This window comes from Sphaerisporangium sp. NBC_01403, assembly GCF_045040145.1.
Classification (GTDB): Bacteria; Actinomycetota; Actinomycetes; order Streptosporangiales; family Streptosporangiaceae; genus Sphaerisporangium; species Sphaerisporangium viridialbum.
In genome coordinates this window covers 6,406,961-6,462,588 of record NZ_CP109534.1, presented here as the reverse complement: position 1 = coordinate 6,462,588, position 55,628 = coordinate 6,406,961, and the positions used below count along the sequence as shown (strand labels likewise).

Sequence of the window (55,628 nt, the reverse complement as noted above, 5' to 3'; positions counted from 1 at the left end):
GGGCGGCGGGTTCGGCATCGCCCAGGCCCGGCTCGGCCCCGGCCGCATCCACCACTGCATGCGGCTCATCGGCATGGCCGAGCGGGCGATCGAGCTGATGTGCGCGCGCGCACTGTCGCGTACGACGTTCGGCAAGCCGGTGGCCCAGCAGGGCGTCGTGCAGGACTGGATCGCGGAGTCGCGGGTCAAGGTCGAGCAGCTCAGGTTGCTGGTGCTCAAGACCGCCTGGCTGATGGACACCGTCGGCAACCGGGGCGCGCACACCGAGATCCAGGCCATCAAGATCGCCACGCCCAGGGCCGTGGAGTGGATCCTCGACAAGGCGATCCAGGTCCACGGGGCCGGGGGCGTCAGCCAGGACTTCCCGCTGGCGGGCCTGTGGGCGGGAGCCCGTTCGCTGCGGCTCGCCGACGGGCCGGACGAGGTGCACAAGCGGTCGCTCGCGTACCGCGAGCTCAAGAAGCACATGCCGACCGACTGACTGGAAGGATATTTCGTGACAGTGGATGAGGCGGGGCTCAAGGAGCGGGCCCGCGCGTTCCTCGCGGACCACGACCCGGCGGCGATGGAACCGCTGGACTTCCTGCGGGCGCGGTTCGACGCCGGGCTGGCATGGGTGCACTTCCCCGAGGGCCTCGGCGGGCTGGGCGCGCCGCGCGGGCTGCAGGGCGTCGTGGAGCAGGAGCTCGCCGACACGCCGCAGACCGACCTCGGCAAGCTGACCATCGGCCTCGGCATGGCGGCTCCCACGATCCTCATCTTCGGCACCGAGGAGCAGAAGAGGCGGTTCCTCCGGCCGCTGTGGACGGGGGAGGAGGTCTGGTGCCAGCTCTTCAGCGAGCCGGGCGCGGGGTCTGACCTCGCCACCCTCGCCACCAGGGCGGTGCAGGACGGGGACGAGTGGGTCGTCGACGGGCAGAAGGTGTGGACCTCCGGGGCCCACCACTCCCGCTGGGCCATCCTCGTCGCCCGGACCGACCCGGACGTGCCCAAGCACCGCGGCCTCACGTACTTCGTCTGCGACATGCACGCGCCGGGCGTCGAGGTGCGGCCGCTGCGCCAGATCACGGGCGAGGCCGAGTTCAACGAGGTGTTCCTCACCGGCGTGCGGCTGCCCGACTCGCTCCGGCTGGGCGAGGTGGGCGACGGCTGGCGGGTGGCGCAGACCACGCTCATGAACGAGCGGGTCGCCATCGGCGGCTCGCCGGCGCGGCGCGGTGGGGGCGTGATCGGCCTGGTCGCCGAGACGTGGCGGCAGCGCCCCGAGCTCCGCACCCACGACCTGCACCAGCGGCTCCTCCAGCTCTGGGTCGAGACCGAGGTCACCCGCCTCGCCGCGGTACGGCTGCGCGAGCAGCTCGCCGCCGGGGCGCCGGGGCCCGAGGGGTCGGGGATGAAGCTGGCCTTCGCCCGCCTGAACCAGGCGCTGTCGGCACTCGATGTGGAGATGCGCCGCGAGGAGGGGCTCGCGTACGACGACTGGACCTTCCGCAGGTCGGAGTCCGTCGACTTCTTCGGCCGGGGGCCGGGCTACCGCTACCTGCGGGCCAAGGGCAACTCGATCGAGGGCGGGACCTCCGAGATCCTGCGCAACATCATCGCCGAGCGCGTGCTCGGCCTGCCCTCCGAACCCCGCGTCGACAAGAACGTCCCCTGGAAGGACCTCCCCCGATGACCTGGAGCGAACCCGACGCAGTGAGCGGAGTGGAGCGCGAGGGACGAGTGCTCCGCGCAGCGAATGAGGAGTGGTGAGCGACCAATGACGCTGCTGTACTCGGAGGTCGAGGAGGAGCTGCGGGCGGCGGTCCGCGACCTGCTGGCCGACAGGTACCCTCCGGCCACGGTCCTCGCCAGGATCGAGAGCGCCTCGACGTACGACGCCGACCTGTGGAAGACGCTGGCCCGCGACATCGGGGCGGCCGGGCTGCTGATCCCCGAGGACCTCGGCGGCGCGGGCGCGTCGGCGCGGGAGGCGGCGGTCGTGCTGGAGGAGCTCGGCCGCGCCGTCACGCCCGTACCCTTCCTGACCAGCGCGGTCATCGCGACGCAGGCCCTGCTGGAGTCGGGCGCGGACGCCGCGCGCGACCTGCTCACGGCGCTCGCCGGCGGCGAGACCACGGCGGCGCTCGCGGTGTCCTTCGCCGCCTCGCCGTACTCCGCCACGTCCCAGGTGACGGCCGAGGGCGGGACGCTCACCGGGCGCGTCGCCGCCGTCGCGGGCGCGGACGTCGCGGACGTGCTGATCGTCCCGGCCTCCGGGGCGCTTTACGCCATCGACGCCGCCGACGCGACCGTCGAGCCGATCGTGTCCCTCGACCTCACCCGGCCGGTCTCGACGGTGACCCTCACCGGCGCGCCGGCCAGGCGGATCTCCGCCGACCTCGCGCCGCTGCGCGCCGCGCTGGACGCGGGTGCCGGGCTCCTCGCGTCCGAGCAGCTCGGGGTGGCGGAGTGGTGCCTCACCACGACGGTCGCCTACGTCAAGGAACGCCACCAGTTCGCCCGCCCCGTCGGCTCGTTCCAGGCGCTGAAGCACCGGCTCGCCGACCTGTGGATGGAGATCGTCCAGGCGAGGGCCGCCGCGCGGAACGCCGCCGACGCGCTCGCGTCGGGTACGGACGCCGCCACCGCCGTGGCGGTCGCGCAGGCGTGGTGCGGGCAGGTCGCCGTGCACGCGGCGGAGGAGTGCCTGCAGTTGCACGGTGGCATCGGGATGACCTGGGAGCATCCCGTGCATCTCTACCTCAAGCGCGCCAAGGCCGACGAGATCGCGCTCGGCACGCCGGGCGACCACCGGAACGCGCTCGCGCGCCTGGCCGACCTCCCCGGCCCGGCCTGACGGCGGTCCGGGTCGCGGGCCTTGTCGTCAGGGCCGTAGCGAGGCGAGGAGCAGGTCGGCGAAGTGCTCTCCGACGGCCGTCCCCGACAGGCGGCCGTCGGTGTGGTACCACGTGCCCAGGTGGTGGACGGAGCCGAAGAAGAAGTCGACCACGAGGTCGGCCGGCACGTCGTCGCGGAACACCTTGGAGCGCTGGCCCTCGACCAGCAGGTCACGGAAACGCTCGTGGTAGCGGCGGCGCTCCGCCCGTACGGCCTTCTGGGTCTCGGGGGTGAGCTGGTGCATCGAGCGGAAGAAGATCTTGGAGTCGTCGAGGTTCTCCACCGTGGTGGCGATGACGTCGACGGCGGCGGCGTGCACGCGGTCGGCGACCGGGCCGGGGGCGCCGGCGAACCTGTCGAGCCGCTCGATCTGCATGCGCAGCACGCGGGCGTAGATCTCGCGGAGCAGGTCGTCCTTGGAGTCGAAGTAGTGGTACATCGCGCCCTTGGTGACCCCCGCCGCGGCGACGATCTCCTGCACCGACGTGCTCTCGAAGCCCTTGTCCGCGAACAGGCGCGTCGCCTCGGCCATCAGCCTCTGCCGCACCGGCTCGTCCTTGGCCGCGGACGCCTTCGCGGGCCGGTCGTCGCTCGTGGTGACCCTGCTGCGCGCCATCACGCACGCCTCCCCTGAATGTCGATGCCCACAGCATACCGACTGGTCGGTTAACGGGCTGTGACATTCGTGTTCCCGCGTGCTCTCCTGCGGCCTTCGACCAAGGTTCGCCACGCCCGCTCTGTGTCGCGGGTGGGTTAGTTCCGTAACCTTAGGAAAGCTGGAGCCCCTAGTTGGGTATTCCACAAGCTAATCGACTGAGCCCGAAATCGTGGGGGTTTCCGGTGCCCAATGGGTCCATCTACGTGCCGCAGGACGACAAGTTCAAGTGGGGCTCGCCCTCGGTGATGTACGAGCTCCGCTGGCGCGAGACCAGGTCCGAGCGTCGTCGCAGGCGCCACATCATGGCAGGGGTGGGCTTCGTCCTCATCACCGCCCTCGCGTTCTACCGGTCCTTTCCCCTGCCGTTCCTGATCGGGCTTCTCGGAGGCGGCGCCATCTGGACGGTGGACGCGTTCGTCTCCTGGCGCATGTTCGAGGCCACGGCCGTCTGGCGCGGCAAGCGGAGCGGCGCGACCCGCACCGGGAGGTTGTTACGGCGAGGGCTCGGCAAGCACGGCTACCGCGTGCTCGACGGCCGGGCCGTACCCGGCAAGGCCTCCATCGACCACCTGGTCATCGGCCCCGGCGGGGTGTGGATCGTCGACAACGAGGCCTGGCCGCCGGACACCTACATCGCGGCGTACGGCGGCAAGCTGTTCTTCGGCGAGCGGTCGGGCACGTCGGTCGCGAAGGGCCTCGTGGACGCCGCGACCGCCATGAGCGAGCTGCTGTCGCGCGAGTCCGGCATCCCGGTGGAGATCGCGCCGCTGCTGGTCGTGCACGGCGGGCACGTGAAGACCGCCGTGGTGAGCGCCGAGGGGCTGACGCTGTTCCTGCCCCGCAAGGCGGCCAAGTGGATCCTGGGCGACGCGCACGCCGAGCTGACCGAGGACCAGGTGGAGGTGCTCGCCCGTACGGCCGCGCGCATCCTGCGGCGGATGAACTGACGGCCGCTAGGCCAGCTCCTCGATGAAGGCGGCGAGCTGGGCGACGTTGCGGCACTCGTGCATCGCGACCACGCCTCCGTACGAGGTCGCGATCGAGTCTCCGGTGTCCCACTGCGCGCGGGGCTCGGGGTTGAGCCAGTACGCGTGCCTGGCCTCGCCGGCGAGGCGTCCCAACGTCGCGAGCGCGGGCGGCTGGTAGTTCGAGCGGGCGTCCCCGAGGATCAGCAGGGACGTCTTCGGGCCGATCGCTTCGCCGTACTTCTCGGCGAACCTCTCGAACGAGTGCCCGTAGTCGCTGCGGCCGAAGCGGGTGATGTCGGCCTCCTCCGTCATCCGGGTGATCGCGTCGACGACATCGGTGCCCGGCGCGAAGAACCGGGTGATCTCGTCCACCGTGTCCACGAAGGCGAACGCGCGCACCTTGGCGAACTGCTCGCGCAGCGCGTACGTCAGCAGCAGGGTGAAGTGCGAGAACGCGGACACCGAGTCGCTGGCGTCGCACAGCACCACCAACTCGGGCTTGTGCGGGCGGCGCGGCCTCATGTGGGTCACCATGGGGACGCCGCCCGTGCTCAGCGAGGCCCGTACCGTACGCCTGAAGTCCAGCCGGCCCCGATGGCCCAGCCGCTGCCTGATCGTCAGCCGGGTGGCGAGGCGCCGCGCCAGCGGGTGCACCTCGCGGCGCAGGGTCGCCAGGTCGGCCTTGGTGATCCGCAGGAAGTCGACCTGGTCGACGGGCGGCTTCACGACCGACCTCGCGATCTTCTCCACGCCGGAGTCCTCGGCGATCCTCCTGCGCACGTCCGAGGCCACGGCGGTCTCGAACCCGGCGATGTTGTCGGTCAGCCGGCGGCGGGCGACCTTCTCCGCCAGACCCCCGCGTTCCTGGCCGAGCAGCACCTCGTTGAGCATCCTGGCCATCAGCGTGCCGGGGGAGAGGGCGCGCAGCACGGAGTAGGAGAACCAGTTCTGGCGGCCGGCGCCGGCGGGCTGGCGGCCGAACCGCTCGACCATCGCCCGTACGAACTCGCCGAAGGCGGGATCGCCCGTGGGGCCCGCGTCGTCGAGCAGCAGTTCGGCAAGCCGGTCCCGAAGTTCTGAGATCTCCGCGTGCTGGAGGTCCGGCTCGTCCGGGCCCGTCGTGCGTGGAACGCTCAGTGCGCTGGTCACGGGCGGGAACCACAGGTCGAAGAGCGTGTCGAAGCCGGGCCTGTGCGCGGGACGCTTGACGAGCGTGGCGGCGTACGCCTCGCGGAGCGTCTCGCGCTCGGTCAGGTCGATCACTTCGAGCGCGCGGGCGGCGTCCAGCCCCTCGGCCAGTGACACCGGCAGCCCGGCGCGGCGCAGCGCGTCCACGAACCCCACATGCCTGTCGAGCAGCGACATCGCCCGCCTCCTCCCGCTGGTCGTCGTCACCGGGCCGGCAGGCCGAGCTCCTTGACCGCCCGGGCCTGATCGGACGCGTGCTTCAGCACCACGCCCAGCGTGCCGGCGGTGGTGGCCTCGTCCAGGTCGGTACGCCCGAGCGCGAGGAGCGTGTGGGCCCAGTCGATGGTCTCGGCGATCGAGGGGGACTTCTTCAGCTCCAGCGCGCGCAGCGTGGCGACCGTACGGGCGAGTTGCTCGGCCAGGGCGGCCTCGATGCCCGGCACCCGCGCGAGCACGATGTCGCGCTCGCGCTCGGGTGAGGGGTAGTCCAGGTGGAGATACAGGCAGCGCCGCTTCAGCGCCTCGGACAGCTCGCGCGTCGCGTTCGAGGTCAGCACGACGTACGGCCTGCGCGTCGCGGCGATCGTGCCCAGCTCGGGGATCGTCACCTGGTAGTCGGAAAGGATCTCCAGCAGCAGGCCCTCGACCTCGACGTCCGCCTTGTCGGTCTCGTCGATCAGCAGCACCGTGGGCGTCGTCCGCCTGATCGCCCTCAGCAACGGGCGCTCCAGCAGGAACTCCTCGCTGAAGATGTCGTCGTGGGTCTCCTCCCACGCCTGCTCGCCTGCGGCCTGGATGCGCAGGAGCTGCTTCTTGTAGTTCCACTCGTAGAGCGCGCGGGCCTCGTCGAGCCCCTCGTAACACTGGAGCCTGATCAGCTCGGCGCCGGTCGCCTCGGCGACGGCCTTGGCGAGCTGGGTCTTGCCCACCCCGGCGGGCCCCTCGGCCAGCAGCGGCTTGCCGAGCGCGGCGGCCAGGAAGACCGACGTGGCGATGCCGTCGTCGGTGAGGTAGTCCACGGCGGCGAGCCGTTCCCCGGCGTCGGCGGGCGAGGTGAACCACGACGTCATCGGCGCTCCCGTGTTAACCCGAATGTTGTTCTAGCCTAGCGTGCTCGATCGGTGCGAAGTGGTCCACAGGGTGCGCTAATCTTGTCCTGCTTGCTGCGCCGCTAGCTCAGTTGGTTAGAGCAGCTGACTCTTAATCAGCGGGTCCGGGGTTCGAGTCCCTGGCGGCGCACCACGGCTCCGGCCGATGACCTGGGCATCCTCCACTTGACGGGGGGTGCCCACAGTCATTTCCAGGCCTGCGCGGGGTCGTTGTGGGGTCCGGCGGCGTATCGTCACGCGACGATGGACAGTCCCGCGCGAGATCGTGCGGGAAGCCGGTCAGTTGGTGACATGGCTGAGAAGAACCTATGTGGTCACCGCACTAGGCGTGCCAGAGGGCGGCAAGCTGCCGGGTGGCCACCCGGGACGGTATGGCGCGCAGCAACGCGTCGCGCAGCCACGCGGTGACGCCGGTCTGGGAGGTCAGCCGCGATTGCCGGGACGCCGCCTGCATCATGCGGTTGGCACTGGGCCTGCGCTCGGCGTCGTAGCGCAGGAGCCGCTGGGCGACGTCTCCCGGCTCCGCGCCGGTCAGATGGCGGGTTAAAGCGGCGGCGTCTTCGAAGGCCTGGCTGGCGCCCTGGCCGAGGTCGGGTGGCATGGCGTGCGCGGCGTCGCCGAGGAGGGCGATCCTGCCGGCCACGTACGAGGGCAGGGGTTCGGCCAGGCGGGTGATCGGGTCGACGTAGATGTCGGCGGGCGGGGTGGCCTCGATCAGTGCCGTGACGAGGGGGTGCCAATCGGCCATCAGGGACAGCATCTGTCGGCGTGCATCGTCCGCGCCGGGCGGCGTGCTGTGCAGGACGGAGTCGGTGAACCAGTAAAGGCGGTTCTCGCCGACGGGGAACAGGCCGAACATCGCCCCACTGCGGCGGTCGACCAACTGGCTGGCGAGCAGGTCTGTTACCAGGCCGGGGGGACGGGGCAGCATGCCTCGCAGGTCCATCCGGCCGGTCCGCCGCAGCCCGGGGTGGCCGGGGATGAGCTGTCCGCGCAGCTTGCTGCCGATGCCGTCGGCCGCGATCACGGCGTCCGCTCTCGCGACGGGGTTGCCATCGCTGATCACGGTTACCCCGGTGGGGTCGGGCTCCAGGCGCTCGACCGGGGTCGCGGTTCGCACCAGGTCGGCGGGCAGCGGGGCGCGTAGCGCCCGGTGCAGTTCCGCCCGATCGAGGATGGCGGGCGTGCCGACCTCCCGCTGCGCTTGGACCGCGTCGGTGACCAGCAGCGGCCGTCCGCGCCAGTCCCGCAATCCAGCACTGGTGGCATGCATGACGTGCCCGCGAACGTCTTCAGCCAGCCCAAGCACATCCAGCGCCCGGATCCCGTTGGGCATGACCACGATCCCGGTGCCCGCCTCCCGAAGCTCGGTGCCCCGTTCGAAGAGTGTCACCTCATGACCCAGGCGATGCAGCCCCACCGCGGCCGCCACTCCACCGAGGCCGGCACCGACCACCACGATCCTCATGAGACTCCCCAATCGTTAACTACGATCGTACTAGTACGGTTATTGGTAGCATGGCCGCATGCCGCCCACCAATCCGGCCCGTCGCCGAGCGCTGACCGATGCCGCCATCGAGCTGCTGGCGTCGTCGGGAGTGCATGGACTGACCCACCGCGCGGTGGAGAAGAAAGCCGGACTTCCGCCGGGAACGGCCTCGAACTACTTCCGCAGCCGGGAAGCGCTGCTGGTGGCCGCCGCGGAGCGCATCGCCGAGCTGCATCACGCCGACACCGACCGGGCCACCGAGCAGCCCGCGAGGATGGTCGACCTGCTGACGGAATCGCTGCTCACAGCGGCGACCACACTGCGCAACCGCTATCTGGCAATCTTCGAACTTCAACTGGAGGCCGCGCACCGGCCGGTGCTCGCCTCGGCGCTCGCGGGCCTGCAGGACACGTCGTTGCAGATCACCGCCGGGCACCACGACAAACTCGGCCTCGCCATCCCACGCGAGAAGATCCCCGCCCTGATCGCGCTCTACGGGGGTGCGCTGTTCACCCTGGTCACCGCGCCTCCAGGGAGCGTCAGCAGGGACGTTGTCCAGAACCTGGTTCAGGTCATCGTGTACGGCTGCGCCGTACACGAGGAAAATCCTGAAACGGCCCGGAACTCCTACAGCGGGTCCAGCCGAGGTACGACCAGAAGCGGCAATTGATCAGGTTGCGGGAGGACATCAGCCCCGATCACCGCACGGGCGTAGGCATAGCGCGCTTCCGAGGACGAACGTCCAGAGGGTGAACGGATCGAGCGCGAGTCGTTCCAGGGCCCCGAACCAGTCGGCGGACAGCTGGAGCGCAAAGAGCACGGTGCCGACGACGCCGATCGCTCCGATGGTGATGGAGAACGCGCCGAGCCCGGGTCGTTGGTGGCGGAGGGCAAGTCCGAGGAGCAGCGGCGCGATCACACCGGGGACCTGAAGCAGAGCCCCGACACTGTGCAGTCGCGGCGCGATGTCGGATGGCGCGATGCCGACCAGGACTCCGCCGGCGCCAGCAAGGATCACACCGAGCAGTGCCGTCGTCGTCAGCCGTCTACGCGGCCACGCCCGCCAGGTCAGGATGGCCCCGGCCGCAGTCATGACCCCGACCACCAGGAACCCTGTGTTCATCAGCAGATGCCGTGGCGAGCAGGCGAACACTTCGCGACCGGGGAAGGGGTTCGACATGCCGCAGGTCGTGATGCCGAGATCGCTGATGGTGTTGACCATGAGCGAGTAGGGCTGAGGCCACGCCAGGGCCACGACAAGCTGCACCGGGAAGTAGAGGATGGTCGCCGTCCACGCCACGGCGCCAAGCCGGATTCGGGTTCGGGTAGCCGGCATGTCGATCAGGTCCTATCGGGGCTCTTGAGTCGATGGTCAGAGCTCGCGCCACTCGCCGGCGTGCGGGTTGTCGCTAGTAGTAGTAGGGGAACGGCTCCCAGTTCGGCGGGCGCTTCTCCAGGAAGGCGTCCCGGCCCTCGACGGCCTCGTCGGTCATGTAGGCCAGGCGGGTGGCCTCGCCGGCGAACACCTGCTGGCCCACCAGGCCATCGTCGACCAGGTTGAACGCGAACTTGAGCATCCGCTGGGCCTGCGGCGACTTGCCGATGATCTTCCAGCCCCATTCCAGGGCGGTGGCCTCCAGCTCCGCGTGCGGCACGACCCGGTTGACGGCGCCCATCGAGTGCATCTCGGCCGCGGTGTACTCCTCACCGAGGAAGAAGATCTCCCGGGCGAACTTCTGGCCGGTCATGCGGGCCAGGTACGCCGAGCCGTAGCCGGCGTCGAACGAGCCCACGTCGGCGTCGGTCTGCTTGAACCGGGCGTGCTCCGCCGACGCCAGCGTCAGGTCGCACACCACGTGCAGGGAGTGCCCGCCGCCCGCGGCCCAGCCGGGTACGACGGCGATCACGACCTTGGGCATCGTGCGGATCAGCCGCTGCACCTCCAGGATGTGCAGCCGGCCCGCCCGCGCGGGGTCGATGGTGTCGGAGGTCTCACCCTCCGCGTACTGATAGCCCGAGCGCCCCCGGATGCGCTGGTCGCCGCCGGAGCAGAAGGCCCAGCCGCCGTCCTTGGCCGAGGGCCCGTTGCCGGTGAGCAGGACGCATCCCACATCGGAGCTCATCCGCGCGTGGTCGAGCGCCCGGTACAGCTCGTCCACCGTGTGCGGCCGGAAGGCGTTGCGTACTTCCGGCCGGTCGAACGCGACGCGCACGACGCGCTTGCCCGAGCGGGTCTCCGCCGAGCGGTGGTAGGTGATATCGGTGAAGTCGAACCCCTCGACGTTGCTCCACGCGAGCGGGTCGAACAGCTCTGAAACGTTGACGTCAGACACGATGGAACAATAGCCATCTTCCATGAGGGGTGTCTCTCGCGGATGCCTGGTCGCCGGATTAGGGCCTGGCCGGATCACGCGGGGTAGGCGTGGGTCTCCGTGGCCTTGACGGCGGCCCAGATCTGCTGCCCCGGAGTCAGGTCGAGGTCGGCGACGGCGGCGGGGGTGATGTCGGCGGAGGCGGTGATCGGCCCGTCCAGGTGGACGCGGACGTTGTCGCCGTGCCGTTCGATGCCCTGGATGCGGGCCTGCCACAGGTTGCGCGGCGAGCCGTCGGGGCGGGTCCGGTACAGGGCCACCGCGGCGGGTGAGAACGCGACGAACGCCGGGCCGGACACCGGCTCGGCCACGCTGAACAGCACCTCGTCCACCTTGACCTGCCGGTCGGTGGCGACGCCGCGATGCAGGTTGAGGCCGACCAGGCGGGCGACGTAGTCGGTGCGCGGGCGGCGCGCGACCTCGGCGGGCGTGCCCGCCTGCACGACCGCGCCGTCCTCGATGACGATCAGTCGGTCGGCGAGCACCATGGCCTCCAGCGGGTCGTGGGTGACCAGCACGGTCGCGCCGCCGAAGTCGGTCAGGTGACGGCGCAGCTGGGCGCGGATGTCGAGCCGGGTGCGGGCGTCCAGGGCGGCCAGCGGTTCGTCCAGGAGCAGCAGGCGGGGCTCGACGGCCAGGGCGCGGGCCAGTGCCACGCGCTGGGCCTGTCCGCCGGACAGCTGCCGGGGCCTGGTGCGCGCGTGCTCGGCGAGGCCCACGCGCTCCAGCCACTCGGCAGCCCGGCGGCGCGCGCCGGACCTGGACGCGCCGTGGCACCGGAGGCCGAAGGCCACGTTGTCCAGGGCGGACAGGTGCGGGAACAGCAGGTAGTCCTGGAAGACCATGCCGATCGGGCGGCGCTCGGCCGCGAGGGTGTGCAGGGGGGCGTCCTCCAGCGTGATGTGCCCGTCCGACAGCCCGACGAGCCCGGCCAGGGCGCGCAGGGCGGTGGTCTTGCCGGCGCCGTTCGGCCCGAGCAGGGCGACGACCTGCCCGGCGGCCACGGTGAAGTCGATGTCCAGGCGGAAGGAGGGACGGGCGACCACCAGGTGGGCGTGCAGGGTCATGGGCTGGTCACCCACCTGTCGCGCAGGCTGGCCAGGATGATCACCGACACGGCGAGCAGCAGGAGGCTGAGGACGATCGCGGCCTCCGGCTCGGTCTCCAGGGCCAGGTAGACGGCCAGCGGCATCGTCTGGGTGCGGCCGGGGAAGTTGCCCGCGAAGGTGATGGTGGCGCCGAACTCGCCGAGCGCCCGGGCCCAGCACAGCACGGCTCCCGCCACGACGCCCGGGGCGACCAGCGGCAGGGTGACGCGGCGGAAGGTGACCCAGCGCGACGCCCCGAGGGTGGCCGCGGCCTCCTCCAGGCGCAGGTCGGCGGCCCGTAGCGCGCCCTCGACGCTGATGACCAGGAACGGCATCGCGACGAACGCCTCGGCGAGCACGACCCCGGCGGTGGTGAAGGGCAGGCTGATGCCGAACCAGGCCTCCAGCCACTGGCCCAGGAGGCCGCGCCGCCCGAGCACCAGCAGCAGCGCGACGCCCCCGACCACCGGCGGCAGCACCAGGGGGACGGTGATCAACGCCCGTACCAGGCGCCGGGCGGGGAAGGTGACGCGCGCCAGCAGCCAGGCCAGCGGCACGCCGAGGAGCAGGCAGATCAGGGTGGCGACGGTCGCGGTGACCAGTGACAGGCGCAGCGCCTCCAGCACCTGCGGCTCGGCCAGCCGCTCGGCGAGCGTGGACCACGGCGCGCGGATGAGCAGCCCGGCCAGGGGGAGCACCAGGAAGGCCATGCCGAGCGCTGCGGGCGCGACCAGCGCCCAGGGGACGCGGCCCGCCACGACGCCCGCCGGGCCGGGGCCGCGCCGCGCGCCGCCCCGGCCCGTCGGTGACGTGGACGGTGTCATGCCGGTCAGGGAGCCTCGAAGCCGGCCTTGGTCAGCACGTCCTTGCCCTGGGAGGACAGGACCAGGTCGACGAACTGCTTGGCCAGGTCAGGAGCGGGGGCCTTGGACAGGGCGGCGATCGGGTAGTCGTTGATCGCCTTGTCGGCCTCGGGGAAGGCGATGCCGGTGACCTTGCCCGCGGCCGCCAGCACGTCGGTCTTGTAGACCAGCGCGGCGTCGACCTCGCCGAGCTCGACCTTGGTGAGGGTGGCCTTGACGTCCTGCTCGTAGGTGACGGGGGTGACCTTCAGCCCCGCCGCGTCCAGGGCCTTGACCGCCGCGGCGCCGCAGGGCACCTGCTCGGCGCACAGGGCGACCTTGACCTTGGAGTCGGACAGGTCCTTGAGCTCGTCCACCTTGGCCGGGTTGTCGGGCGGGACGGCGATCTGGAGCTTGTTGCGCACGAACGTCGTCGGAGCGGAGGACAGCGACGCGTCGGTGACGGTCTTCATCGTGGCCGGGCTCGCGGCGGCGAACACGTCGGCGGGGGCGCCCTGCGTGATCTGCTGGGCGAGGGTGGCGCTGGACCCGAAGTTGAAGTTCACCGACGTCCCCGGGTGGGCGGCCTCGAACGTCTTGCCCAGCTCGGTGAAGGTCTCGGTCAGCGAGGCGGCGGCGAACACCGTCAACGCCGTGGCCCCGCCGGAGGAGGCGGTGGTGGATGCGGTCGAGGGGGTGGCCGGGTCGCTGGAGCCGCAACCGGCGAGGCCGGCGGCGAGCGCGAGGGCGAGGGGGACCGCGGCGGCCCACCGGGATACACGCCTGAACAACAAGGGCTCCTTACTGACTCGCTGTGCGAGTGTGGTCGGGGATCTCCACGACGACGTTGGTGGACTTGATCACGGCGACCGCCACCACCCCCACCGCAAGGCCCAGCTCGTCCACGGCCTGGCGGCTCATCAGCGAGACGACGCGGTACGGCCCGGCGGCGATCTCGACCTGCGCCATCACCGCGTCCTTGATCACCTCGGTCACGATCCCGCGGAAGCGGTTGCGCGCCGAGGACTGACCCGCGCCGTTCACGACCTCGATCTGGGAGCGCGCGAACGCGGCCAGGTCGGTGCCGTCCACCATGCGGTGGCCGTGCTCGTCCCGCTGAGCTGTGAGCCGCCCGGCGTCGACCCACCGCCGGACGGTGTCGGGGCTGACCCCGAGCAGAGCGGCCGCCTCGCTGATCCGAAACGTCGTCACAATCAATCACCATACCTTCGCATATTCCGGCATCAACCCCGGTCTGGCTTCGCAATCGCGCCGTGATCTACCGGCATCGCATCGCTTTTGAGAGATCGGGACGCGGCCATGACCGCCCGTACGTGCCATCGGCGCGAGGCACGTCGAAGCGGCCATGGTGCTGGCCATGATTGTGTCGCTCAAAGGGCGCCGGTACCGTCACACGGACCGATGGCCGTCGTCACCGGCGGGTGGCGATGGCGAGGAAGCGGTGCGCCGGGTCGTCGTAGCAGGTCAGCTTCCACCCGGTCTCGTCCAGCGACCGGCGCAGAGGCGTCTCCGCGAGGGGCTCGCCGGGGCTCAGCGTACGGCCGTGACGGGCGGCGAGGGCGGCGCGCCCGGAGGGGTGGAAGAGCATGAGCAGCCCGCCGGGGCGGGTGACGCGGGCCAGCTCGTGAAGGCCCGCGCCGGTGTCGGGCAGGTGCATGATGAGCCCGGCCGCGAACACCGCGTCGACGGACGCGCCGGCCAGCGGCAGGCGGCGCGCGTCGCCGATGACGAGGCGGGCGTGCTCGGCACGGCCGTGGGCGCGGGCCTGGCCGAGCATCTCGGGGGACAGGTCAAGGGCGATGACGCGGCCATCGGGGCCGACGGCGTCGCGCAGCGCGGGCAGGGCGCGGCCGGTGCCGCAGCCGACGTCCACGACGACGCCGTCCCGGGGCAGCCGTGACTCCTTGATCGCCGCGGCGTAGGCGGGCATGTCGTCGCCGAACTTGGTGTCCCAGGTGGCGGCGCGGGGGCCGAAGAAGGCCCGGCTCTCGGGGATGTACCACCGGTCGTGATCGGCCAGGTGGGGCCGCACGTGGCGGATCACCGGCCAGGCCGCGTCGTGCACGTCGACGATGATGTCCGCGTCGGCCTCGGCGTTCTCCTTGGCTCGGTCGCCGGTGTCCCGGGTGCGCAGCCAGATCTGGACGTCCCAGCGATCCTGGGGAGGGTGGGTCCGCCAGCGCTCGCCGTCCGCGATCGCCACCGTGCCCGAGGCGCGGTCCGCGTACCATTCGTCCTCGTCCGCGGGCGGGTTGGCGTCCGACAGGCGGGTGCAGGGGCGGCCGGCGGCGCGGAGGGTGGCGGCGAGGCGGTCGGCGACGATCGCGCTCTGGCGGGCGGCCCCGTCGACCACCACGCACGCGGGTCCGGGCGGGAGCATCTCGGCGACGCCGCCCAGGACTTCCTCCCACCGGCGGACCTGGGCCTCGGTCATCGCCTGCCACGCCGGTACCGGGGTCGCGTCTTCAGCCATGCGTCAATCATGCAGATGCCGGGGACAGGTGGCTAGAAGCCCCGGAGAAACGAGCCCAGAACCCTCTTTCCCCCAGAGCCCGCGAGGTCGGCGCGCCCGCAGGTCTCCGGCGTCGTGCCCATCGGCCTCGGCGTGCGGCCGGCACTCGGCTCCCGATGAGGTACGGCCCCTGGCGGCGGGCCGCCGTCAGAAGGTGAAGCCGCCGGGGCGGCCGTTGCGGTCGGCGAGGAGGCCGGCCAGGGTCGCGATCGCGATCTCTGGGGGCGTGCGGGAGCCGATGTTGAGCCCGACCGGCCGGTGCACCCTCGCGATGTCCTCGTCCGGTACGCCGAGCCCGGCCAGCGCCGCGACGTGCGGCCCCGGGTGGCGCGGGTTGCCGAGCACCCCGATCCACCGGCACTCGCGGGCGAGCAGGTCGCTCAGCACGGTGCCGCGCTCGGGACGGTGGTGGTCGGTCACCACCACGTCGGCGGTGCGGTCCAGATCGCCGGGCGGGCCGGTGACGACCTCGAAGCCGGACGTTCCCACGGCCGCGGCGCGGCCGGCGTCGGGCTCCAGGAGGATCCCGCGGAACCCGAGATCCGCGGCGTAGCGCAGCAGGTGGCCGGCTACGGGGGAGGCGAACACGGCGACCAGGGTGCGGTCGGTGGCCGGGGCCGCCGCTTCACCGTGCGCGACGGCGCAGGCCGGGTCCGCCTCGGGTGAATGGGTGTCCTGCGAATGGGCCATGCGGACAGTCTTCCACCGGATCCCGGGAAGGGTCAGGCGAGGTGGGCGAGCATCGCCGGGGTGTCGATGTAGATCTCCATGCGCACGATCTTGCCCCCGCTGAACTCCCACACGTGGATCTCGGGGAGGTCGAAGGGGACGGCGGCGGCGGTCAGCCCGGCGGTCCGGCCGATCTCCACCACGTGGTCGCCCGCGTCGATGAGCCGCTCGACCGTCAGCTGCGGGTCGATGTTGCGCAGCAGTTCGGTGAAGAAGGCGACCGCCCCCTCGTGGCCCTTGAAGTGCCCGCCCCACGGCAGCAGCTCCGACTGGTGGATCTCCACCTGGGGGTCGAACAACTCCCCGATCACGCCGAAGTCGCGCGTCTGAAAGGCGTCATAGACGCGTTTGATAATGTCGACGTTGCTGTTGCTCACGGCTTTCCTCCGTCTGGCACGGTGAAGTGATGATGTCGCGGTGGCCCGGAGGCCCCCGGTACGAGCAGTCTTCTGATCCAGGCCAGAGCAGACAAGAAAAGGCCGGATTGTTGAGAGGAATCAGCCCCCATGTTCGGAAAAATCGGGCGACCGGCTGAGGATCGGGTCAGGCGGCAGCAGGAGATCTTCCTCGCGGTCGCGCCACTCATCAGCGTGCACGGCGCGCGCGAGATCACCATGGCCCGCGCCGCCCGGGCCGCGAGCATGTCGGTGGGCGGCCTCTACCACTACTTCCCGAACAAACGGGAGCTCCTGCTCTTCGGGCTTTCACCGGCCAACCTCGAACGCGTGTGCGCGGACTTCCGCGCCCGCCACGGGCACCTGGCCACGGCCGATCCGAGGGCCTTCCTCGCCGCGAGCCTGGACACCCTCACCTCCGCCGCCGGCGCCTTCGTCACGCCCTCGGTGCTCGCCGCCGCGCACCTCGGCGTCGACACCTTCCGCGCCCACCTCGACGAGGCCCTGGCCACCGAGATCGTCGGCCTGGTCGGCACCATCCAGCTCGCCTACCCGGGGCTCGGCGACCGTTCCGCGGGGGTGCTCGACCGCGCGCTGCGCCGCCAGTGCGTCAGCGCCCTGCTCGACCCCGAGATCACCCCCGCCGAGCTGCGCCTCCAGCTCGAAGGCACCGTCGCCGCCTTCACCAGCATGACCTCGGCACCGCGCTGACCCTCGCGCCCGCCGCCGAGCAACCCGCGCCACTGGGTGACCAACGAGTGGGAGCACGACGGCGACCACGTGCTGTCCCGCCTCATGGACCTCGCGGGAGGCCGTGTCTGAGATGGGTCAGCCGTGGTCCACGCAGCACGGCGTGGGGTTCGGCACCTCGGCGGGCATGAGGCGGCCCCCCGCGGCCGGCATGGTGAGCAGGACGACGCGCCCGTCGCGCCACTGCGGCCGTACGTGGTCGTTGGTCACGACGAGCGTGTCCGGCGACGGATCCTCGGCCTGAGCCAGCACGACGACCTGCTCGATCGAGGAGCCGGCCAGCACCTCGGCGACGGTGAGCGTGCCGTTCAGCTCGGCGTGGCCGGGGAACAGGACCAGGCGGCCGCCGGCTCCGGCGGCGTGCTCGGCCGCCGCGAGCGCGGCGCCCTCCGCGAGGTCGTCCGGTCCGGTACGGCTGTCGCCCAGCGCGGCGCCCACGTTCTCGGGGAGTCCCGAGGGAGGCGCCTGGAGGACGAGCGAGCAGGCGACGTGCGGTGCGCCCGACTCGGGTCGTACGAAGTGCGTGCAGCCCACGGTGCCGGCCGGAAGGCCGAGCACCTTCACCATGTCATGGAGAAGGTGCTCGGCCTCTGTGACCGTCCGCGAGCCCGCGTCCAGTCCGATGATCATCCGCGGGGCACGATCCAGATGGGGTTGCTGTAGAACCACAGGTCCTTCCAGGGGTCGGCGTCGCCGAAGACGTCGATCTGGGGGCCGTTCGGGTCGACCGACGCGCCGAGCAGCCCGGCGGCGCTGCGGTTGCCGTCGGTGCCGCGCAGGCGTACGTAGACCGGGCGGTCCACGGCGCCGACCTGGTAGGTCAGCTGCACCGTGCCGGAGTTCTTGCCGACCTCGAACGACTTGACGACCTTGGTGGCCGGGGTCGTGAAGACGTCCTTGTTGGCGGCCGGTCCCGTGACGTCGCCCTGGATGACGTCCACGCGGGCCAGCGTCGGGATGAACTGCGCCCAGTTCGGCTGGTTGGCCAGCGTGATCTCGATGGAGAGCTCGACCTTCGAGCCCTTGCGCACGTGCAGGGTGTCACCGAGGGACACTCCGCGCTGTCCGGTGCCCGCCTGCCGGGCACGCACGACCAGGGCGCTGATCAGGCCGCCGTGGTCCACCCAGACGCGACCCTCGCGGATGCCGTCCATGACGTCCGTGTACGAGAAGCCCTTGGCGCCGACGTGGGTCCGGCTGTAGTAGCCCGGCCAGAAGTCGCCGTTCCCCAGGTTGAACGGGCCCTTGTAGACGGGGTCGTTGTACTTGCCGTTGGCGTTGAAGTCGCTGCCGGGCCCACGGTCACTGGTGTCGCCGTAGACCGTGTGCGAGTCGGAGTTGGCGGTGATCCACCAGCTCTTGCCCTCGGCGAGCAGGCTGTCCCACAGGCCGCCGACGGTCGCGGTCATCCAGTCGAAGCCGCCGAAGGTCTTGTAGCTCTCGGGCGGGTAGGAGGCCCAGGAGTCGGCGCTGGGGCTGCTGTCGTAGAAGCCGCGGCCGGAGCCCGGCCCGTTCGGCTTGGCGATGCCCGCGGCCTGGTGGCCCGGCGCGCCTTCCATGCCCACGGCGATCCCCGGTGCGGCGTCCCGCCAGGCCCGGATCTCGTGCGGGGTGTCGAGGCCCTTGCGGGAGGGGTGGTTGGCGAGGAACAGCGCGGCCTCGACACGGCGCTTCTTCACGGCGTCGGCCAGGAAGTTGAGCCCCGCGATGGCGAGGGCCTCGTTCTGCGGGGAGCTGCCGCTCGCGTTCTTGACCGAGCCGTCGAAGGAGTTCTCGAACTCCTTGAGGGTGGCGAGCTCGTTGCGGCCGGGGGCCACGAAGACCGTGCCGTGCTCGGCGGCCGGGATGTTCCACTCCAGCCCCTGGAAGACCAGGGTGTCCTTGACGATCTTGCGAGCGGCGACGATGTCGGGGTTGACCTTGTCGACGCCGATCTTGGCGTGGGCGACGCTGCCGTGGTCGGTGATGACCATCCAGTCGAGGCCGTACGCGTTGGCGTGCTTGACGTGGTCGCTCACCTTGTACATGCCGTCGGAGCTGTACTGGGTGTGGATGTGGTGGTCACCGGCGAGCCACAGGTAGCCGTCGCGCGGCTCGGTGTTGTGCCGCACGCGCTGCGGGGTCGCGGCGGCGGCCTCGCCCGCGGTGCCGAGGACGCCCGCGGCGGTCAGGCCGGCGCCCAGCAGGCCCGCACGGCGGAACATCGTGCGGCGCGAGAGCTGGCCGGGGGAGAGCTCGGCGTCGGGGACCGACATGTCCACGACCGGCGACATCTCGCCCTGGTCATGGGCGTGCTCGGCGCCGTGAGAGTGGTCGTGCGGGTGAGCATGAGAGTGATCGTGAGGGTGATCGTGCCCGTGGCCCATGTCTTGCCTTTCCATCCCGCCGGAGAGATCTTGGCTCCGGCTACGTAGGGCACACTGGCAAGAGCGGCTTAACCGCATGTGAACAGGCCACAGCGGCAGAGGGTCGAATGGCTTGCGATCCATCGGTGCAGGTGGGGCGGGTGTGACTCACCGCGCCGCGGAGTGCGCGGCCGGTGCCCCTACGCGGTCCCCGCGCCGCGTGCTGTACGCGGTCTACGCGCCATGCGCTCTACGCGCCGCGTGCTCTACGCGGTCTCCGCGCCATGTGCTTTACGCGGCCTCGGCCGCCGCGTGCTCTACGGCGTCTCCGCCACCGCGTGGAAGAGCAGATCGGTGAGCCGCTCCTGGTACGCCGCGTCGTCCACCGGCCCGCCGCCCGCCAGGCGCAGGAGGATGGCGCCGACGAGCAGCTCGAAGAGCACCTCGGCGTCGGCCTCGGGCCTGGCCCCGCCCATGGAGAGGGTCTCGGCCAGGTGGTCGCGTCCCGGCCACACCAGCTCGACGGAGAACCCCCTCCTGTCCCGCAGGTCCGCCATCAGGCCGACATATGCGGCGGCCACCTCGGGACGTCCGAACCTGGCCAGCAGTGCGCTCACCCAGGTCCCAAGGTCGGCGCGGAGGTCGCCGGTGGGGGGCGGAAAGCCGCCGGACCCGGCGCGCTCGAACAGCACGTGAAGCACGATGTCGGCCTTGGACCGCCAGCGGCGGTAGATGGCGGGCCTGCTCACCCCGGCCCTGCGGGCGATCGCCTCGACGGTCATCTGCTGGTAGCCGATCTCGCGCAACAATTCCGGCACCGCCCGCGATACCTGGATGTTCACCTTGGGGTCACGCGGTCTTCCCTTGACATTGCTGTCCATATACATTCCAAACTGTCACGTAATGGATGTATCCAGGCAAAGGTGCGAGCCACCAATGAGACCCATCGTGTTCAGACGTATCCTCATCCCCTTTCTCTTACTCGCCTCCCTGGTGGGAGCGGCCGCTCCCGCGCAGGCGAAGGACCAGCACTCGCTGCGGATCCTGCTCACCAACGACGACGGCTACAGTTCCTCGTCCACGCAGAGCCTCCGCCAGGCCCTGATCGCCGCTGGGCACCAGGTGACGATCGTCGCCCCGCTCACCGACGCCAGCGCGGTCGGCACCGGGCTCAACATCAAGTTCGGCAGCACCTTGGAGGCGGTGGAGAGGTCCCCGGGGATCTGGTCCATCGCGGGCAGCCCGGGTGACGCCGTCGCCTTCGGGGTGCGCGTCCTGTTCGCGAGCAACCCGCCCGACCTGGTCATCTCCGGGCCCAACGCGGGCGAGAACGTCGCCGCGCTCATCAACCACTCCGGCACGGTCGGCGCGGCCGTCACCGCCCTCGCCGGCGGCGTCCCCGCCGTCGCGTTCAGCACCGCCAGGGGCCCCTCGAACTCGTTCCCGAGCACCCAGCAGTCCATCGACTTCGCGGTCAAGGTCGTGAACAAGCTCGCCGCGACCTCGGCGTACAACGGCAAGATCCTCCCCGACCACACCGCGCTGAACGTGAACTACCCGGTCACGCCGAACGGCCAGGTGAAGTTCGCCAAGCTCGGCACGTCGCTGCCCGTCTCGACCGACTACGCGCCCGCCCCCGACGTCTGCGCCACGTGCTACCGGATCCTGCCCCTGCCGGCGACCGGCCCGGACCCCGTCACCGACGCCGACCGCACCCTGCTCGACGCGGGCAACGTCACCATCACCGCGCTCGACGGCAGCTGGGAGGCCGGCCCGGCCGTCACCACCCTCGTCAAGGTGCGCCTGACCAACCTCACCCCGTAACGCGCGCGTGCCCGTCCGCACCGCGAGGCACGGGCGGGCACGTTTCACGCCTGCGCGCGCATCCCGAACAGGAACCTGGTCACCCGCGTGCGCCGCACCAGCAGGTCGTACGCGGCGAGCGTCAGGCCGAGCGTGGCCACCACGATCACGGCGTACTTGACCGCGATCGGCGCGGGCAGGCCGACCACGCCGTACGCGACGGCGACGAGGATCGGCTGGTGCAGGATGTACAGCGGCAGCACGGCGGTGGCCAGGTAGCCGTACAGCCGCCGGCCGAGGTTCTCCCGCGGGGCCTGTACGGCCGCGGGCGCCGGGCGGCGGCGGTCGAGTAGCCCGAGGATCGCCACCAGCCAGCACCACCCCGTCGCGCCGTACACCGCGCGGGCGCCGATGGCGAGCGCGTTCATGTCGGTGAGAGGGTTGCCGCCCGTGGCGTCGCCCGCGGTGAGGAACACCGGCAGGCCCGCCAGGAACAGCACCACGCCCAGCGCGGCGGCCGGCCGGGAGTCGCGGCGCATCGCGGCCCGGAACCGCTCGTCGGCGGCGAGCACGAACCCGTACAGGAAGAACAGCAGGTACGCCCAGCGGCTCCACGCGGCGTACGCCTGCTCAAGGCCGAGCAGGGCGCTGGCCACCGCGACGGGGACGGCCGCGAGCAGCACCACGCCCCGCCTTCCTACGGCCCTGGCCGTCCGGTCACGGATCCGCCCGGCCAGGTCGTGGGGAGACCAGCGGACGAGCGGGGCCAGCAGGAGCGAGAACGCCAGCAGCAGCACCACGAACCACAGGTGGCCGACCTCGAAGTACCTGCCCTGGAGGACGAAGGGGAACTCGGTGGGATCCAGGCGCACCTGGAAGAACTTCGGCAGGAACCGCAGGTACGACTCGTGGTAGCCGGGGTCGGCGCGCAGCCGCAGCCACTGCGGAACCGGGATGATCGTGAGCGTCGCGAACACCAGCGGCACGCCGAGCCGCCGCAGCCGCTCGGCGGCGAACCCCGCGGCGCCGCGCCGGCGCAGCGAGTGCCACGAGCCGAGGCCGGCGATGAGGAACAGCATCGGCATCGCCCACACCACGCCGAGCCCGGTGGCGATCATGGTCGCGTGGGTGGTCTCGGCGTTCTTCACGTAGTAGTCGTCGCTCGCGTCGAACACCAGCGCCGTGTGGAAGAACACCAGCCCGACCACCACCAGGGCGCGGATCGCGTCCAGCTCCGGCCGCCGGGCCGGCCCGGCCGTCGTGGGCGGTTCAACGCGGGCCGTCGTCATCCTGCCTCCGCAGCCTCAGCCTGTCACCGCTGCCGCCGTGCGCGGCACCGACCAGTCTCGTCCCTGCCCGCCCCGGGCGCGACGGCGCCAGTGGGATCTCGCCCACGCCCCGGGCCTTCCAGATGAATGTTTCATTGGACTGCGCGGCGATCCACAGGTCGGCCCGGCGCGTTTGCCAAGGCCAACGGGGGGCCGGGTGCCGCGCGGCGGGCGAGGGCTTGCCGTCCGGCCGTGGCCGCGCGCAATCTGCTGTACATCCTCCCGAAACAACCACACCATGGGAGCGCTCCCACCGCCGCATGTCGAGCTGGGCGCTGCTTGGCCGTCTCAAGAAGGCGGCGGACCCATCAAGTTTCATAAGGGAGACGAACAGACAATGGGACCCCACAAGAGTTCCTGGCGCAGAGCCGTGACGGCGGTGGCAGCATTGCTGCTCACCGCCATCGGGCTCGTCGTGAGCCCGACTTCGGCCAGCGCCGCGGTCGCCTGCCAGGTCACGTATGAGAAGGCCTGGGAAGGCGGCAACGGGTTCGGCGGAAACGTCACGATCAAGAACCTGGGCGACCCCCTCACCAACTGGACGCTGACCTTCACCTTCCCGGGCAGCCAGCAGGTGACCCAGGGCTGGACCGCCGACTGGTCGCAGTCCGGGGCGAACGTCACCGCGAAGAGCCTCTCGTACAACGGGAGCCAGGCGACCGGAGCCTCGTGGACCATCGGGTTCAACGGCACCTTCAGTGGCACCAACACCAACCCGACCAGCTTTGCGATCAACGGCGTGACCTGCAACGGCGGTGGCGGCGGCACGACCCAGTCTCTGGTGGTCAGCCCCACCGCGGTGACCGTCGCGGCGGGCAGCACGGCGACCTACGCCGTGAAGCTGGCGGCGCAGCCGACGAGCAACGTGACGGTGACCTCGACCGCCGGCACGGGTAACTCCGGCATCACGGTGACGGGCGGGGCGAGCCTGACCTTCACCTCCGCCAACTGGAACACCGCGCAGAACGTGACGCTGTCGGCCGCGGCGAACGCCAGCAGCGCCAACGGCACCCGCGCCATCACCGTGGCCTCCTCGGGCCTCGCCTCGGTCGCGGTGACCGCGTCCGTTCAGGGCGGCGGCGGCACGACCCAGTCCCTGGTGGTCAGCCCGACCGCGGTGACCGTCGCGGCGGGCAGCACGGCGACCTACGCCGTGAAGCTGGCGGCGCAGCCGACGAGCAACGTGACGGTGACCTCGACCGCCGGCACGGGTAACTCCGGCATCACGGTGACGGGCGGGGCGAGCCTGACCTTCACCTCCGCCAACTGGAACACCGCGCAGAACGTGACGCTGTCGGCCGCGGCGAACGCCAGCAGCGCCAACGGCACCCGCGCCATCACGGTCGCCTCCTCGGGCCTCGCCTCGGTCGCGGTTACCGCTTCCGTGCAGACCGGCGGCGGCAACCCGGGCACGCACGTCGACAACCCCTACGCCGGCGCAACCGGCTACGTGAACAGCGACTGGTCCACCAAGGCCGCCGCCGAGCCGGGCGGCTCCGCCGTCGCCAACATCTCGACGGGCGTGTGGCTGGACCGCATCGCCGCCATCGCCGGCTCGTCGAGCGCCAAGGGCCTGCGCGCGCACCTCGACGCGGCCGTCCAGCAGGACGCCGCCAACGGCAGCACCCCGCTGACCATCCAGTTCGTCATCTACAACCTGCCGAACCGCGACTGCTCGGCCCTGGCCTCCAACGGCGAGCTCAAGATCGCTGAGAACGGCCTCAACCGCTACAAGACCGAGTACATCGACCCGATCGCCGCGATCATGGCCGACCCCAAGTACGCGGCACTGCGCATCGTGTCGATCGTTGAGATCGACTCGCTGCCGAACCTGATCACCAACACCAACATCGCGGCCTGCGCCGAGGCGCAGTCGTCGGGCGCCTATGTCCAGGGTGTGCAGTACGCCCTGAACAAGCTGCACGCGATCTCGAACGTGTACACCTACATCGACGCGGGGCACCACGGCTGGCTCGGCTGGGACACCAACTTCGGCCCGTCGGCCCAGCTCTTCGCCAGCACCGCGCGCGGCACCACCGCGGGCATGTCCAGCGTCGACGGCTTCATCACCAACACCGCCAACTACTCCGCGCTGACCGAGCCCAACTTCACCATCAACTCCACCCCGGGCGGCCAGTCGGTGCGCCAGTCCCGCTGGGTCGACTGGAACTTCTACGTCGACGAGCTGACCTACGCCCAGGCGTTCCGCCAGCGGCTCATCACCGAGGGATTCCCGTCGACCATCGGCATGCTGATCGACACCTCCCGCAACGGCTGGGGCGGGTCGGCCCGGCCCACGGGCCCGAGCACGTCGACCGACGTCAACACCTTCGTGGACCAGTCCCGCGTCGACCGGCGGATCCACGCCGGCAACTGGTGCAACCAGAGCGGCGCCGGTCTTGGCGAGCGTCCGAAGGCGAACCCCGCCACCGGCCTCGACGCCTACGTCTGGATCAAGCCTCCGGGCGAGTCCGACGGCTCCAGCTCGGCCATCCCGAACGACGAGGGCAAGGGCTTCGACCGGATGTGCGACCCGACCTACACCGGCAACGCCCGTAACGGCAACAACGCGACCGGCGCTCTGCCGAACGCTCCGATCTCCGGCGCGTGGTTCTCGGCGCAGTTCCGCCAGCTCCTGCAGAACGCCTACCCGGCGCTCTGACCCGCCAGACCGCGGGCCCCGCCACGGCTCACTGACAGCCCGTGGCGGGGTCCGTCACCAACCACCGTCGTGGTCCTGTCCCGGAGGGGGTCCCCCCGGACAGGGCCACGACTCGCATGTACGCCCTCTACGTGCTCGAGTGAAGCAACCCGTGCGGGTCAAGGACGAACTTGCACGCCGCGCCCTTGTCGAAGTCCTCGTAGCCCCTGGCGGCCTGGTCGAGCGGGATCGGCGTCGCGTTGACCGCCTTGGCTATCTGCACCCGGTCGTGGAGGATCGCCATCATGAGCTGCCGGTTGTAGCGCATGACGGGGCACTGGCCGGTGAAGAAGGCGTGCGACCTGGCCCAGCCGAGCCCCAGCCTGATCGACAGCGAGCCCTCCTTGGCGGCCTCGTCGGCCGCGCCCGGGTCGCCGGTGACGTACAGGCCAGGGATGCCGATCGCGCCGCCGGCCCGGGTGATCTCCATCAGGGAGTTGAGCACGGTGGCGGGCCGCTCGGTCCGCGCCTCCCTGCCGTGGCCGCGCGCCTCGAAGCCCACCGCGTCGACGGAGCAGTCCACCTCGGGGACGCCCAGGATCTGCTCGATCTGATCCCCCGGATCGCCCTTGGACACATCGACGGTCTCGCAGCCGAAGCTGCGGGCCTGCGCCAGGCGATCCTGGTTCAGGTCGCCGACGATCACCACGGCCGCCCCCAGCAGGAACGCCGACGCGCCCGCCGCCAGCCCCACCGGGCCGGCGCCCGCGATGTAGACCGTCGATCCCGGCCCCACCCCCGCGGTCACGCACCCGTGGAAGCCGGTTGGGAAGATGTCCGCCAGCATGGCCAGATCGAGGATCTTCTCCATCGCCTGGTCCTTGTCGGGGAACTTCAGCAGGTTCCAGTCCGCGTACGGCACGAGCACGTACTCCGCCTGCCCGCCGACCCATCCGCCCATGTCCACGTACCCGTACGCCGAACCCGGCCGGTCGGGGTTGACGTTCTCGCAGATGCCGGTCTTGCCCTCCTTGCAGTTCCGGCACCGGCCGCAGGAGATGTTGAACGGGACCGACACCAGGTCGCCCACCTTGACGAACTCCACGTCGGGGCCCAGCTCCACGACCTCACCGGTGATCTCGTGGCCCAGGATGAGCCCTTTGGGGGCGGTGGTGCGCCCTCGCACCATGTGCTGGTCGCTGCCGCAGATGTTCGTGGCGACCGCCTTGACGATGGCTCCGTGGGGGACCTTGCGGCCGACGTTGGCGGGGTTCACCCCCGGCCCGTCCTTGAGCTCGAACTCGGGGTAGTCGGTGTCCTCGACCTCGACCCTGCCGGGGCCCCGATAAGCGACCGCCTTGTTACCGGGCATGGTTCTCCCTCTTCCGCACCGTCGCGGGAGGTGCCGCCGAACGAGTGGGGGACAGCCGCGAGGGCCGCGCTGACGGCAGCCGTACGACCCCGGCCGCGGCATCGCGTGACCGGCCGCTGTCCCCCTGAGCGCGGCGACGGCGGAGCCCGGCCCGAACGCGCTGCGCGGCACCCTTCAACGGCCCCAGAGCGGGATCCGTCGCGGGTAACCGGCCATCGCACGCCCCCACGACAGTCGTTCTTCCCCGGACATCAGCCATATATCCGCAGGTCATAGGCATAAATCAGGCTATTGGCGGCATTGGTTGTACTGTTGTAACCGTTGTACGCCTACAACCTCTTGGAGGGACGTGACCGAGCTCGGCCGCCGCAGGCGCATGCTCGTCCTGCTGATCTGCTGCATGAGCCTGCTCATCGTCGGGCTCGACAACACCATCGTGAACGTCGCCCTCCCGTCGATCGAGCGCGACCTGCACGCGCCGGTGTCGGGGATGCAGTGGACCATCGACGCCTACACCCTCGTGCTGGCGAGCCTTCTGTTGCTGTCCGGCTCGACGGCCGACCGCGTCGGGCGCCGCAGGACCTTCCAGCTCGGCCTGGTGGTGTTCGCGGTGGGCTCGCTGCTCTGCGGCCTCGCGCCGAGCCTCGGCTGGCTGGTGGCCTTCCGGGTGCTCCAGGCGATCGGCGGCTCGATGCTCAACCCGGTCGCCATGTCGATCATCACGAACACCTTCACCGAGCCGAAGGAACGCGCCCGGGCGATCGGCGTGTGGGGAGGAGTGGTCGGGATCAGCATGGCGCTCGGCCCGGTCGTCGGCGGCGTGCTCGTCGACTCGACCGGCTGGCGGTCGATCTTCTGGATCAACGTGCCGGTGGCGGTGGTGGCCCTGCTGCTCACCGCCCTGTTCGTCCCGGAGTCGCGGTCGCCGCGTCCCCGCAGGATCGACCCCGTGGGACAGGTGCTGGTCGTCGTCATGCTGGCCTCGCTCACCTACGCGATCATCGAGGTGCCGAGCAAGGGCTGGGGCTCTCCGGTGATCATCGCGTGCTCCGTCGCCGCCGTGGCCGCGCTGGCCGCCCTGATCGTGTACGAGCTGCGCCGCCCGGAACCCCTGATCGAGCTGCGCTTCTTCCGCAGCGTCCCCTTCTCCGGGGCGTCGGTCATCGCGGTGAGCGCGTTCTCGGGGTTCGGCGCGTTCCTGTTCCTCAACACGCTCTACCTGCAGGATGTGCGGGAGCTGTCGCCGTTCCACGCGGGGCTGTGCACGCTGCCGATCGCGGCGATGGCGGTGGTGTTCGCCCCGCTGTCCGGCAGGCTGGTCGGCGAGCGTGGCTCACGGCCCTCGCTGATCATGGCGGGCATCGCCATCACCGCCAGCGGCCTGATGCTGACCCGGCTGACCGCGACCACGCCGATTCCCTGGCTGCTCGCCGCCTACACGGTCTTCGGCTTCGGGTTCGCCATGGTCAACGCGCCCGTAACCAACACCGCCGTGTCGGGCATGCCCGTGACGCAGGCCGGGGTCGCGGCGGCGGTCGCCTCGACCAGCCGCCAGGTCGGCCAGTCGCTCGGCGTGGCCGTCGCCGGGTCGGTGCTGGCGTTCGGCATGACGGGATCCCTGCGGGAGGGATTCACCGGGGCCAGCCTGGCGGGCTGGTGGATCGTCGCCGGATACGGGGCGATCGTGCTCCTGCTGGGTATCATCACCACGGGCAGATGGGCGAAGGGCACCGCGGAGCGGACCGCGGCGCGCCTCACCGTCGACGACACGAGGATTCCCGTCACGTCATGAGCCACGATCCCCAGATGGCCACCCGTGTCTGGCACGGCATGCGCGCTCTCGTCCTCGACCGGTACGACCGGCGCAAGGAGGTCTGCGACGCGCTCGACATGAGCTTCATCAGGGCCAAGGCGCTGCGCCGGCTCGCCGTGGCCCCGCTCACGATGCGGCAGCTCGCCGCCGAGCTCAGCACGGACGCTCCCTACACCACGCTCGTCGTGGACGATCTCGTACGGCGCGGCATGGTGGTGCGCGACGTGCACCCGCAGGACCGCCGCCAGAAGACCGTGACCGTGACCGCCGAGGGGGAGAAGGCCGCCGCGCTCGCCGAGGCGATACTCGGTGAGCCGCCTCCACCCCTGCGCGACCTCGACCCCGTCGACCTCGCCACCCTCGACCGCATCGTCACGGCGCTCACCCGTTGAGCTCTTGGCTCAGTGGTCGCGGTGGGTCACCAGGTGGGCGAGAGTGGTGAGTTCGGTGGCGGCCCTCGGCACGGGGTCGGCGGACGTCAGGTGACCGAGCGCCTCGACCAGCAGGTCGTCGGCCCGGGACTGGCTCCAGGCACGGCCGCCCGCCGCCTCGATGAGCTCGGCGGCGTGGACGAGATCGGGACCGGTGAGCTCCTGGTCGCGGCGGTAGAGCGCCGCCAGCTCGTCACCTGCCGGAGTGCCGGAGGCCAGGGCGGCGACCACGGGCAGGGACTTCTTCCGGTTGCGCAGGTCGGAGTAGACGGGCTTGCCGGTCACCGCCGGATCGCCCCAGATGCCGAGGAGGTCGTCCACGAGCTGGAAGGCCAGCCCGAGGCGGTCGCCGAACCCTCGCAGATGCTCGATCTGCTCCGGGGTGCCCCCGCCGAACAGGGCGCCGAGCGCGCAGGCCCCGCCCAGCAGGGCCCCCGTCTTGCCCTCCGCCATGCTCACGCACTCGGGCAGGCTCACCTCGGCCCGCGCTTCGAAGGCGGTGTCAGCGCTCTGGCCCTCGACCAGGTCGAGCACCGCGGCGCCGAGCACCCGCGCCCCGTCCGGGGCGGCGGGGTGGCCGTCGGCGCCGAGCACGTCGAACGCCAGGGTCAGCAGGGCGTCACCGGCCAGGATGGCCGCGCTCACGCCGAACACGCTCCAGGCCGTGGGACGGTGACGGCGGGTCACGTCGCCGTCCATCACGTCGTCGTGCAGCAGGGAGAAGTTGTGCACCAGCTCCACGGCGACCGCCGCCGACATGGCCCCGAGGTTGAGCCCCCCGGGCGCACCCAAAGCGGCTCCCAGACCGGCACCGCCGGCACCGCCGGAACCACCGTGGTCACCGGAAGCACCGGAAGTACCGGAAGTACCGGAGCTGCTGGAGCCATTGGGACCGCTGGGGCCGATCGCCGAGCCGACGGGACCGCCGGGGCCGGCCGGCACCGCTGACGGAGTGCCGGTGGGGACTCCGACCGCTTCGGCCGACAGCAGGACGAGCGCGGGCCGGATGGCTTTGCCGCCGCCGCTGCCGCTGCCGGTGGTGGGATGTCCGTGCTCGTCCTGCCAGCCGAAGTGGTAGCCGGCTATGCGCCGCATCGACGCGGGCAAGGTCTCCACCGCGGACCGCAGTGCGGGGCCGGCCAGGTCGCGGCTCCAGGCCAGCACCTCGTGCGCCGGCCGGCCCGTGGTCATCACCTTGGTCATACGCGCGACCCCTTCCCTCCGTGCCTGAACTGGGCGTGTTCGAAAGTCCCGAGCACGCCGGGGAGGACTTTCATCGACTTCATCACACTTATCGCAGTCAATCTCCGTTGTGACCACAGAAAGCTGGTCTCTTCACTGTAAAACCGGGCCGAGTTTTCGCCCATGGACGGCCGTGATCCCGGAGGCCGCGATGAGGTCTCGTGGATACGCCTGGAAGAGCCGGGCGACGCGAACGGCCGCCTGGCGTTTCCGTGGGGGATCCGGTTGTGGGTCAGTGGCCGATTTCGACGTGTTCGAGGATGCCGAGTGCGTCGGGGACGAGGACGGCGGCGGAGTAGTAGGCGCTGACGAGGTAGGACATGACGGCGTGTTCGTTGATGCCCATGAATCGGACGGAGAGGCTGGGTTCGTATTCGTCGGGGAGGCCGGTCTGGTGGAGGCCGATGACGCCTTGGTTCTCTTCTCCGGTGCGCATGACGAGGATGGAGCTGGTGCGGGTCTTGGTGATGGGGATCTTGTTGCAGGGGAGCAGCGGGACTCCGCGCCAGGAGGGGATCGCGTGACCGTCGATCTCGACGCTCTGCGGATACACACCACGCCGGTTGCATTCGCGGCCGAAGGCCGCGATGGTCTCCGGATGCGCCACGAAGAAATGGGACTTTCTTCGCCTGCAGAGCAGTTCGTCGAGGTCGTCGGGGGTGGGTGGGCCGGTGCGGGTGTGGATGCGTTGTTTGAGGTCGGCGTTGTTGAGGAGGCCGAATTCGGGGTTGTTGATGAGTTCGTGTTCTTGGCGTTCGCGGAGGGCTTCGATGGTGAGGCGGAGTTGCTGGTGGGTTTGGTTCATGGGTTGGTTGTAGAGGTCGGCGACGCGGGTGTGGATGCGGAGGATGGTTTGGGCGACGCTGAGTTCGTATTCGCGGGGGGTGGTTTCGTAGTCGACGAAGGTGCCGGGGAGTTGGGGTTCTCCGGCGTGTCCTGAGGTGATTTCGATGAGGGCTTCGCCGTGTTTGTTCTGTGGGGGGCGGGGGTTGGCGTGGTGGTTTTCGAGGTGGGTGCGGAGGGTGGGTGATTGGGTGAGGAGTTCTTGGAAGGTTTGGCGGGGGAGGGTGAGGGTGGTGGTGGGGGTGACGGCTTTGATGGTGTGTTCCCAGGTGGCTGGGTTGTTGGTGGTGAGGGTGTGGTCGCCGTAGTAGTCGCCGTCTGCGAGGACGCCGAGGATGGTGTGGTCGCCGTATTCGCCGGTGCCGATTTTGTTGACTTTGCCGTGGGCGATGAGGATGAGGTGGTCGGCGGGTTGGCCGGTTTCGGTGATGGTGTCGCCGGGTTCGTGGTGGTTTTGGGTGAAGCGGTTGGCGAGTGCTTCTAGGACGGTGTCGTCGTCGAAGTGGCGTAGCAGGGGGAGTTCGCGGAGTTCTGGGGGGACGACGCGGATGTCGGTGCCGTGGTTGGTGAAGCTGAGGCGTCCGTCGCCGATGGCGTAGCTGAGGCGGCGGTTGACGCGGTAGGCGCCGCCGGGGGTGTGGACCCAGGGGAGCATGCGCAGTAGCCATCGGGAGGAGATGCTTTGCATCTGCGGTTGCGACTTGGTCGTGGTGGCCAGGTTGCGTGCCGCTTGGGTGGCGAGGCTCTGCTGGGTCTGGTCGTTGTGGGGGGCCTGGCCGTTTTGGGTGTTCGTTCCTGCGTCGGTTGTCTCGGTCACAACCCACACCACCAATCACTGTCGCGCTGAACGGAGGAGGTGCCGCGCCGGCCGTCCGGCGCCGGCGGGCACGTGCCGAGCGGCTGCGCGGTGGCCGCTGGTCGGTGGTCGTGGGTCAGTGGCCGATTTCGACGTGTTCGAGGATGCCGAGTGCGTCGGGGACGAGGACGGCGGCGGAGTAGTAGGCGCTGACGAGGTAGGACATGACGGCGTGTTCGTTGATGCCCATGAATCGGACGGAGAGGCTGGGTTCGTATTCGTCGGGGAGGCCGGTCTGGTGGAGGCCGATGACGCCTTGGTTCTCTTCTCCGGTGCGCATGACGAGGATGGAGCTGGTGCGGGTCTTGGTGATGGGGATCTTGTTGCAGGGGAGCAGCGGGACTCCGCGCCAGGAGGGGATCGCGTGGCCGTTGAGCATGACGCTCTGCGGATAGATGCCGCGGTTGCTGCACTCGCGGCCGAAGGCGGCGATCGTCAGCGGGTGCGCGAGGAAGAACGCGGGGTTCTTCCAGACGTTGGCCAGCAGTTCGTCGAGGTCGTCGGGGGTGGGTGGGCCGGTGCGGGTGTGGATGCGTTGTTTGAGGTCGGCGTTGTTGAGGAGGCCGAATTCGGGGTTGTTGATGAGTTCGTGTTCTTGGCGTTCGCGGAGGGCTTCGATGGTGAGGCGGAGTTGCTGGTGGGTTTGGTTCATGGGTTGGTTGTAGAGGTCGGCGACGCGGGTGTGGATGCGGAGGACGGTTTGGGCGACGCTGAGTTCGTATTCGCGGGGGGTGGTTTCGTAGTCGACGAAGGTGCCGGGGAGTTGGGGTTCTCCGGCGTGTCCTGAGGTGATTTCGATGAGGGCTTCGCCGTGTTTGTTCTGTGGGGGGCGGGGGTTGGCGTGGTGGTTTTCGAGGTGGGTGCGGAGGGTGGGTGATTGGGTGAGGAGTTCTTGGAAGGTTTGGCGGGGGAGGGTGAGGGTGGTGGTGGGGGTGACGGCTTTGATGGTGTGTTCCCAGGTGGCTGGGTTGTTGGTGGTGAGGGTGTGGTCGCCGTAGTAGTCGCCGTCTGCGAGGACGCCGAGGATGGTGTGGTCGCCGTATTCGCCGGTGCCGATTTTGTTGACTTTGCCGTGGGCGATGAGGATGAGGTGGTCGGCGGGTTGGCCGGTTTCGGTGATGGTGTCGCCGGGTTCGTGGTGGTTTTGGGTGAAGCGGTTGGCGAGTGCTTCTAGGACGGTGTCGTCGTCGAAGTGGCGTAGCAGGGGGAGTTCGCGGAGTTCTGGGGGGACGACGCGGATGTCGGTGCCGTGGTTGGTGAAGCTGAGGCGTCCGTCGCCGATGGCGTAGCTGAGGCGGCGGTTGACGCGGTAGGCGCCGCCGGGGGTGTGGACCCAGGGGAGCATGCGCAGTAGCCATCGGGAGGAGATGCTTTGCATCTGCGGTTGCGACTTGGTCGTGGTGGCCAGGTTGCGTGCCGCTTGGGTGGCGAGGCTCTGCTGGGTCTGGTCGTTGTGGGGGGCCTGGCCGTTTTGGGTGTTCGTTCCTGCGTCGGTTGTCTCGGTCACAACCCACACCACCAATCACTGTCGCGCTGGATGGGGAAAAAGGGCAGTCGGAAAACCTGGTGCGCAGTGAATCTCGGCGATTTCCGGGGGCGGTCGTGTGTCGCCGGATGGACGCGAAGGGAAGACTTACGAAACTCCGGACATGCTGGTCGAATGCGTCGCGTGTGCTGTTCGCCGTGGTCGGGGGGATGTTCGCCATATCGATAACGGGCAGAACGGGAGGACCGCTCTGTGTTCCGGGGGCTTTCCGTTGCCGCTGTGTAATTATGCGGTGCCGATCTTTGGCGTGTCAATTACGTGTTTCCGCTGCTCCGCAGGTGGGAGGGATAAACGGGTTGGCCCGGCAACGCTGGAATAATCCATAAAGCGCGACGTTTGCCGATGATGAAGACGCGAAGACATACTTAATGCGCTTTTCGACTAAGATTTCCAGCGAAACAGGACATAGGGCCCGGCGTGCCGGCTCACCTCGCGTAAAGGCACGTCGCACACGGCCCCGGGGCCCGCGCGGGGAGAAGGCGTAGGCTCGGGGTAACGGCCCAGGCCCGCCCGAGGCCACCTCGGCAGCGGCATGATCGGCGTGCGCGCACGCCGGCCGGTGTGCGCCAAGGGTGGTCCGCCTCCGAGCACGTTAGGGGGGCCGCCATGCCCGACCGTCTGTTCCGCGACCGCAGAGATGCCGGTCGCGCGCTGGCCGGCCTGCTGGACCACTACCGCGGCCGCCACGACCTCGTGGTGCTGGCGCTGCCGCGCGGTGGCGCCCCGGCGGGGTACGAGGTGGCCAGGGCCCTCGGCGCGCCGCTCGACGTGTTCGTCGCCCGCAAGCTCGGCGTCCCGGGGCAGGAGGACCTCGTGATGGGCGCCATCGCCGGGGACGGCGCGCTCGTGCTCAACGACGACGTGATCAGGGGCCTGGCCATCCCCCCGGAGGTCGTCGAGCACGTCGCCGGCTGGGAGGGACGCGAGATCACCCGCTGGGAGCGGCACTTCCGGCAGGATCTGACGCCGCGGAAGGTCCACGGCAGGGTCGCGATCCTCGTCGACGACGGCCTCGCGACGGGGGTGGCCGTACGGGCCGCGATCAAGGCCCTGCGCCGGCTGGGCCCCGCGCGCGTCGTCGTCGCGCTGCCCGCCGCCTCCGAGGCCACCTACGAGGAGCTGGAGGTGGAGGCGGACGAGGTGGTCTGCGCGACCACCCCGTCACCGTTCTTCTCCGCCGACCAGTCGTACTGGGACTTCACGGAGGTCACCGTCGAGGACGTACGGGACCTGCTGCGCGCGTCCGCGACCTCGGCGCCCGCCAGGGCGGGCGGGCAGGGCCGTGCGGAGATCACCGCCATCCGGTCGGAGGCCCTGCCGGCGGATGAGGGCATCCCGGCGCCGGAGGCGCTGTTCGACCTCGTGGGCGACGCCCATCTGGTGCTGATCGGCGGGTCCTCCCACGGCACGCACGAGTTCTACGCGGCCCGCGCCGCCATGACCAGGCGGCTCATCGAGGAGAAGGGGTTCTGCGCCGTCGCGGTGCAGGCCGACTGGCCCGACGCCTACCGGGTCAACCGGTACGTCCAGGGCCTCAGCCAGGACGCGACGGCGGAGGAGGCATTGCGCGACTTCCAGCGCTTCCCGACCTGGATGTGGCGCAACGCGGTGGTGCTGGACTTCGTGGGATGGCTGCGCGAGCACAACGACCGGGTGCTCGGGCACTCTGACAAGGCCGGCTTCTACGGGCTCGATCTCTACGAGATCCACCGGGCGATGTACGAGGTGATCACCTACCTCGAAGGCGTCGACCCCGCCGCGGCGGCCCGCGCCCGCGAGCGCTACGCCTGCTTCGACCACCTCGGCAGCGGTGACGGCCAGATGTACGGGATCACGGCCGCCTGTGGGGCCGGGGAGGACTGCGAGGACGAGGTGGTCCGGCGGCTGGTGGAGCTCAGGCGGCAGGCGATGGACTCCGCGCGAAGACAAGGGCTGCCGGCCGAGGACGAGCTGTTCTACGCGGAGCTGAACGCGGCGGCCACGAAGACGGCCGACGAGCACTACCGCTCGATGTTCAGCGGGCGGGTCTCCTCCTGGAACCTGCGAGATCACCACATGGCCGACACCCTGGACGCGCTCGCCGTCCATCTCGGCCGCCGCCGCGGCCGGCCCGCCAAGATCGTCGTATGGGCGCACAACGCTCACGTGGGGGACGCCCGGGCGACGGAGGCGGCGTGCCGCGGCGAGATCAACCTCGGCCAGCTCGCACGGGAGCGGCACGGGAGCGGATGCCGGATCATCGGCCTCACCACCTACACCGGCACGGTCACCGCGACGGACCTCTGGGGCGGCCCGGCGGAGCGCAAGTGGCTGAGGCCCGCTCTGTCCGACAGCGACGAGGAACTGTTCCACGAGGTCGGGCAGAAGGCCTTCTTCATCTCGTTCACAGCGGCCCCGCGATCGGCTGACGTGCTGCGCTCCGCGCGCCTGGAGCGGATGGTCGCCGCCGTCTACCGGCCCCAGTCAGAGCGGCGGAGCCACTACTTCAGGGCCCGCCTGCGCGACCAGTTCGACGCCGTGATCCACGTCGACGAGACGCGGGCCGTCGAGCCGCTCGAACGGACGGCCCGCTGGAGCCGAGGCGAGATCCCCGGGACCGATCCGCCCGGCCTCTGAGGGCCTGCGGACGCGATGAGGAGGACGTGATGGTGGTTCGCGAGAGCATTGCGATTCCCACGGCGGGTGTCTCGCTCGGGGCCGACATCGTCGTGCCGCAGCCCGCTCACGGTGTGGTGCTGTTCGCGCATGGAAGCGGGAGCAGCCGCCACAGCCCTCGTAACCGGTACGTGGCGGGCGAGCTCCACTCCGCCGAGCTGGCGACGGTGCTCGTGGACCTGCTCACCCCCGAGGAGGAGGAGATCGACGCCCTGACCGGCGCGCTGCGCTTCGACATAAGCCTGCTGGCGACCCGGCTGGTCGGGGTGGCCGACTGGCTCGGGCAGTACAAGCCGGTCGCGAAGCTCGGCATCGGGCTCTTCGGCGCCAGCACGGGCGCGGCCGCGGCGCTCGTGGCCGCCGCAGAGCGCCCGGCCTCGGTGCAGGCGGTCGTCTCCCGGGGCGGCAGGCCCGACCTCGCGGGCGACTTCCTCCGCATGGTGCACCAGCCCACCCTGCTGATCGTCGGCGAGTACGACACCACGGTGATCGAGCTCAACCGCCAGGCGATGGAGAAGCTGCCCGGGGAGACCGCGTTCGCGATAGTCGCGGGCGCGTCCCACCTGTTCGAGGAGCCGGGCGCGCTCGACCAGGTGGCGCGCCTGGCCCGTGACTGGTTCGCCCGCCACCTGAGGAGCCACCCGGCGGCGAGCCGTGCATGACGGCCTCGCTGTAGTCCTGGGGAAATCTCCAACGGATTTGTACGGGCATCTGATAGAGGGCGACAAGCGCGCGGCGGCGGAGGCCATCTCGAGGGCTCTCCTGGGGAGATCCACACGGGTGAACCGCTGCCTCGCCACGTCCGCCGCTGCCACACCCCGCATCCAGCAGCATCCGCTCCAGGTCGGCGCGGACCTCAGCGGTCAGCAGGTGCGCCATCACAGAGTGGGGCCCGTCAAGCAGCCCAAGCTGTACAGATAACGCGGTCACGCTCGTACCCGTCGGCGACGCGCTGGGCGTGCCGCCCTCGCAGACCGCGTGGCTGGTCTCGGCCCTCTATCTGGCCACTGCTCTCGGGCAGCCTGTCGTGGGTCGGCTCATCGACATCTTCGGGCCGCGCAGGCTCTTCCTCGTCAGCACGAGCCTTGTCGGGGTCGCCGGTGTCGTCGGCACCCTGGCGCCGAACCTGGGGTGCTGATCGCCTCGCGGGTCCTGCTCGGGTTCGGCACCTGCGCCGGGTATCCCGCCGCGATGGCGCTGCTGCGCAGCGAGGCCAAGCGCACCGGGCAGGGACAGTCCCGGTGGGGTGCTGACCGCCCTGGCCGTCGCCAACCAGACCATCGCCGTGATCGGCCCTCTGCTGGGCGGCCCCTTCGGGCAGCGCGCGGACACCGGCGGCATGCACCACCTCGCCTGGATCATGCTCGGCGCAGGCGTGGTCTACCTCCTCCTGACCGTCTTCGACCGCACTCTCGGCCGCGCGACGGACGGGGACACCTCGGCCGACACGCCGCAAGCGCCGTAGACCACAGACCACCCGGGGGCTCCACGCCGCGAGGCCGTCATCACCTCAGCAGTCACGATCAAGCCTTTACTCCGGGTTGTCCCGCTTAGGGTGTCGGTTCCGTGCGTACGCACCGTAGCCTGACGACTACGGTACATAACGGAGCGTAAACATGCCTGTGACATCCACCACGCGCCTGGCGGTCAGCGAGGCCTTCGCCCGGCGAGACGCCGCGGGACACCGCCTCGCCGAGGATTCCGAACGCATCGCGCAAGCGTGTCGCGACATGGCGGCGAGGTTCCACCGGGGCGGGAAGCTGATCGTCTTCGGCAACGGCGGCGCGGGCACGGACGCCTCCCATGTCGCCGTGGAGTTCATGCACCCGGTGATCATGGGCAAGCGCGCGCTCCCCGCGATGGCGCTGAGCAACGACACCGCCACGGTGACGGGCGTCGGCAGCCGCGAGGGGTTCGACGAGGTCTTCGCCCACCAGGTACGCCACTGGGCCGACCCCTCGGACATGGCGCTCGGCATCTCGCCCGACGGGTGCTGCGCGAACGTGCTGCGCGGTCTTGAGACGGCTCACGAGCTGGGGCTGTTCACGATGGCGCTGGTGGGCGGCGACGGCGGCGACATCGCGCGCAGCCCGGCGGCGGGCCACGTGCTGATCGCGGGCTCCGGCGACCCCGCGGTGGTCAAGGAGATCCACGTCACCGCCTACCACGTCCTGTGGGAGCTCGTCCACGTCTTCTTCGCCCAGTCCAGCCCGCGAAAGGCGCCCGACCGGGAGGCCGTGAGATGACCGAACGCGTGAACTGTCTCGCCGATGTGTGCCTCACCTGCTCTGACGAGGCCCTTCCCGCGCTGGTGGTTCGCCTGCTCGACCAGGGGCTCGCGATCGCCGAGATCGACGGCGTCCACGAGCAGGTGAGCGTGGCGCTGGTCGACGCGGCGGCGGGCGACACCGTCCTCGTGCACGCCAAGGAGGCGATCGCCGTGATCACGAAGGGGACGGGTGACGGGCATGGATGACAGGGCTCCGGCCGAAGGGATCCACAGCCTGTACCCCTTCCTCTACGCCGACCGCGCCGCCCGATCGACCCACCCGGACCTCGCGGGGGACACAGGGGACGCGCGCGGCGCCGGGCACGGCCACCAAGGGGGCACCGGCCGACCGGCCTCGCCCGTGGGGCACGTGAACTGGTCGACCGAGGTGAAGGCCGAGGAGATCGTACGGCTGCGCGAGCAGGTGGCGGAGCTGTACACCGACCGGCTCGCCGAGTGCGCGGAGGCGATGGCGGCCCGGTTCGACGCCGGGGGCAGGCTCTTCACGTTCGGGAACGGCGGGAGCAGCACCGACGCCCAGGAGGTGGCCACCGCCTTCCTGCATCCCCGGCACGGACGCCCGCTCCCCGCGCTCTCCCTGACCACCGACGTCGCCCTGGTCACCGCGCTGTCCAACGACGTCGGCTTCGACGTCGTCTTCGCACGTCAGGTCGCGGCGCTCGGCAGGCCGGGCGACATCGCCCTCGGCCTGTCGACCAGCGGAGGCTCCTCCAACCTCGTCCAGGCCTTCGAGGAGGCCTGGGGCAGGGGCATGCTGACCGTCGGCCTGGCCGGCTACGAGGGCGGAAGGCTCGCCGAGCTGGCCGAGCTCGACGTCCTCGACTACCTGTTCGTCATCCCTTCGGCGTCCGTGCACCGCATCCAGGAGGCGCAGACGACGGTCTACCACGTCCTCTGGGAGGTCACGCAGCGCGTGCTGGGATCGCGGGCGCCGACGGGCCGGTGACCGGCCGGGCACCACGGGGGAACCGGAGGGAGCAGCCACTGAGGAGCGCGTCTCGACGTTCAGCGACACCGACCAGGAGTGGGGGAGGCGGTATGGCCGCGACGACTGAGCAAGCGGGCAGCACTGCACAGGAGCAGGAAGAGCCCGTTGTCCACATACTTTGGATCAACGCGGGGCTGAGCTGCGACGGCGACTCCGTCGCGCTCACCGCCGCGATGCAGCCGAGCATCGAGGACATCGTCCTCGGAACGCTCCCTGGCCTGCCCAAGGTCGAGGTCCACTGGCCGCTGATCGACTTCCACAGCGGGCCGATGCAGGGCGCGGACGCCATGATCGAGTGGTACTTCCTGGCGGCGCAGGGCGGGCTGGACCCGTTCGTTCTCGTCGTCGAGGGCTCGGTGCCGAACGAGTCGATCAAGCAGGAGGGCTACTGGTCGGGGTTCGGCAACAACCCGGAGACCGGCCAGCCGATGACCCTCAGCGAGTGGCTGGACCGGCTGGCGCCCCAGGCGACCGCCGTGGTCGCGGCCGGCACCTGCGCCACGTACGGCGGCATCCACGCCATGGCGGGCAACCCGACCGGCGCGATGGGCGTCGCCGACTACCTGGGCTGGGAGTGGCGCTCGAAGGCCGGGCTGCCGATCGTCAACGTGCCGGGCTGCCCGATCCAGCCGGACAACATGTCCGAGACGCTGCTGTACCTGCTGTACCAGCTCAACGGGCAGGCCCCGATGATCCCGCTGGACGAGGCGCTGCGCCCGACGTGGCTCTTCGGCCAGACCGTGCACGAGGGGTGCGACCGGGCGGGGTACTACGAGCAGGGCCAGTTCGCCGTCGAGTACGGCTCGCCGAAGTGCCTGGTCAAGATCGGCTGCTGGGGGCCGGTCGTGAAGTGCAACGTGCCCAAGCGCGGCTGGATGAACGGGATCGGCGGCTGTCCCAACGTCGGCGGCATCTGCATCGCGTGCACGATGCCCGGCTTCCCGGACAAGTTCATGCCGTTCATGGACGAGCCTCCGGGGGCTCTCGTGTCCTCGACGGTCAGCACGGTGTACGGCGGCGTCATCCGGAGGCTGCGCGACATCACCATCAGAACGGTCGACAAGGAGCCGAAGTGGCGTGCCAAGGGCCGCGCCCTGCTCACCGGCTACAAGGCGCCCTGGAGCTGACATGAAGACGGAGCTGACATGACGACCTCGGAGCAGAACCCCGACCTGGTCGAGATGGCGTGGGATCCGATCACCCGGATCGTCGGCAGCCTGGGCATCTACGCGAAGATCGACTTCAAGAAGAAGGAGGTCGCGGAGTGCTACAGCACCTCGTCGATCTTCCGGGGCTACAGCATCTTCATGAAGGGCAAGGACCCGCGCGACGCCCACTTCATCACCAGCCGCATCTGCGGCATCTGCGGCGACAACCACGCCACCTGCTCGGTCTACGCGCAGAACATGGCGTACGGGGTGCGGCCCCCGGCGCTGGCCGAGTGGATCATCAACCTCGGCGAGTCCGCCGAGTACATGTTCGACCACTGCATCTACCAGGAGAACCTGGTGGGGGTCGACTACTGCGAGAAGATGGTCCGCGAGACGAACCCCGGGGTGTTGGAGCTGGCCGAGCGCACCGAGTGCCCGCACGCGGGCGAGCACGGCTACAAGACCATCGCCGACATCATGCGCTCGCTCAACCCGCTGGAAGGCGAGTTCTACCGCGAGGCCCTGGTGATGAGCCGGGTCACGCGCGAGATGTTCTGCCTGATGGAGGGCAGGCACGTGCACCCCTCGACGCTCTACCCGGGCGGCGTCGGGACGGTCGCGACGGTGCAGCTCTTCACCGACTACCTCACCCGGCTCATGCGGTACGTGGAGTTCATGAAGAAGGTCGTGCCGATGCACGACGACCTGTTCGACTTCTTCTACGACGCGCTGCCCGGGTACGAGCAGGTCGGGCGGAGGCGCGTGATGCTGGGCTGCTGGGGCAGCCTGAACGACCCGGCGTACTGCGACTTCACCTACGAGAACATGAACGCCTGGGGTCGCGAGATGTTCGTGACGCCCGGCATCATCGTCGACGGGAACCTCGTCACCAACAACCTGGTGGACATCAACCTCGGCATCCGGATCCTGCTCGGAAGCTCCTACTACGACGACTGGGAGGGCCAGGAGCCCTTCGTCACCCACGACCCGCTGGGCAACCCGGTGGACATCCGGCACCCCTGGAACCAGCACACCATTCCCCGCCCGCAGAAGCGCGACTTCAACGACAAGTACAGCTGGGTCATGTCGCCCCGCTGGTTCGACGGGAAGGAACTGCTCGCGCTGGACACCGGCGGCGGCCCCATCGCCCGCCTCTGGTCGACGGCCCTGTCGGGGAAGGTGGACATCGGGTACGTCAAGTCCACCGGCCACAGCGTGCTCATCAACCTTCCGAAGAGCGCCACCAAGCCCGAGAAGACGTTCGAATGGAAGATCCCCGAGCGCAACGGCGAGCTGCTGTCCAACGCGCTCGAACGCAACCGCGCCCGCTCCTACTTCCAGGCGTACGCCGCCGCGTGCGCGCTGTACTTCGTCGAGCGGGGGCTGGACGAGGTGAGAAGGGGGCGCACGCAGACCTGGGAGCCGTTCGAGGTCCCCGAGGAGGCGATCAGCTGCGGGTTCACCGAGGCGGTGCGCGGCGTGCTGTCGCACCACATGGTGATCAGGAACGGAAAGATCGCCAACTACCACCCGTACCCGCCGACGCCCTGGAACGCCAGCGTCCGCGACCCGTCGGGCACGCCGGGCCCGTACGAGGACGCGGTGCAGAACACGCCGATCTTCGAGGAGAACCCGCCGGAGACCTTCAAGGGCATCGACATCATGCGCACCGTGCGCAGCTTCGATCCCTGCCTGCCGTGCGGGGTGCACATGTACCTCGGCGACGGCCAGGAGCTACGCAAGCTGCACAGTCCCCATGCCTTCAACGCGACCTGAGCCGTCGGGCGCCGGGAAGCTCACCGCTCCCCGGCGGCAGAAGGAGGAACCTGCGCAGATGCGCGAAGACCATGACATCCGAGTGGCCGGAGACCGCGTTGAGGCGCTGATCGACGAGCTCGGCACGATGGCCGGCCCCGCGACACGGGCGAAGGCCGAGGAACTGGTGCGCGGCGTCGTCGACCTGTACGGCGCGGGGCTGGAGCGCGTCATGCGCATCGTGGTCGAGAGCGACGCCGCGGAGGTGCTCCGGCGGCTCACCGGCGACGAGGTGGTCTCCGGCCTGCTCGCCCTGCATGATCTGCACCCGTTCGGCACGGCGGACCGCGTCCGCGCCGCGCTCGACGACGTGCGGCCGTACCTCGGGCTGCACGAGGGCGGGGTGGAGCTGCTCGGCGTGGAGGAGGGCGGGGTCGTACGGCTGCGCCTTTCCGGCACCTGCCACGGGTGCGCGTCGTCGCAGGCGACGGTGACCGGCTCCATCGAGCGCGCGGTGCTCAGGGCCGCGCCCGAGGTGTCCCGCGTGGAGGTCGAGGGGGTGGCGGACACGACGTCCCCGCTCCTGCGGATCCAGCACCGGCCGCCGGGCGAGTGCCCGGTGCCGCAGGAGGCGACCCCGTGACGCCTCCCGACATCCCAGGCGACGCGGCGCGGCGCGATCAGGCGGAGCCGGCCGGGCTCCGGCGCTTCCGCGAGCCTCGCCCGCCGGCCGAGCCGCGGTGCGAGATGTGCGCGGAGGCGCTCGACGAGCGCCACGGCCACGCGGTGAACGTCGAGAGCCGCGGGCTGCTCTGCGTCTGCCGCGGCTGCGTCCTGCTGCTCTCGCGCGGCGGGGAGGTCGCGCGCGGGCGGTACCGCGCGGTGCCGGAGCGCTATCTGTACGTCCCGTCGTTCCGGCTGGAGGATGCGGACTGGGAGGAGCTCCAGATCCCGGTACGCACGGCGTTCTTCTTCCGCAACTCCACTCTCGACCGGTTCGTGGCCTTCTACCCGAGCCCCGGCGGCGCCACCGAGTCGCTGCTCGACCTGTCGGCCTGGGACCGCGTCCTCGCCGCCAACCCCGAGCTGCCAGAGGCGCTCGCGGATGTCGAGGCGTACCTCATCGACCGGGGCCCCGGCGGGTTCGCGTGCCACCTGGTGCCCATCGACGCCTGTTACGAGCTGGTCGGCCTGGTGCGGACGCACTGGAAGGGCTTCCACGGCGGGCAGGAGGCGTGGGACGCCATCGACGGGTTCTTCGAGGAGCTGCGCCGCCGCGGCGAGCCGGTGCCGGCCGGCGAGGGCCGTGTGTCGGCCGACGAGGGCCCCGTGCCTTCAGGCGAGGGCCGCGTGCCTTCCGACGAGGGCCGTGTGCCCTCGGGAGCGGCGCCCAGGGCGGAGGGGCGCGGTCGTGTCTGAGATCCGGTTCGACTGCCGCGGCGTGCGCGTGGACCCCTACGCGGCCTCCCCGACACTGCTCTTCCGCCTGGGCGTCACCGAGCCGGAGGGCGAGGCCGTGCACGCCATCGCGCTGCGGTGCCAGATCCGCATCGAGCCCCAGCGGCGGCGGTACGGCCCCGGCGAGACCGAGCTGCTCGCGGACCTGTTCGGGCACCCGTCGCGGTGGGGGGACACGGTGAAGCCCCTGCAGTTCGCCAACATCTCGATCATGGTCCCGAGGTTCACCGGCGCCACCGAGGTCGACCTTCCCGTGCCGTGCAGCTACGACCTGGAGGTGGCCGCGGGCAAGTACTTCGCCTCGCTGGACGAGGGCGACGTGCCGCTGCTGCTGCTCTTCAGCGGCACGGTCTTCGCCAAGGCGGGGGAGGGCTTCACCGTGCGGCCGGTGCCCTGGCACTGCGAGGCCCGCTGCGGGCTGCCCGTCCCGGTGTGGCGGGAGATGATCGACCGCTACTTCCCGGCGAGCGGCTGGCTGCGGCTGCACCGGGACACGCTGCGCGCGCTGCAGCGGTTCAAGTCCGACCGCACTCTGGCCACCTGGGACGAAGTCGTGGAAGTGCTGCTCAAGGAGGCGCGGGGATGAGCGTGCCGATGGACACGGCCCGCAAGGTGGCCGACGCGGTGCTGTACGAGGGGTACCTGCTGTACCCCTACCGTGCCTCGGCCGCGAAGAACCGGCTGCGCTGGCAGTTCGGGGTGCTCGTGCCCCCCTGGTACAGCGCCACGGCGGAGCCTTCCAGGAGCGTGACCGAGTGCCTGCTCGAACGCTCGGCCAACGCGCTCGTGCGCCTGCGCCTGCGCTTCCTGCACGTCAAGGAGCGCAGGGTGGAGGCCGCGGTGCCCGGCGGCTTCCGGCCGGTCCACGAGCTGGAATGCGACGGCACGACGCATCTGACCTTCGACGAGGCCACCGCGCGCGAGGTGGAGACCGTGCTGCCCATGCCGCACCTGTTCGGCACGGAGCGCACGGTCGTGGTGCGCGTGCCCGGTGACCGGTCGGAGGAGCCGATCGTCTCCGCCTCCGGCGACACGCCGGGCCGCGTCGTGACCGCGCACCAGCCGGTGCGGGCCGTGCTGAGGGTCGCGGCCGAGCGGATGCCCGGGCCGTACGGCCTGGTGAGGCTCCGCGTGCGGCTGGAGAACGTCACCGAGCCGGTACGAGCGGCGGCGACGCGCGAGCAGGCGCTGAGGCACTCGCTGGTCGCGGCCCACCTGCTCCTCGGGGTGACCTCGGGGAACTTCCTGTCGCTGACGGATCCCCCGGAGTGGGCCAGGGCGGCGGCCGAGGGCTGCCGCAACGAGAACACCTGGCCCGTGCTCGTCGGCGAGCCCGGGCAGCGCGACGTGGTGCTGTCGTCCCCGATCATCCTGTACGACCACCCGGACATCGCGCCGGAGAGCCCGGGCGACCTGTTCGACTCCACCGAGATCGACGAGATGCTCCACCTGCGGACGCTCACGCTGACCGAGGAGGAGAAGCGGGAGGCGCGGGCCACCGACCCCCGGGCGGCCGAGATCATCCAGAGGGCCGGCGACCTGCCGCCCGAGCTGGTGGAACGCCTGCACGGCGCGATCCGTCACCTGGGCACGCCCGCGACGCCCGCCGCGCCGTGGTGGGATCCGGCCGCGGACGCCGGGACCTCGCCGGACACCGACAGCGTGACCGTCGCGGGGGTCGAGATCGCCAGGGGCAGCCGCGTGCGCCTGACCCCGGGAAGGCGGCGCGCCGACGCGCACGACATGTTCCTCGCCGGGAAGACCGCCCGGGTGGAGGCCGTGCTGCTCGACGTCGACGGAGCGCGGTATCTGGCCGTCACGCTCGACGACGACCTCGGAGCCGACCTGCACCGCTCCCACGGCCGCTTCCTGTACTTCGCCCCCGACGAGATCGAGCCGCTCACCGGCGGAGAGCTGGGAGAGGTGAGCGCATGAAGATCCTCGTGGCGGGCGTGGGCAACATCTTCCTGGGCGACGACGGCTTCGGCGTCGCGGTGGCGAGGCTCCTCGCCAAGAGGGACCTCCCGGAAGGGGTCCTGGCGACCGACTTCGGCATCCGCGGCGTCCATCTGGCCTACGAGCTCACCGGCGGGGGCCACGACCGCACGATCCTGGTCGACGCGGTCTCCCGCGGAGGCCCGCCCGGCACGCTGTACGTCCTGCGGCCGACCGCCGGCGAGGCCCCCGGCACCTTCGTCGACGCCCACGACATGACCCCCGACGCGGTGCTGGCGCTGGCGGACACGCTGGGCGGCACCGGACAGGTGCTGCTCGTGGGCTGCGAGCCGCAGGACGTGTCGCCCGGCATGGAGCTGAGCCCGCCGGTCGCGGACGCGGTGCCGAGGGCCGCCGACCTGGTTCTCGAACTCATCCAGGAACAGATCGCGGCGGCGCCCGCCGCCGCGGGCCGACAGGAGGAACGGACATGATCAAACGGTTGATGACGCTCGCGGCTCTGGTGGCGGTCGGTGTGCTGGTCTACCAGTCGATTCCCGACATCAAGCGCTACATGCAGATCAGGCAGATGTGACGTTGATCGTGGCGTGGAGACCAGTGATAACCGAAAGAGATGAGGCGAGGTAGTCATGCATGAATACGGGATCGCGGAGTCGATCCTCGCCGCGGTGGAGGGCAGGGCCGACGGCCGGCGGATACGCCGGGCGCGGGTGCAGGTGGGGGCGCTGCTGCGCGTTGCCGAGCCCTCGATCAACGACGCCTGGGCCCTGGTGGCCGAGGGAACGGTGGCCGAGGGCGCCCGTCTCGACCTGGTCACCCTGCCCGTCCGGCTCACCTGCCGGGCCTGCGGGAACACGACCACCTCGGTGGACCCCTACGCGGTCTGCCCCGCCTGCGGGGCCACCGACGTCGACACCGAGGGCGGCGACGACCTCGTCCTCGAATCCATCCAGCTCGCGGAGGCGACCCATGTGCCTGGGGATTCCCGGGGAGATCGTGGAGATCCTGTCGGATCGTCCTGATCTCGCGAAAGTCGATGTGTGCGGCGTCCGGCGCGCCATCAACATCGGCCTGCTGGAGGGCGAGGCTCTCGCCCCCGGTGACTGGATCCTCATCCACGTCGGATTCGCCCTGTCGAAGATCGACGAAGCCGAGGCCAAGTCGGCCATGGACTTCCTCGAGAGCATCGGCCAGGCGTACGAGGACGAGATCGCCGCGCTGCGCGACTCCATGATCGAACAGGGGTGACGTCGGATGCGCTTCGTCGACGAGTATCGCGACGCCGACAAGGCACGGGCGCTCGCCGCCCGCATCGCCGCGCTGTGCGAGCCGGGCCGCGCCTACAAGTTCATGGAGGTCTGCGGGGGACACACCCACACCATCTACAAGCACGGGCTGGAGGACCACCTGCCGGCCGCGGTCACGCTGGTGCACGGGCCCGGCTGCCCCGTCTGCGTCATCCCGATGGGAAGGGTCGACGACGCCATCCACATCGCGGAGCGGCCTGACGTGATCATGACGTCGTTCGGCGACATGATGCGGGTGCCGGGCGGCCGGGGGTCGTTCCTGGACGCCATGGCCAGGGGCGCCGACATCCGGATGGTCTACTCGCCGCTGGACGCCCTGAAGATCGCCCGGGAGAACCCCGGCAAGCAGGTCGTCTTCATGGCCATCGGGTTCGAGACCACGGCCCCCTCGACGGCGATGACGGTCCTGCGGGCCGCCGCCGAGGGGATCGGCAACTTCTCGGTCTTCTGCAACCACGTGACGATCATCCCCGCCATCAAGGCGATCCTGGACTCTCCCGACCTGCGGCTCGACGGGTTCATCGGGCCAGGTCACGTGTCGACGGTCATCGGCTGCCGGCCGTACGACTTCATCGCCCGCGACTACGGGAAGCCACTGGTGGTCGCCGGGTTCGAGCCGCTCGACGTGCTGCAGTCGGTCTACCAGAACCTCGTCCAGCTCTCCGAGGGCCGGGCGGTCGTGGAGAACCAGTACGCCCGGGTGGTCCCGTGGGACGGCAACCTCAAGGCGCTGGCCGTGATCAACGAGGTGATGGAGCTGCGCCCGCACTTCGAATGGCGCGGGCTCGGGTTCATCTCCGACTCGGCGCTGCGCGTGCGCGAGGCGTACGCCGCCTTCGACGCGGAACGGATCTTCGAGATCCCGGGCGGACGCGTGGCGGACCCGAAGGCGTGCCAGTGCGGTGAGGTGCTCAAAGGCGTGCTCAAGCCCTGGGAGTGCAAGGTGTTCGGAACGGCCTGCACTCCGGAGACGCCGATCGGCACCTGCATGGTGTCCTCCGAGGGCGCGTGCGCGGCCTACTACAACTTCGGCCGGTTCTCGCGTGACCGGGTCAAGGAGGCGACGCGCACGTGAGCTCCGAGGAACAGGTGCTGGAGCGGATCGAGCGGGTCCGCCGCCGGAAGCCGCGCGTCCGGGACGAGCTCATCACCCTCGCCCACGGCGCGGGAGGCAAGGCGACCCGCACCCTGATCGAGGCGGTGTTCCTTGAGTCCTTCCGCAACCCGCTGCTGGAGCCCCTGGCGGACGGGGCGGTCGACGGAGGGCTCGCGTTCACGACCGACTCCTACGTGGTCACACCGCTGTTCTTCCCCGGCGGCGACATCGGCGACCTGGCCGTCAACGGCACGGTCAACGACCTCGCGATGTGCGGGGCGCGCCCGGCGCACCTGTCGGCCGCGTTCATCCTCGAAGAGGGGTTCCCCGTCGCCGACCTGCGCCGGATCACCGAGAGCATGGCGGCGGCGGCGCGGGAGGCGGGCGTGGCCGTGGTCACCGGGGACACCAAGGTCGTGCAGCGCGGGAAGGCCGACGGCTGCTACATCACCACGGCGGGTGTGGGGGTGGTGGACCCTGCGGTCCGGCTGAGCGCGTCCGCCGCCGAGCCCGGTGACGCGATCATCGTGTCCGGGCCGATCGGCGAGCACGGCGTCACGGTCATGCTCGCCCGGGGAGGGCTCGACATCGAGGCCGCCGACCTCGTCTCCGACACCGCGCCGCTCAACGGCCTGACCGCGCGGCTGCTGGACGCGTGCGACGGCGGGCGGGTGCGCTGCCTGCGGGACGCCACCCGGGGCGGCGTGGCGACGGTGCTCAACGAGGTCGCGGAGTCCTCCGGCGTGGCGGTCGTCCTGGACGAGGACGCGATCCCGGTACGGCCCGGCGTGCGCGGGGCGTGCGAGCTGCTCGGCATCGACCCGCTCTACGTCGCCTGCGAGGGCCGCATGATCGCCGTGGTGGACCAGCGGTCCGCCGGGGCGGCGCTGGACGCCCTGCGGGCGCACCCGCTGGGCGCGGGCGCGGCCGTCATCGGGCGCATCGCCGAGGATCCGCCGGGGCTCGTCCTGCTCAGGACCGCCTTCGGCGGCACCCGCATCGTCGACGTGCTCGTCGGCGATCCGCTGCCGCGTATCTGCTGAGACCGCCCGGGGTACGAACCCTGTGGGGGAAGGTCCCGCCCGGCGCCCGCCGGCGGGAACGCCACGTGACGGGGGTGCTGTCATGATCGATCCGCGGGAGCCCGGAGCCCCGGGCAAGAGGGCCAGCCTGAAGGAGCTCCGCGCCAAGGTCCACCAAGAGGTCGTCATGGCCGGCAACCGCGCGTTCGAGAGCCCGCCGAGAGGCGACAGGCGACCTCCGCGCGTGGTCACGGAGGTGGAGGAGCACGGCGTGAGCTCGACCGACACCAGGGCCAGGTCGCCTCTGGGCGTCGGCACGAGCACGAGCGCCCGGGCGGAGAAGATCGCGCAACGGGAAGAGGAGGCCGGCCGCAGGAAGGTCGGTGCAGAGGGCCCGTCCGGACGTCCCTACGGCACCTCGACCCCGGAGCACGCCACCGGCGTCGGGCGGCAGAAGACCGCCCACGGCCAGAGCCCCTACATGCCGCCGGGCGACCAGGCCGGGTGACTTCCGGCTCGCCACCTGGTCCGGCTCGCCCGTATGAGCCGGTCAGGGGCGGCGCCTGCTGGCAGAGTTGGATCCGTGGCAGACGAGGTGCGCATCGGGGTGTTCCTGCCGGTCGCGGGGTTTCCGGGGCTCGGCCACGGTGAGGCGCTCGGCGCCGCCGTGGACGCGGCGGTGGCGGCCGAGCGGGCGGGGTTCGACGACGTGTGGATCGCAGAGCACCACTTCATGTCGTACGGACTGTGCCCCTCGGCCACGACGCTCGCCGCGTACGTGCTCGGCCGCACGCGGAGCATCGTGGTCGGCACGGCCGTGAGCGTGCTGTCGACGACGCATCCCGTAGCGCTGGCCGAGCAGGCCGCGCTTCTCGACCAGGTCTCCGGCGGCCGGTTCCGCCTCGGCGTCGGGCGCGGCGGGCCGTGGGTCGAGCTGGAGGTGTTCGGCACCGGGCTCGACCGTTTCGAGAACGGCTTCGTCGAGAGCCTCGACCTGCTGATCGCCGCCCTGACGCGCGACCGCGTCTCGGCCAAGGGGGCCACCTTCAGGTTCAGGGAGATAGAGATGGTGCCCCGTCCGGGAAGGCCGCTGCGGCCGACGGTCGCCTCGACCTCGCCGGGCACCGTCCAGGTGGCCGCCGCCCGGGGCCTGCCCATGCTGCTCGGCATGCACATCGGCGACCCGGACAAGGCCGCGCTGGTGGAGAGCTACGCGGGCACGGCCATCGCGCACGGTCACGAACTGACGGAGATACCGCACGTCGCTGCGGGCATCGCGTACGTCGCGGACACGACCTCCGAGGCGGTCGCGGCCATGAAGGAGTCGCTGCCGAGGTGGCTCGCGCCGGGTCTCGCCGGCTACCGGACGGTGGACGACCGCAGGTACCTCCCGAGAGACGCCGACGACTACGCCGACCTCCTGTGCCGCCTGCACCCCGTCGGCTCGCCCGGCCACTGCGCCGACACGATGCTCGCCACCATCAAGCGCACGGGCATCCGCCACCTGATCCTCATGGTCGAGGGCGCCGGCGACCCCGCCCTCACCCACCGCAACATCGCCAGGCTCGGCGCCGAGGTGCTGCCCCTCGTACGGGCATCGTGCTGAGCCACCGCAGTCCACGGCCCGGATGCGGAAGGATGACCCGCAAGGATCGAGGGGGAGGAAGTTCTGATGCGCATTGTCATCGCGGGTGGGCACGGCAAGATCGCTCTTCGGCTTGAGCGGGTGCTGGCGGAGCAGGGTGACGAGCCCGTCGGCCTGATCCGCAACCCCGCCCACGAGCAGGACGTCCGGGACGCCGGGGCCGAGGCGGTCGTCTGCGACCTGGAGACCGCCGGGGTGGAGGAGGTCGCCGAGCACCTGCGGGGGGCCGACGCGGCCGTGTTCGCGGCCGGGGCCGGGCCGGGCAGCGGGGCGGCGCGCAAGGACACCGTCGACCGCGCCGCCGCCGTGCTGCTGGCGGAGGCGGCCGAACGGGCCGGCGTGCGGCGCTTCGTGCAGATCTCCGCGATGGGCGCGGACCGGCCGCCGCAGCCGGGCACCGACGACGTCTGGGCGGCGTACATCAGGGCCAAGTCCGACGCGGAGGACGACCTGCGGGCGCGCGACCTCGACTGGACGGTGCTGCGTCCGGGGGCGCTCATCGACGACCCCGGCACCGGCCTCGTCACCCTGGCGGAGCCGCCGGTGCCGCGCGGGAAGGTCACCCGTGACGACGTCGCGGCCGTGATCGCCGGTCTCCTGGGCACCCCCGGCACCGGCGGGCGCACCCTGGAGCTCGCCGAGGGCGACACCCCGGTGGACGAGGCCGTCCGGTCGGTGGCGTCCTGAAGGCGCGAAAATTTCATCGTCCGTCCGGCGCCGGCCGGTTTCATTAAACGGTTCACCCGCCCATTCGTGACAATGTTTCCCCAGGTGGGGGACGCGGCAAAGTCGCACCGTGAACTACCTGTGTATGACGGTTGACGGCATGACGCCGCCCGGCGAGAGAGCCTTCTCGCGATCAATGACTTAATCGGTTAATTTCAGGGACGCTTCCGCCAGCGGCAACCCATTTCCTGCCGAGGGCCGTTCGTTTCCCGAAAGGAAGTCCGATGAGACGGAGTCTCGCCACCTTCGCGGCGGCCATGCTGGTCGCCGCCGGCGGAGTCGCCGCGGTGAGCATGTCTGCGGCGAACGCCGCCGCCGGGTGCAAGGTCGCCTACAAGGTCGTCAACCAGTGGTCGGGAGGCTTCCAGAGCGACGTCGCCATCACCAACCTCGGTGACCCACTGACGAGCTGGAAGCTGGAGTTCGACTTCCCCGACGCCGGCCAGAAGGTAGGGAGCGGCTGGAACGCCACGTGGTCGCAGTCGGGGGCGCACGTTACGGCGACGAGCCTGTCGTACAACGGTGCCCTCGCCACGAACGCCACCACCAGCGGCATCGGCTTCACCGGGACCTTCACCGCGAGCAACCCGGTGCCCTCGGCCTTCAAGCTCAACGGGGTGACCTGCACCGGGTCGGTCACCGCGACCCCGACCCCGTCGGTCACGCCTACCGTGACCCCGACCCCCACGCCCACGGTCACGCCCACCGTCCCGCCGGGCGCTGCGCCCAAGCTGCACGTGTCGGGCAACAAGATCGTCAACGCCTCCGGCCAGGCCGTACGGCTCCTCGGGGCCAACCGGTCGGGCGGCGAGTTCGCGTGCATCCAGGGCAACGGCATCTGGAACGGCCCGATGGACGACGCGTCCATCAACGCCATGGCCGCCTGGAAGATCAGGACGGTGCGAGTCCCGCTCAACGAGGAGTGCTGGCTGGGCACGAGCAACGTCCAGCCGCAGTACGGCGGGACGACGTACCAGAGCGAGGTGAAGGGCTACGTCTCCAGGCTGCTGGCACACGGCATCACCCCGATCGTGGAGATGCACTGGAGCTACGGCACCTACACCGGGACGTCCTCCGCCTGCACCGACGTGCACGCGTCGTGCCAGAAGCCCATGCCGGACGCGCAGTACGCGCCCGGCTTCTGGACCTCGGTCGCGAACACCTTCAAGGGTGACACCGCCATCGTGTTCGACCTGTTCAACGAGCCCTACCCGGAGCGGGCGACGGGCAGCGCCGCCTCCGGCTGGACCTGCTGGCGCAACGGCGGCACATGCCCGGGCATCGGCTACCAGGTGGCCGGCATGCAGACGCTGGTGGACACCGTGCGCGCCACCGGAGCCCAGAACGTCATCCTGCTCGGCGGCCTCGCGTACTCCAACGACCTGACCGGCTGGCTGGCGAACAAGCCGGCCGACGCGACCGGCAACCTCGCCGCCGCCTGGCACTCGTACAACTTCAACACCTGCTCAAGCCAGAGCTGCTGGGACAGCCAGCTCGCCCCGGTCGCGGCCCAGGTGCCCCTGGTCGCCGGGGAGATCGGCGAGAACGACTGCGCCCACGGGTACATCGACGGCCTGATGAACTGGCTCGACCAGAAGGGCCTCTCGTACCTGGCGTGGACCTGGAACAACTGGGACTGCTCCAGCGGCCCGTCGCTGATCACGGACTGGAACGGCACCGCGACGAACTACGGCGCGGGCTTCAAGGCCCACCTGGCGACCCAGTGACCGGCGTGGGACGGACGGCCGCCTGAGCGGCACGGCGGCGGGCGCTCGGGGGTGCCCGCCGCCGTCCGTGCGGCTCCTGGACAAGACGGGGCTTGTCGTCACCCGAAACAGAATGGAATTCTGTTCCCATGAACCGCGTGACGGCGAACGGCATCGAGATCGTGTACGACTCCTTCGGCTCCCCGAGCGGGCGCCCGCTACTGCTGATCATGGGGCTCGGCTCCCAGATGATCCACTGGGACGAGGAGTTCTGCGAGCTGCTCGCCGAGCACGGGCACCACGTCGTCCGCTTCGACAACCGGGACGTGGGCCTGTCGACCCACCTCCACGAGGCCGGCGTGCCCGATCTCGGCGCGGCCTCCGGCGGCGCGCAGGCGGTCCCGTACCTGCTCGGCGACATGGCCGACGACGCGGCCGGGCTGCTGGACACGCTCGGCCTGCCGAGCGCCCACGTGCTCGGGGTGTCGATGGGCGGGATGATCGCCCAGACCTTCGCCATCCGGCATCCGGCCAGGACCCGCAGCCTCACCTCCATCATGTCCACGCCCGGCCCCCAGATCGGGGCGCCGACCGAGCAGGCGATGGCCGCGCTCCTGTCGCGCTCGACCCCCGACCGGGAGGCGGTCGTCCGCCGCGCCCTGGAGGTCTGGAAGGTCCTCGGCTCGCCCGGCTTCCCGATGGACGAGGAACGGATCACCAGGCTCGCCGGTCAGAGCTTCGACCGCTCCTACGATCCCGCCGGGTTCGGACGCCAGTTCGCGGCGATCCTGGCCTCCGGCGACCGCACCGCCGCCCTCAGGGAGCTGTCGGTGCCCGCTCTGGTGATCCACGGCGAGGCCGACCCGCTCGTGCGACTGCCGGGCGGCGTCGCCACGGCGGACGCGATCCCCGGCGCCAAGCTCATCACCTTCCCCGGGATGGCCCACGACCTGCCACGCCCCCTGTGGCCGGAGATCGCCGCCGCCGTCACCGACCTCACCGAGCGGGCCGACCGCCCGTAGCGGGCCCCTCGATGCGTACGGCGAGGCCGTCGAGCATCTGCTTGAGGCCCAGCTCGAACAGCTCGTCGAGACGGAGCTCGTAGCCGTTCACCAGTTCGCCGGTGATCCTGGCGAACGTCGGGCAGTCGCCTGAGGCGGCGATGGCCGTCAGGGCGGGCGCCTGGAGGTCCATCCACTGGTCCTCCGACAGGCCCGTGAGGGCCTCGGCCTGCGCCGCCCTTTCGAGGTTGGCCGCGATGCCCTGGACGTAGCTGTAGAACAGCACGTGCAGGTCGAGCATGGTCGCGGGGCCGAGGCCGTGGCCGTCGAGGGCGCTCAGCGCCCACTCGGCGTGGACCATCAGGCTGGGCAGCGCCACGGGCCTGGTGAGCGCGGTGATCTGCGCCAGCCACGGATGCCTGCGATGGATCTCCCACAGCTTGCGCCCCCCGAGCTCCAGGCGCGCCCGCCAGCCGGAGGGCACCTCGGCGGGATAGGACTCCTCGCCGAAGGCGGCGTCGGCCATCAGCAGGATCAGATCGTCCTTGCTGTTGACATGGCGGTAGGGCGACATGGTGGCGACGCCCAGCCGGGCCGCGACGCCGCGCATGGACAGCGCGGCCAGCCCCTCGGCGTCGGCGATCTCGATGGCGGCGCGCACGATGCGCTCGCGGGTCAGCTCGTGGTCGGGGTCGGCCGCGGCGCGGTGGCGGGGCCGCTCGGGGGCGGGTTCGAGGGGAGCCACCACGGTGCCGGCCCGGGGCCGGGCCTCTACGAGCCCTTCCTGGCGCAGCGCGGTCAGCGCCTTCGTCGCCGTGGCCAGCGCCACGTCCCACTCCCTGGCGATCCGCCGGGTCGAGGGCACCCGCTCGCCGGGAGCGAGCTCGCCGTCCGCGATGCGCCGCCGGATCTCGGCGGCGATGCGGAGGTACGGCGGATCGGATTTCGCCACCACTGCCATCTCCCATTCCTGTACTAGTACAGAGGCTAGCAGCACGAACTGACCTGGATCGGCATCTGTACTAGTACACGAGGCTAAAAACGCCTGTTGGCAGGGCTGTGCATACGCTGTACATTCACTGGCGTACAACGTATCCGGGAGGTTTTCATGAAGACCGTGCTCATCTCCGGCGCGAGCGTCGCCGGACCCGCGCTCGCCTACTGGCTGCGCCGCCATGGCTTCACGCCCACCGTGGTCGAGCGCGCCCCCGCGCCCCGGCCGGGCGGCCAGGCGATCGACGTCCGCGGTGTGGCCATGGAGGTCGTCGCGCGGATGGGCATCGAAGCCGAGGTGCGGCGGGCCCGCACCCGGATGCGCGGCATGTCGACCGTCGACGGCGACGGCAACGAGACCTGGCGTTCCACCGAGATGACCTTCTCGGCCGGCCGCCTCGACAGCGGCGACGTCGAGCTGCTGCGCGAGGACCTGACGAGCCTGCTGTACGAGCGGACCCGCGACGACGTCGAGTACGTCTTCGGCGACTCGATCGAAACCCTGGAGGAGGACGAGCACGGTGTGCGGGCCGGCTTCGAGCGCGGGGAGTCTCGTGCCTTCGACCTGGTGGTGGGCGCCGACGGCCTGCACTCCAACGTCCGCAGGCTGGCCTTCGGCGAGGAGGGCCGGTTCATCCACCCCCTCGGCACCCATCTG

At 70.7% G+C, this 55,628-nt stretch carries 57 protein-coding genes and 1 tRNA gene (2 of these 58 running past the window's edge); 36 read left to right on the top strand and 22 right to left on the bottom strand.

Annotated elements, in window-relative coordinates; genetic code table 11:
- The 3 genes from OG589_RS28810 to OG589_RS28800 all read left to right on the top strand — a co-directional run.
- Positions 1-481, top strand: the final stretch of a protein-coding gene (locus tag OG589_RS28810; RefSeq protein WP_405140917.1) for an acyl-CoA dehydrogenase family protein. It extends 749 nt beyond the left edge of the window; 481 of the gene's 1,230 nt are visible here — the last part of the coding sequence; the start codon falls outside the window, past its left edge; its stop codon occupies positions 479-481.
- A gap of 21 nt (positions 482-502) precedes the next feature.
- Complete coding sequence (locus OG589_RS28805) at positions 503-1,675, top strand: acyl-CoA dehydrogenase family protein (protein WP_405152147.1); 1,173 nt, start codon at positions 503-505, stop codon at positions 1,673-1,675.
- Between the two features lie 84 nt (positions 1,676-1,759).
- A complete protein-coding gene (locus OG589_RS28800; protein WP_405140916.1) occupies positions 1,760-2,839 on the top strand; it encodes an acyl-CoA dehydrogenase family protein in 1,080 nt (359 codons plus the stop codon).
- A gap of 27 nt (positions 2,840-2,866) precedes the next feature.
- On the opposite strand, the gene OG589_RS28795 is transcribed toward OG589_RS28800, so the two are convergent.
- Positions 2,867-3,496: a TetR/AcrR family transcriptional regulator gene (locus OG589_RS28795; protein ID WP_405140915.1), complete on the bottom strand. Its 630-nt coding sequence runs from the start codon at positions 3,494-3,496 to the stop codon at positions 2,867-2,869.
- Between the two features lie 224 nt (positions 3,497-3,720).
- Between OG589_RS28795 and OG589_RS28790 the strand changes: the two genes are divergently transcribed.
- Positions 3,721-4,485 carry a nuclease-related domain-containing protein gene (locus OG589_RS28790; protein WP_405140914.1) on the top strand — a complete coding sequence of 255 codons (765 nt, stop codon included), beginning with the start codon at positions 3,721-3,723 and terminating at the stop codon, positions 4,483-4,485.
- 6 nt (positions 4,486-4,491) lie between these two features.
- Here the strand turns inward: OG589_RS28790 and OG589_RS28785 are convergent, their stop codons facing one another.
- Positions 4,492-5,871: a vWA domain-containing protein gene (locus OG589_RS28785; protein WP_405140913.1), complete on the bottom strand. Its 1,380-nt coding sequence runs from the start codon at positions 5,869-5,871 to the stop codon at positions 4,492-4,494.
- A gap of 26 nt (positions 5,872-5,897) precedes the next feature.
- Positions 5,898-6,764 (bottom strand): AAA family ATPase, encoded by an 867-nt coding sequence (locus tag OG589_RS28780; protein ID WP_405140912.1) that lies wholly within the window; start codon positions 6,762-6,764, stop codon positions 5,898-5,900.
- A 95-nt stretch (positions 6,765-6,859) separates the two neighbouring features.
- Between OG589_RS28780 and OG589_RS28775 the strand changes: the two genes are divergently transcribed.
- A tRNA-Lys gene (locus OG589_RS28775) sits at positions 6,860-6,936 on the top strand.
- 189 nt (positions 6,937-7,125) lie between these two features.
- Here the strand turns inward: OG589_RS28775 and OG589_RS28770 are convergent.
- Positions 7,126-8,271, bottom strand: coding sequence for an FAD-dependent monooxygenase (locus OG589_RS28770; RefSeq protein WP_405140911.1), 1,146 nt, complete (start codon positions 8,269-8,271; stop codon positions 7,126-7,128).
- 58 nt (positions 8,272-8,329) lie between these two features.
- Between OG589_RS28770 and OG589_RS28765 the strand changes: the two genes are divergently transcribed.
- A complete protein-coding gene (locus OG589_RS28765; protein WP_405140910.1) occupies positions 8,330-8,962 on the top strand; it encodes a TetR/AcrR family transcriptional regulator in 633 nt (210 codons plus the stop codon).
- An 18-nt stretch (positions 8,963-8,980) separates the two neighbouring features.
- On the opposite strand, the gene OG589_RS28760 is transcribed toward OG589_RS28765, so the two are convergent.
- The 9 genes from OG589_RS28760 to OG589_RS28720 all read right to left on the bottom strand — a co-directional run bounded on the left by OG589_RS28760 (position 8,981) and on the right by OG589_RS28720 (position 16,233).
- Positions 8,981-9,628 carry a DUF998 domain-containing protein gene (locus OG589_RS28760; protein ID WP_405140909.1) on the bottom strand — a complete coding sequence of 216 codons (648 nt, stop codon included), beginning with the start codon at positions 9,626-9,628 and terminating at the stop codon, positions 8,981-8,983.
- A 73-nt stretch (positions 9,629-9,701) separates the two neighbouring features.
- Positions 9,702-10,625 (bottom strand): 1,4-dihydroxy-2-naphthoyl-CoA synthase, encoded by a 924-nt coding sequence (locus OG589_RS28755; RefSeq protein WP_405140908.1) that lies wholly within the window; start codon positions 10,623-10,625, stop codon positions 9,702-9,704.
- Positions 10,626-10,699: 74 nt separating this feature from the next.
- Positions 10,700-11,731, bottom strand: coding sequence for an ABC transporter ATP-binding protein (locus OG589_RS28750; RefSeq protein ID WP_405152146.1), 1,032 nt, complete (start codon positions 11,729-11,731; stop codon positions 10,700-10,702).
- Positions 11,728-12,576 carry an ABC transporter permease gene (locus OG589_RS28745; protein WP_405140907.1) on the bottom strand — a complete coding sequence of 283 codons (849 nt, stop codon included), beginning with the start codon at positions 12,574-12,576 and terminating at the stop codon, positions 11,728-11,730. The genes OG589_RS28750 and OG589_RS28745 overlap by 4 nt, the downstream gene beginning before the upstream one ends.
- A 5-nt stretch (positions 12,577-12,581) precedes the next feature.
- Complete coding sequence (gene modA / locus OG589_RS28740; RefSeq protein ID WP_405140906.1) at positions 12,582-13,388, bottom strand: molybdate ABC transporter substrate-binding protein; 807 nt, start codon at positions 13,386-13,388, stop codon at positions 12,582-12,584.
- 7 nt (positions 13,389-13,395) lie between these two features.
- A complete protein-coding gene (locus OG589_RS28735) occupies positions 13,396-13,806 on the bottom strand; it encodes a TOBE domain-containing protein (RefSeq protein ID WP_405140905.1) in 411 nt (136 codons plus the stop codon).
- A 220-nt stretch (positions 13,807-14,026) separates the two neighbouring features.
- Positions 14,027-15,088, bottom strand: a complete 1,062-nt coding sequence (locus OG589_RS28730; RefSeq protein ID WP_405140904.1) for a class I SAM-dependent methyltransferase — start codon at positions 15,086-15,088, stop codon at positions 14,027-14,029.
- Positions 15,089-15,274: 186 nt separating this feature from the next.
- Positions 15,275-15,817, bottom strand: coding sequence for an XdhC family protein (locus OG589_RS28725; RefSeq protein WP_405140903.1), 543 nt, complete (start codon positions 15,815-15,817; stop codon positions 15,275-15,277).
- A 32-nt stretch (positions 15,818-15,849) separates the two neighbouring features.
- Positions 15,850-16,233, bottom strand: coding sequence for a nuclear transport factor 2 family protein (locus OG589_RS28720; protein WP_405140902.1), 384 nt, complete (start codon positions 16,231-16,233; stop codon positions 15,850-15,852).
- Between the two features lie 129 nt (positions 16,234-16,362).
- On the opposite strand from OG589_RS28720, the gene OG589_RS28715 reads away from it, so the two are divergent.
- A complete protein-coding gene (locus OG589_RS28715; RefSeq protein WP_405140901.1) occupies positions 16,363-16,962 on the top strand; it encodes a TetR family transcriptional regulator in 600 nt (199 codons plus the stop codon).
- Positions 16,963-17,079: 117 nt separating this feature from the next.
- On the opposite strand, the gene OG589_RS28710 is transcribed toward OG589_RS28715, so the two are convergent.
- The 3 genes from OG589_RS28710 to OG589_RS28700 all read right to left on the bottom strand — a co-directional run bounded on the left by OG589_RS28710 (position 17,080) and on the right by OG589_RS28700 (position 20,227).
- A complete protein-coding gene (locus OG589_RS28710) occupies positions 17,080-17,631 on the bottom strand; it encodes a hypothetical protein (protein WP_405140900.1) in 552 nt (183 codons plus the stop codon).
- Positions 17,628-19,274, bottom strand: coding sequence for a PHP domain-containing protein (locus OG589_RS28705; RefSeq protein WP_405140899.1), 1,647 nt, complete (start codon positions 19,272-19,274; stop codon positions 17,628-17,630). The genes OG589_RS28710 and OG589_RS28705 overlap by 4 nt, the downstream gene beginning before the upstream one ends.
- Positions 19,275-19,663: 389 nt before the next feature.
- Complete coding sequence (locus tag OG589_RS28700) at positions 19,664-20,227, bottom strand: TetR/AcrR family transcriptional regulator (RefSeq protein WP_405140898.1); 564 nt, start codon at positions 20,225-20,227, stop codon at positions 19,664-19,666.
- 67 nt (positions 20,228-20,294) lie between these two features.
- Here OG589_RS28700 and surE point away from each other — a divergent pair, with 67 nt between their 5' ends.
- Positions 20,295-21,170, top strand: a complete 876-nt coding sequence (gene surE / locus OG589_RS28695; RefSeq protein ID WP_405140897.1) for a 5'/3'-nucleotidase SurE — start codon at positions 20,295-20,297, stop codon at positions 21,168-21,170.
- A gap of 44 nt (positions 21,171-21,214) precedes the next feature.
- Here the strand turns inward: surE and OG589_RS28690 are convergent, their stop codons facing one another.
- Complete coding sequence (locus OG589_RS28690; RefSeq protein WP_405140896.1) at positions 21,215-22,438, bottom strand: acyltransferase family protein; 1,224 nt, start codon at positions 22,436-22,438, stop codon at positions 21,215-21,217.
- Positions 22,439-22,814: 376 nt separating this feature from the next.
- Between OG589_RS28690 and OG589_RS28685 the strand changes: the two genes are divergently transcribed.
- Complete coding sequence (locus tag OG589_RS28685; protein ID WP_405140895.1) at positions 22,815-25,139, top strand: glycoside hydrolase family 6 protein; 2,325 nt, start codon at positions 22,815-22,817, stop codon at positions 25,137-25,139.
- Between the two features lie 127 nt (positions 25,140-25,266).
- Here OG589_RS28685 and fdhA read toward each other — a convergent pair whose 3' ends face one another.
- Positions 25,267-26,490, bottom strand: coding sequence for a formaldehyde dehydrogenase, glutathione-independent (gene fdhA / locus OG589_RS28680; protein ID WP_405140894.1), 1,224 nt, complete (start codon positions 26,488-26,490; stop codon positions 25,267-25,269).
- A 349-nt stretch (positions 26,491-26,839) separates the two neighbouring features.
- Between fdhA and OG589_RS28675 the strand changes: the two genes are divergently transcribed.
- On the top strand, positions 26,840-28,282 hold the full coding sequence (locus OG589_RS28675; protein WP_405140893.1) for an MFS transporter: 1,443 nt from the start codon (positions 26,840-26,842) through the stop codon (positions 28,280-28,282).
- Complete coding sequence (locus tag OG589_RS28670; RefSeq protein ID WP_405140892.1) at positions 28,279-28,695, top strand: MarR family winged helix-turn-helix transcriptional regulator; 417 nt, start codon at positions 28,279-28,281, stop codon at positions 28,693-28,695. The genes OG589_RS28675 and OG589_RS28670 overlap by 4 nt, the downstream gene beginning before the upstream one ends.
- Before the next feature lie 9 nt (positions 28,696-28,704).
- On the opposite strand, the gene OG589_RS28665 is transcribed toward OG589_RS28670, so the two are convergent.
- The 3 genes from OG589_RS28665 to OG589_RS28655 form a co-directional block, all read right to left on the bottom strand.
- A complete protein-coding gene (locus tag OG589_RS28665; RefSeq protein WP_405140891.1) occupies positions 28,705-29,937 on the bottom strand; it encodes a family 2 encapsulin nanocompartment cargo protein polyprenyl transferase in 1,233 nt (410 codons plus the stop codon).
- 271 nt (positions 29,938-30,208) lie between these two features.
- The gene (locus OG589_RS28660) at positions 30,209-31,636 is read right to left on the bottom strand and encodes a family 2B encapsulin nanocompartment shell protein (RefSeq protein ID WP_405152145.1); all 1,428 of its coding nucleotides are present in this window, start codon (positions 31,634-31,636) and stop codon (positions 30,209-30,211) included.
- A 115-nt stretch (positions 31,637-31,751) separates the two neighbouring features.
- A complete protein-coding gene (locus OG589_RS28655; RefSeq protein WP_405140890.1) occupies positions 31,752-33,182 on the bottom strand; it encodes a family 2B encapsulin nanocompartment shell protein in 1,431 nt (476 codons plus the stop codon).
- Between the two features lie 645 nt (positions 33,183-33,827).
- On the opposite strand from OG589_RS28655, the gene OG589_RS28650 reads away from it, so the two are divergent.
- The 24 genes from OG589_RS28650 (at position 33,828) to OG589_RS28535 (ending at position 53,998) form a co-directional block, all read left to right on the top strand.
- Complete coding sequence (locus OG589_RS28650) at positions 33,828-35,837, top strand: erythromycin esterase family protein (protein WP_405140889.1); 2,010 nt, start codon at positions 33,828-33,830, stop codon at positions 35,835-35,837.
- 29 nt (positions 35,838-35,866) lie between these two features.
- A complete protein-coding gene (locus OG589_RS28645; RefSeq protein WP_405140888.1) occupies positions 35,867-36,538 on the top strand; it encodes a dienelactone hydrolase family protein in 672 nt (223 codons plus the stop codon).
- A 146-nt stretch (positions 36,539-36,684) separates the two neighbouring features.
- On the top strand, positions 36,685-37,014 hold the full coding sequence (locus OG589_RS28640) for an MFS transporter (protein WP_405152144.1): 330 nt from the start codon (positions 36,685-36,687) through the stop codon (positions 37,012-37,014).
- Between the two features lie 108 nt (positions 37,015-37,122).
- The gene (locus OG589_RS28635; protein ID WP_405140887.1) at positions 37,123-37,341 is read left to right on the top strand and encodes a hypothetical protein; all 219 of its coding nucleotides are present in this window, start codon (positions 37,123-37,125) and stop codon (positions 37,339-37,341) included.
- Positions 37,342-37,492: 151 nt separating this feature from the next.
- Entirely contained in the window at positions 37,493-38,122 is a 630-nt protein-coding gene (locus tag OG589_RS28630; protein ID WP_405140886.1) for an SIS domain-containing protein, read from the top strand.
- Positions 38,119-38,352 (top strand): HypC/HybG/HupF family hydrogenase formation chaperone, encoded by a 234-nt coding sequence (locus tag OG589_RS28625; protein WP_405140885.1) that lies wholly within the window; start codon positions 38,119-38,121, stop codon positions 38,350-38,352. Before OG589_RS28630 ends, OG589_RS28625 begins: the two co-directional genes overlap by 4 nt.
- On the top strand, positions 38,345-39,112 hold the full coding sequence (locus tag OG589_RS28620; protein WP_405140884.1) for an SIS domain-containing protein: 768 nt from the start codon (positions 38,345-38,347) through the stop codon (positions 39,110-39,112). Before OG589_RS28625 ends, OG589_RS28620 begins: the two co-directional genes overlap by 8 nt.
- Positions 39,113-39,204: 92 nt before the next feature.
- On the top strand, positions 39,205-40,281 hold the full coding sequence (locus OG589_RS28615) for a hydrogenase expression protein HypE (protein ID WP_405140883.1): 1,077 nt from the start codon (positions 39,205-39,207) through the stop codon (positions 40,279-40,281).
- Between the two features lie 18 nt (positions 40,282-40,299).
- Positions 40,300-42,081, top strand: a complete 1,782-nt coding sequence (locus OG589_RS28610) for a nickel-dependent hydrogenase large subunit (RefSeq protein WP_405140882.1) — start codon at positions 40,300-40,302, stop codon at positions 42,079-42,081.
- Positions 42,082-42,139: 58 nt separating this feature from the next.
- Complete coding sequence (locus OG589_RS28605; RefSeq protein WP_405140881.1) at positions 42,140-42,703, top strand: NifU family protein; 564 nt, start codon at positions 42,140-42,142, stop codon at positions 42,701-42,703.
- Positions 42,700-43,479 carry a DUF5947 family protein gene (locus tag OG589_RS28600; RefSeq protein ID WP_405140880.1) on the top strand — a complete coding sequence of 260 codons (780 nt, stop codon included), beginning with the start codon at positions 42,700-42,702 and terminating at the stop codon, positions 43,477-43,479. Before OG589_RS28605 ends, OG589_RS28600 begins: the two co-directional genes overlap by 4 nt.
- Positions 43,472-44,104: a DUF6084 family protein gene (locus OG589_RS28595; protein WP_405140879.1), complete on the top strand. Its 633-nt coding sequence runs from the start codon at positions 43,472-43,474 to the stop codon at positions 44,102-44,104. Before OG589_RS28600 ends, OG589_RS28595 begins: the two co-directional genes overlap by 8 nt.
- Positions 44,101-45,453, top strand: coding sequence for a hypothetical protein (locus OG589_RS28590; protein WP_405140878.1), 1,353 nt, complete (start codon positions 44,101-44,103; stop codon positions 45,451-45,453). The genes OG589_RS28595 and OG589_RS28590 overlap by 4 nt, the downstream gene beginning before the upstream one ends.
- Entirely contained in the window at positions 45,450-45,947 is a 498-nt protein-coding gene (locus OG589_RS28585; RefSeq protein WP_405140877.1) for a hydrogenase maturation protease, read from the top strand. The genes OG589_RS28590 and OG589_RS28585 overlap by 4 nt, the downstream gene beginning before the upstream one ends.
- Positions 45,944-46,048, top strand: a complete 105-nt coding sequence (locus OG589_RS28580) for a DUF6893 family small protein (protein WP_405140876.1) — start codon at positions 45,944-45,946, stop codon at positions 46,046-46,048. Before OG589_RS28585 ends, OG589_RS28580 begins: the two co-directional genes overlap by 4 nt.
- 55 nt (positions 46,049-46,103) lie before the next feature.
- Positions 46,104-46,496, top strand: a complete 393-nt coding sequence (locus OG589_RS28575; RefSeq protein WP_405140875.1) for a hydrogenase maturation nickel metallochaperone HypA — start codon at positions 46,104-46,106, stop codon at positions 46,494-46,496.
- Complete coding sequence (locus OG589_RS28570) at positions 46,471-46,722, top strand: HypC/HybG/HupF family hydrogenase formation chaperone (RefSeq protein WP_405140874.1); 252 nt, start codon at positions 46,471-46,473, stop codon at positions 46,720-46,722. Before OG589_RS28575 ends, OG589_RS28570 begins: the two co-directional genes overlap by 26 nt.
- A gap of 6 nt (positions 46,723-46,728) precedes the next feature.
- Complete coding sequence (hypD, locus tag OG589_RS28565; protein ID WP_405140873.1) at positions 46,729-47,856, top strand: hydrogenase formation protein HypD; 1,128 nt, start codon at positions 46,729-46,731, stop codon at positions 47,854-47,856.
- Positions 47,853-48,920, top strand: coding sequence for a hydrogenase expression/formation protein HypE (hypE, locus tag OG589_RS28560; protein WP_405140872.1), 1,068 nt, complete (start codon positions 47,853-47,855; stop codon positions 48,918-48,920). Before hypD ends, hypE begins: the two co-directional genes overlap by 4 nt.
- An 82-nt stretch (positions 48,921-49,002) precedes the next feature.
- Positions 49,003-49,407 carry a hypothetical protein gene (locus tag OG589_RS28555; RefSeq protein WP_405140871.1) on the top strand — a complete coding sequence of 135 codons (405 nt, stop codon included), beginning with the start codon at positions 49,003-49,005 and terminating at the stop codon, positions 49,405-49,407.
- 75 nt (positions 49,408-49,482) lie between these two features.
- On the top strand, positions 49,483-50,505 hold the full coding sequence (locus OG589_RS28550) for an LLM class flavin-dependent oxidoreductase (RefSeq protein ID WP_405140870.1): 1,023 nt from the start codon (positions 49,483-49,485) through the stop codon (positions 50,503-50,505).
- Positions 50,506-50,571: 66 nt separating this feature from the next.
- Positions 50,572-51,231 carry an NAD(P)H-binding protein gene (locus OG589_RS28545; RefSeq protein ID WP_405140869.1) on the top strand — a complete coding sequence of 220 codons (660 nt, stop codon included), beginning with the start codon at positions 50,572-50,574 and terminating at the stop codon, positions 51,229-51,231.
- 263 nt (positions 51,232-51,494) lie between these two features.
- A complete protein-coding gene (locus OG589_RS28540; RefSeq protein WP_405140868.1) occupies positions 51,495-52,997 on the top strand; it encodes a cellulase family glycosylhydrolase in 1,503 nt (500 codons plus the stop codon).
- Positions 52,998-53,125: 128 nt separating this feature from the next.
- A complete protein-coding gene (locus tag OG589_RS28535; RefSeq protein ID WP_405140867.1) occupies positions 53,126-53,998 on the top strand; it encodes an alpha/beta fold hydrolase in 873 nt (290 codons plus the stop codon).
- Here the strand turns inward: OG589_RS28535 and OG589_RS28530 are convergent.
- Positions 53,973-54,938 (bottom strand): TetR/AcrR family transcriptional regulator C-terminal domain-containing protein, encoded by a 966-nt coding sequence (locus OG589_RS28530; RefSeq protein ID WP_405140866.1) that lies wholly within the window; start codon positions 54,936-54,938, stop codon positions 53,973-53,975. The two genes, OG589_RS28535 and OG589_RS28530, sit on opposite strands and share 26 nt — an antisense overlap.
- A gap of 147 nt (positions 54,939-55,085) precedes the next feature.
- Between OG589_RS28530 and OG589_RS28525 the strand changes: the two genes are divergently transcribed.
- Positions 55,086-55,628 carry the 5' portion of an FAD-dependent monooxygenase gene (locus OG589_RS28525; RefSeq protein ID WP_405140865.1) on the top strand. Its footprint extends 570 nt past the window's final position, so the window shows 543 of its 1,113 coding nt (coding positions 1-543); its start codon is at positions 55,086-55,088; its stop codon lies beyond the right edge, outside the window.

Coding starts and splice junctions, on each gene's coding strand:
- OG589_RS28800 (WP_405140916.1), top strand. CDS start 1,760: ATGACGCTGCTGTACTCGGAGGTCGAGGAGGAGCTGCGGGCGGCGGTC.
- OG589_RS28795 (WP_405140915.1), bottom strand. CDS start 3,496: ATGGCGCGCAGCAGGGTCACCACGAGCGACGACCGGCCCGCGAAGGCG.
- OG589_RS28785 (WP_405140913.1), bottom strand. CDS start 5,871: ATGTCGCTGCTCGACAGGCATGTGGGGTTCGTGGACGCGCTGCGCCGC.
- OG589_RS28780 (WP_405140912.1), bottom strand. CDS start 6,764: ATGACGTCGTGGTTCACCTCGCCCGCCGACGCCGGGGAACGGCTCGCC.
- OG589_RS28770 (WP_405140911.1), bottom strand. CDS start 8,271: ATGAGGATCGTGGTGGTCGGTGCCGGCCTCGGTGGAGTGGCGGCCGCG.
- OG589_RS28765 (WP_405140910.1), top strand. CDS start 8,330: ATGCCGCCCACCAATCCGGCCCGTCGCCGAGCGCTGACCGATGCCGCC.
- OG589_RS28760 (WP_405140909.1), bottom strand. CDS start 9,628: ATGCCGGCTACCCGAACCCGAATCCGGCTTGGCGCCGTGGCGTGGACG.
- OG589_RS28750 (WP_405152146.1), bottom strand. CDS start 11,731: ATGACCCTGCACGCCCACCTGGTGGTCGCCCGTCCCTCCTTCCGCCTG.
- OG589_RS28745 (WP_405140907.1), bottom strand. CDS start 12,576: ATGACACCGTCCACGTCACCGACGGGCCGGGGCGGCGCGCGGCGCGGC.
- OG589_RS28730 (WP_405140904.1), bottom strand. CDS start 15,088: ATGGCTGAAGACGCGACCCCGGTACCGGCGTGGCAGGCGATGACCGAG.
- OG589_RS28725 (WP_405140903.1), bottom strand. CDS start 15,817: ATGGCCCATTCGCAGGACACCCATTCACCCGAGGCGGACCCGGCCTGC.
- OG589_RS28715 (WP_405140901.1), top strand. CDS start 16,363: ATGTTCGGAAAAATCGGGCGACCGGCTGAGGATCGGGTCAGGCGGCAG.
- OG589_RS28710 (WP_405140900.1), bottom strand. CDS start 17,631: ATGATCATCGGACTGGACGCGGGCTCGCGGACGGTCACAGAGGCCGAG.
- OG589_RS28705 (WP_405140899.1), bottom strand. CDS start 19,274: ATGTCGCCGGTCGTGGACATGTCGGTCCCCGACGCCGAGCTCTCCCCC.
- OG589_RS28700 (WP_405140898.1), bottom strand. CDS start 20,227: ATGGACAGCAATGTCAAGGGAAGACCGCGTGACCCCAAGGTGAACATC.
- OG589_RS28690 (WP_405140896.1), bottom strand. CDS start 22,438: ATGACGACGGCCCGCGTTGAACCGCCCACGACGGCCGGGCCGGCCCGG.
- OG589_RS28685 (WP_405140895.1), top strand. CDS start 22,815: ATGGGACCCCACAAGAGTTCCTGGCGCAGAGCCGTGACGGCGGTGGCA.
- fdhA (WP_405140894.1), bottom strand. CDS start 26,490: ATGCCCGGTAACAAGGCGGTCGCTTATCGGGGCCCCGGCAGGGTCGAG.
- OG589_RS28670 (WP_405140892.1), top strand. CDS start 28,279: ATGAGCCACGATCCCCAGATGGCCACCCGTGTCTGGCACGGCATGCGC.
- OG589_RS28665 (WP_405140891.1), bottom strand. CDS start 29,937: ATGACCAAGGTGATGACCACGGGCCGGCCGGCGCACGAGGTGCTGGCC.
- OG589_RS28650 (WP_405140889.1), top strand. CDS start 33,828: ATGCCCGACCGTCTGTTCCGCGACCGCAGAGATGCCGGTCGCGCGCTG.
- OG589_RS28645 (WP_405140888.1), top strand. CDS start 35,867: ATGGTGGTTCGCGAGAGCATTGCGATTCCCACGGCGGGTGTCTCGCTC.
- OG589_RS28630 (WP_405140886.1), top strand. CDS start 37,493: ATGCCTGTGACATCCACCACGCGCCTGGCGGTCAGCGAGGCCTTCGCC.
- OG589_RS28625 (WP_405140885.1), top strand. CDS start 38,119: ATGACCGAACGCGTGAACTGTCTCGCCGATGTGTGCCTCACCTGCTCT.
- OG589_RS28620 (WP_405140884.1), top strand. CDS start 38,345: ATGGATGACAGGGCTCCGGCCGAAGGGATCCACAGCCTGTACCCCTTC.
- OG589_RS28615 (WP_405140883.1), top strand. CDS start 39,205: ATGGCCGCGACGACTGAGCAAGCGGGCAGCACTGCACAGGAGCAGGAA.
- OG589_RS28610 (WP_405140882.1), top strand. CDS start 40,300: ATGACGACCTCGGAGCAGAACCCCGACCTGGTCGAGATGGCGTGGGAT.
- OG589_RS28605 (WP_405140881.1), top strand. CDS start 42,140: ATGCGCGAAGACCATGACATCCGAGTGGCCGGAGACCGCGTTGAGGCG.
- OG589_RS28590 (WP_405140878.1), top strand. CDS start 44,101: ATGAGCGTGCCGATGGACACGGCCCGCAAGGTGGCCGACGCGGTGCTG.
- OG589_RS28585 (WP_405140877.1), top strand. CDS start 45,450: ATGAAGATCCTCGTGGCGGGCGTGGGCAACATCTTCCTGGGCGACGAC.
- OG589_RS28580 (WP_405140876.1), top strand. CDS start 45,944: ATGATCAAACGGTTGATGACGCTCGCGGCTCTGGTGGCGGTCGGTGTG.
- OG589_RS28575 (WP_405140875.1), top strand. CDS start 46,104: ATGCATGAATACGGGATCGCGGAGTCGATCCTCGCCGCGGTGGAGGGC.
- hypD (WP_405140873.1), top strand. CDS start 46,729: ATGCGCTTCGTCGACGAGTATCGCGACGCCGACAAGGCACGGGCGCTC.
- OG589_RS28555 (WP_405140871.1), top strand. CDS start 49,003: ATGATCGATCCGCGGGAGCCCGGAGCCCCGGGCAAGAGGGCCAGCCTG.
- OG589_RS28545 (WP_405140869.1), top strand. CDS start 50,572: ATGCGCATTGTCATCGCGGGTGGGCACGGCAAGATCGCTCTTCGGCTT.
- OG589_RS28540 (WP_405140868.1), top strand. CDS start 51,495: ATGAGACGGAGTCTCGCCACCTTCGCGGCGGCCATGCTGGTCGCCGCC.
- OG589_RS28535 (WP_405140867.1), top strand. CDS start 53,126: ATGAACCGCGTGACGGCGAACGGCATCGAGATCGTGTACGACTCCTTC.
- OG589_RS28530 (WP_405140866.1), bottom strand. CDS start 54,938: ATGGCAGTGGTGGCGAAATCCGATCCGCCGTACCTCCGCATCGCCGCC.